The 51,796-nt window shown below is 71.6% G+C and carries 52 protein-coding genes, 1 tRNA gene, 1 pseudogene and 1 riboswitch (1 of these 55 only partly in view); of the genes and pseudogenes, 26 read left to right on the top strand and 28 right to left on the bottom strand.

Features of this window, described 5'->3' with window-relative positions:
- Positions 1-237, bottom strand: partial view of an ABC transporter substrate-binding protein gene (locus QM638_RS13235; RefSeq protein ID WP_415142454.1) — the 5' end (the start) only. It extends 1,086 nt beyond the left edge of the window; the window shows 237 of its 1,323 coding nt (coding positions 1-237); the start codon lies at positions 235-237; its stop codon lies beyond the left edge, outside the window.
- A 945-nt stretch (positions 238-1,182) separates the two neighbouring features.
- Positions 1,183-3,072 (bottom strand): translational GTPase TypA, encoded by a 1,890-nt coding sequence (gene typA / locus QM638_RS13240; RefSeq protein WP_415142455.1) that lies wholly within the window; start codon positions 3,070-3,072, stop codon positions 1,183-1,185.
- A 150-nt stretch (positions 3,073-3,222) separates the two neighbouring features.
- Between typA and QM638_RS13245 the strand changes: the two genes are divergently transcribed.
- Both QM638_RS13245 and QM638_RS13250 read left to right on the top strand, forming a co-directional pair.
- Positions 3,223-3,696, top strand: a complete 474-nt coding sequence (locus QM638_RS13245) for a PPOX class F420-dependent oxidoreductase (protein ID WP_415142456.1) — start codon at positions 3,223-3,225, stop codon at positions 3,694-3,696.
- A gap of 58 nt (positions 3,697-3,754) precedes the next feature.
- Complete coding sequence (locus QM638_RS13250; RefSeq protein WP_415142457.1) at positions 3,755-5,059, top strand: protealysin inhibitor emfourin; 1,305 nt, start codon at positions 3,755-3,757, stop codon at positions 5,057-5,059.
- Positions 5,060-5,102: 43 nt separating this feature from the next.
- On the opposite strand, the gene QM638_RS13255 is transcribed toward QM638_RS13250, so the two are convergent.
- The 3 genes from QM638_RS13255 to QM638_RS13265 all read right to left on the bottom strand — a co-directional run bounded on the left by QM638_RS13255 (position 5,103) and on the right by QM638_RS13265 (position 7,145).
- Positions 5,103-5,792 (bottom strand): aspartate/glutamate racemase family protein, encoded by a 690-nt coding sequence (locus tag QM638_RS13255; RefSeq protein WP_415142458.1) that lies wholly within the window; start codon positions 5,790-5,792, stop codon positions 5,103-5,105.
- 167 nt (positions 5,793-5,959) lie between these two features.
- Positions 5,960-6,706 (bottom strand): SDR family NAD(P)-dependent oxidoreductase, encoded by a 747-nt coding sequence (locus tag QM638_RS13260; protein WP_415142459.1) that lies wholly within the window; start codon positions 6,704-6,706, stop codon positions 5,960-5,962.
- A gap of 31 nt (positions 6,707-6,737) precedes the next feature.
- On the bottom strand, positions 6,738-7,145 hold the full coding sequence (locus tag QM638_RS13265) for a thiol-disulfide oxidoreductase DCC family protein (protein WP_415142460.1): 408 nt from the start codon (positions 7,143-7,145) through the stop codon (positions 6,738-6,740).
- 98 nt (positions 7,146-7,243) lie between these two features.
- Here QM638_RS13265 and mshA point away from each other — a divergent pair, with 98 nt between their 5' ends.
- Both mshA and QM638_RS13275 read left to right on the top strand, forming a co-directional pair.
- The gene (gene mshA / locus QM638_RS13270; protein WP_415142461.1) at positions 7,244-8,500 is read left to right on the top strand and encodes a D-inositol-3-phosphate glycosyltransferase; all 1,257 of its coding nucleotides are present in this window, start codon (positions 7,244-7,246) and stop codon (positions 8,498-8,500) included.
- Between the two features lie 24 nt (positions 8,501-8,524).
- Complete coding sequence (locus QM638_RS13275) at positions 8,525-9,115, top strand: YbjN domain-containing protein (RefSeq protein WP_415142462.1); 591 nt, start codon at positions 8,525-8,527, stop codon at positions 9,113-9,115.
- A 91-nt stretch (positions 9,116-9,206) separates the two neighbouring features.
- Here the strand turns inward: QM638_RS13275 and QM638_RS13280 are convergent, their stop codons facing one another.
- The 3 genes from QM638_RS13280 to QM638_RS13290 form a co-directional block, all read right to left on the bottom strand.
- Positions 9,207-10,121: a DMT family transporter gene (locus QM638_RS13280; RefSeq protein WP_415142463.1), complete on the bottom strand. Its 915-nt coding sequence runs from the start codon at positions 10,119-10,121 to the stop codon at positions 9,207-9,209.
- Between the two features lie 116 nt (positions 10,122-10,237).
- Complete coding sequence (locus QM638_RS13285) at positions 10,238-10,915, bottom strand: response regulator (protein WP_415142464.1); 678 nt, start codon at positions 10,913-10,915, stop codon at positions 10,238-10,240.
- Positions 10,912-12,102, bottom strand: coding sequence for a sensor histidine kinase (locus tag QM638_RS13290; protein ID WP_415142465.1), 1,191 nt, complete (start codon positions 12,100-12,102; stop codon positions 10,912-10,914). Before QM638_RS13290 ends, QM638_RS13285 begins: the two co-directional genes overlap by 4 nt.
- A 122-nt stretch (positions 12,103-12,224) precedes the next feature.
- Here QM638_RS13290 and phoU point away from each other — a divergent pair, with 122 nt between their 5' ends.
- Entirely contained in the window at positions 12,225-12,875 is a 651-nt protein-coding gene (phoU, locus tag QM638_RS13295; protein WP_415142466.1) for a phosphate signaling complex protein PhoU, read from the top strand.
- 209 nt (positions 12,876-13,084) lie between these two features.
- Here phoU and QM638_RS13300 read toward each other — a convergent pair whose 3' ends face one another.
- Genes QM638_RS13300 through QM638_RS13310 form a run of 3 tightly spaced genes read right to left on the bottom strand, consistent with a single transcriptional unit; the run spans position 13,085 to position 15,489 of the window.
- Positions 13,085-13,831, bottom strand: coding sequence for a phosphoglyceromutase (locus QM638_RS13300; protein WP_415142467.1), 747 nt, complete (start codon positions 13,829-13,831; stop codon positions 13,085-13,087).
- Between the two features lie 25 nt (positions 13,832-13,856).
- A complete protein-coding gene (locus QM638_RS13305; RefSeq protein WP_415142468.1) occupies positions 13,857-14,519 on the bottom strand; it encodes a hypothetical protein in 663 nt (220 codons plus the stop codon).
- A 43-nt stretch (positions 14,520-14,562) separates the two neighbouring features.
- A complete protein-coding gene (locus QM638_RS13310) occupies positions 14,563-15,489 on the bottom strand; it encodes a UbiA family prenyltransferase (RefSeq protein WP_415142469.1) in 927 nt (308 codons plus the stop codon).
- A gap of 303 nt (positions 15,490-15,792) precedes the next feature.
- Here QM638_RS13310 and QM638_RS13315 point away from each other — a divergent pair, with 303 nt between their 5' ends.
- Together QM638_RS13315 and QM638_RS13320 are read left to right on the top strand one after the other, a co-directional pair.
- On the top strand, positions 15,793-16,278 hold the full coding sequence (locus tag QM638_RS13315; RefSeq protein WP_415142470.1) for a CarD family transcriptional regulator: 486 nt from the start codon (positions 15,793-15,795) through the stop codon (positions 16,276-16,278).
- Positions 16,279-16,354: 76 nt separating this feature from the next.
- Positions 16,355-16,915, top strand: a complete 561-nt coding sequence (locus tag QM638_RS13320; RefSeq protein ID WP_415142471.1) for a 2-C-methyl-D-erythritol 4-phosphate cytidylyltransferase — start codon at positions 16,355-16,357, stop codon at positions 16,913-16,915.
- A 23-nt stretch (positions 16,916-16,938) separates the two neighbouring features.
- On the opposite strand, the gene QM638_RS13325 is transcribed toward QM638_RS13320, so the two are convergent.
- The 3 genes from QM638_RS13325 to QM638_RS13335 all read right to left on the bottom strand — a co-directional run bounded on the left by QM638_RS13325 (position 16,939) and on the right by QM638_RS13335 (position 19,938).
- Complete coding sequence (locus QM638_RS13325) at positions 16,939-17,652, bottom strand: IspD/TarI family cytidylyltransferase (protein WP_415142472.1); 714 nt, start codon at positions 17,650-17,652, stop codon at positions 16,939-16,941.
- Positions 17,653-17,718: 66 nt separating this feature from the next.
- On the bottom strand, positions 17,719-18,108 hold the full coding sequence (gene nirD, locus QM638_RS13330; protein ID WP_415142473.1) for a nitrite reductase small subunit NirD: 390 nt from the start codon (positions 18,106-18,108) through the stop codon (positions 17,719-17,721).
- 264 nt (positions 18,109-18,372) lie between these two features.
- Entirely contained in the window at positions 18,373-19,938 is a 1,566-nt protein-coding gene (locus QM638_RS13335) for a molybdopterin-dependent oxidoreductase (RefSeq protein ID WP_415142474.1), read from the bottom strand.
- A gap of 43 nt (positions 19,939-19,981) precedes the next feature.
- Here QM638_RS13335 and ispF point away from each other — a divergent pair, with 43 nt between their 5' ends.
- From ispF to rlmB, 3 genes are all read left to right on the top strand, one after another.
- Positions 19,982-20,515, top strand: a complete 534-nt coding sequence (ispF, locus tag QM638_RS13340; RefSeq protein WP_415142475.1) for a 2-C-methyl-D-erythritol 2,4-cyclodiphosphate synthase — start codon at positions 19,982-19,984, stop codon at positions 20,513-20,515.
- A 10-nt stretch (positions 20,516-20,525) separates the two neighbouring features.
- The gene (cysS, locus tag QM638_RS13345) at positions 20,526-21,938 is read left to right on the top strand and encodes a cysteine--tRNA ligase (RefSeq protein WP_415142476.1); all 1,413 of its coding nucleotides are present in this window, start codon (positions 20,526-20,528) and stop codon (positions 21,936-21,938) included.
- A gap of 135 nt (positions 21,939-22,073) precedes the next feature.
- On the top strand, positions 22,074-23,045 hold the full coding sequence (rlmB, locus tag QM638_RS13350) for a 23S rRNA (guanosine(2251)-2'-O)-methyltransferase RlmB (protein WP_415142477.1): 972 nt from the start codon (positions 22,074-22,076) through the stop codon (positions 23,043-23,045).
- A 96-nt stretch (positions 23,046-23,141) separates the two neighbouring features.
- Here the strand turns inward: rlmB and QM638_RS13355 are convergent, their stop codons facing one another.
- Entirely contained in the window at positions 23,142-24,356 is a 1,215-nt protein-coding gene (locus tag QM638_RS13355) for a DUF4032 domain-containing protein (RefSeq protein WP_415142478.1), read from the bottom strand.
- A 38-nt stretch (positions 24,357-24,394) separates the two neighbouring features.
- On the bottom strand, positions 24,395-26,305 hold the full coding sequence (locus tag QM638_RS13360) for a glycoside hydrolase family 13 protein (protein WP_415142479.1): 1,911 nt from the start codon (positions 26,303-26,305) through the stop codon (positions 24,395-24,397).
- Between the two features lie 71 nt (positions 26,306-26,376).
- Between QM638_RS13360 and QM638_RS13365 the strand changes: the two genes are divergently transcribed.
- Positions 26,377-26,449: transfer RNA gene (locus QM638_RS13365), tRNA-Thr, on the top strand.
- A 199-nt stretch (positions 26,450-26,648) separates the two neighbouring features.
- On the opposite strand, the gene pdxY is transcribed toward QM638_RS13365, so the two are convergent.
- Positions 26,649-27,494, bottom strand: coding sequence for a pyridoxal kinase PdxY (gene pdxY, locus QM638_RS13370; RefSeq protein ID WP_415142480.1), 846 nt, complete (start codon positions 27,492-27,494; stop codon positions 26,649-26,651).
- 36 nt (positions 27,495-27,530) lie between these two features.
- Between pdxY and QM638_RS13375 the strand changes: the two genes are divergently transcribed.
- Entirely contained in the window at positions 27,531-28,487 is a 957-nt protein-coding gene (locus QM638_RS13375) for an aldo/keto reductase (RefSeq protein WP_415142481.1), read from the top strand.
- On the opposite strand, the gene QM638_RS13380 is transcribed toward QM638_RS13375, so the two are convergent.
- Positions 28,477-29,085: a rhomboid family intramembrane serine protease gene (locus tag QM638_RS13380; protein ID WP_415142482.1), complete on the bottom strand. Its 609-nt coding sequence runs from the start codon at positions 29,083-29,085 to the stop codon at positions 28,477-28,479. The two genes, QM638_RS13375 and QM638_RS13380, sit on opposite strands and share 11 nt — an antisense overlap.
- 10 nt (positions 29,086-29,095) lie before the next feature.
- Entirely contained in the window at positions 29,096-30,280 is a 1,185-nt protein-coding gene (locus QM638_RS13385) for an aminotransferase class V-fold PLP-dependent enzyme (RefSeq protein ID WP_415142483.1), read from the bottom strand.
- 97 nt (positions 30,281-30,377) lie between these two features.
- Between QM638_RS13385 and QM638_RS13390 the strand changes: the two genes are divergently transcribed.
- Positions 30,378-30,869, top strand: a complete 492-nt coding sequence (locus QM638_RS13390) for a DUF4189 domain-containing protein (RefSeq protein ID WP_415142484.1) — start codon at positions 30,378-30,380, stop codon at positions 30,867-30,869.
- 82 nt (positions 30,870-30,951) lie between these two features.
- Here the strand turns inward: QM638_RS13390 and QM638_RS13395 are convergent, their stop codons facing one another.
- A complete protein-coding gene (locus QM638_RS13395) occupies positions 30,952-31,614 on the bottom strand; it encodes a uracil-DNA glycosylase (protein ID WP_415142514.1) in 663 nt (220 codons plus the stop codon).
- A gap of 304 nt (positions 31,615-31,918) precedes the next feature.
- On the opposite strand from QM638_RS13395, the gene QM638_RS13400 reads away from it, so the two are divergent.
- Entirely contained in the window at positions 31,919-33,463 is a 1,545-nt protein-coding gene (locus QM638_RS13400; RefSeq protein WP_415142485.1) for an FMN-binding glutamate synthase family protein, read from the top strand.
- 11 nt (positions 33,464-33,474) lie between these two features.
- Complete coding sequence (locus QM638_RS13405; RefSeq protein WP_415142486.1) at positions 33,475-34,695, top strand: low temperature requirement protein A; 1,221 nt, start codon at positions 33,475-33,477, stop codon at positions 34,693-34,695.
- A gap of 9 nt (positions 34,696-34,704) precedes the next feature.
- Here the strand turns inward: QM638_RS13405 and QM638_RS13410 are convergent, their stop codons facing one another.
- Both QM638_RS13410 and QM638_RS13415 read right to left on the bottom strand, forming a co-directional pair.
- Positions 34,705-36,111, bottom strand: coding sequence for an alpha,alpha-trehalose-phosphate synthase (UDP-forming) (locus tag QM638_RS13410; RefSeq protein WP_415142487.1), 1,407 nt, complete (start codon positions 36,109-36,111; stop codon positions 34,705-34,707).
- Positions 36,112-36,134: 23 nt separating this feature from the next.
- The gene (locus tag QM638_RS13415) at positions 36,135-37,193 is read right to left on the bottom strand and encodes a Gfo/Idh/MocA family protein (protein ID WP_415142488.1); all 1,059 of its coding nucleotides are present in this window, start codon (positions 37,191-37,193) and stop codon (positions 36,135-36,137) included.
- 140 nt (positions 37,194-37,333) lie between these two features.
- Between QM638_RS13415 and QM638_RS13420 the strand changes: the two genes are divergently transcribed.
- The 3 genes from QM638_RS13420 to otsB all read left to right on the top strand — a co-directional run bounded on the left by QM638_RS13420 (position 37,334) and on the right by otsB (position 39,060).
- Positions 37,334-37,627, top strand: a complete 294-nt coding sequence (locus QM638_RS13420; RefSeq protein ID WP_415142489.1) for a DUF3263 domain-containing protein — start codon at positions 37,334-37,336, stop codon at positions 37,625-37,627.
- Positions 37,627-38,142 carry a LytR C-terminal domain-containing protein gene (locus QM638_RS13425; protein ID WP_415142490.1) on the top strand — a complete coding sequence of 172 codons (516 nt, stop codon included), beginning with the start codon at positions 37,627-37,629 and terminating at the stop codon, positions 38,140-38,142. The genes QM638_RS13420 and QM638_RS13425 overlap by 1 nt, the downstream gene beginning before the upstream one ends.
- Before the next feature lie 81 nt (positions 38,143-38,223).
- Positions 38,224-39,060 (top strand): trehalose-phosphatase, encoded by an 837-nt coding sequence (otsB, locus tag QM638_RS13430; protein WP_415142491.1) that lies wholly within the window; start codon positions 38,224-38,226, stop codon positions 39,058-39,060.
- 32 nt (positions 39,061-39,092) lie between these two features.
- On the opposite strand, the gene QM638_RS13435 is transcribed toward otsB, so the two are convergent.
- The gene (locus tag QM638_RS13435; RefSeq protein WP_415142492.1) at positions 39,093-39,665 is read right to left on the bottom strand and encodes a hypothetical protein; all 573 of its coding nucleotides are present in this window, start codon (positions 39,663-39,665) and stop codon (positions 39,093-39,095) included.
- 58 nt (positions 39,666-39,723) lie between these two features.
- Positions 39,724-41,424, bottom strand: a complete 1,701-nt coding sequence (locus QM638_RS13440) for a histidinol-phosphatase (RefSeq protein ID WP_415142493.1) — start codon at positions 41,422-41,424, stop codon at positions 39,724-39,726.
- Between the two features lie 201 nt (positions 41,425-41,625).
- Positions 41,626-41,755: riboswitch (SAM riboswitch) on the top strand.
- 11 nt (positions 41,756-41,766) lie between these two features.
- Between QM638_RS13440 and thrC the strand changes: the two genes are divergently transcribed.
- Together thrC and QM638_RS13450 are read left to right on the top strand one after the other, a co-directional pair.
- A complete protein-coding gene (gene thrC / locus QM638_RS13445; protein ID WP_415142494.1) occupies positions 41,767-43,047 on the top strand; it encodes a threonine synthase in 1,281 nt (426 codons plus the stop codon).
- A 113-nt stretch (positions 43,048-43,160) separates the two neighbouring features.
- Positions 43,161-44,027, top strand: coding sequence for an SGNH/GDSL hydrolase family protein (locus QM638_RS13450; RefSeq protein ID WP_415142495.1), 867 nt, complete (start codon positions 43,161-43,163; stop codon positions 44,025-44,027).
- A gap of 56 nt (positions 44,028-44,083) precedes the next feature.
- Here QM638_RS13450 and QM638_RS13455 read toward each other — a convergent pair whose 3' ends face one another.
- The 4 genes from QM638_RS13455 to QM638_RS13470 all read right to left on the bottom strand — a co-directional run bounded on the left by QM638_RS13455 (position 44,084) and on the right by QM638_RS13470 (position 46,490).
- Positions 44,084-45,319, bottom strand: coding sequence for an RNA polymerase sigma factor (locus tag QM638_RS13455; protein ID WP_415142496.1), 1,236 nt, complete (start codon positions 45,317-45,319; stop codon positions 44,084-44,086).
- Positions 45,320-45,401: 82 nt separating this feature from the next.
- A complete protein-coding gene (locus QM638_RS13460; RefSeq protein ID WP_415142497.1) occupies positions 45,402-45,776 on the bottom strand; it encodes a YciI family protein in 375 nt (124 codons plus the stop codon).
- Between the two features lie 4 nt (positions 45,777-45,780).
- Positions 45,781-46,122, bottom strand: coding sequence for a YciI family protein (locus tag QM638_RS13465; RefSeq protein WP_415142499.1), 342 nt, complete (start codon positions 46,120-46,122; stop codon positions 45,781-45,783).
- Entirely contained in the window at positions 46,122-46,490 is a 369-nt protein-coding gene (locus tag QM638_RS13470; RefSeq protein WP_415142501.1) for a YciI family protein, read from the bottom strand. The genes QM638_RS13465 and QM638_RS13470 overlap by 1 nt, the downstream gene beginning before the upstream one ends.
- Before the next feature lie 194 nt (positions 46,491-46,684).
- On the opposite strand from QM638_RS13470, the gene QM638_RS13475 reads away from it, so the two are divergent.
- The 6 genes and pseudogenes from QM638_RS13475 to QM638_RS13500 all read left to right on the top strand — a co-directional run.
- Positions 46,685-47,227, top strand: coding sequence for a GNAT family N-acetyltransferase (locus tag QM638_RS13475; protein ID WP_415142503.1), 543 nt, complete (start codon positions 46,685-46,687; stop codon positions 47,225-47,227).
- Positions 47,228-47,418: 191 nt separating this feature from the next.
- Positions 47,419-49,050 carry a chaperonin GroEL gene (groL, locus tag QM638_RS13480; protein WP_415142505.1) on the top strand — a complete coding sequence of 544 codons (1,632 nt, stop codon included), beginning with the start codon at positions 47,419-47,421 and terminating at the stop codon, positions 49,048-49,050.
- Positions 49,051-49,267: 217 nt separating this feature from the next.
- Complete coding sequence (locus tag QM638_RS13485) at positions 49,268-49,885, top strand: hypothetical protein (RefSeq protein ID WP_415142507.1); 618 nt, start codon at positions 49,268-49,270, stop codon at positions 49,883-49,885.
- Positions 49,886-49,898: 13 nt separating this feature from the next.
- The gene (locus QM638_RS13490) at positions 49,899-50,465 is read left to right on the top strand and encodes a nucleotidyltransferase family protein (RefSeq protein WP_415142509.1); all 567 of its coding nucleotides are present in this window, start codon (positions 49,899-49,901) and stop codon (positions 50,463-50,465) included.
- Between the two features lie 29 nt (positions 50,466-50,494).
- The gene (locus tag QM638_RS13495; RefSeq protein WP_415142511.1) at positions 50,495-51,385 is read left to right on the top strand and encodes an AAA family ATPase; all 891 of its coding nucleotides are present in this window, start codon (positions 50,495-50,497) and stop codon (positions 51,383-51,385) included.
- A 1-nt stretch (position 51,386) separates the two neighbouring features.
- Positions 51,387-51,796, top strand: a pseudogene (locus QM638_RS13500) (hypothetical protein); the annotation flags it as partial.

A 51,796-nucleotide genomic window follows, 5' to 3' on the forward strand; every position in this document is an offset into this window, starting at 1 on the left:
GGTGAACGGACGGTCGGGGTCGGCGTTCCACTTCTTGATCAGACCGTCGTAGCCGAAGTCGCCGAACGTGGTGATGGTGAGGACGTCGTCCTTGGACATCGACGACTGGTCGCTGGAGTTGCCGCCGCCGCTGCTGCCGCACGCGGTCGCGAGGCCGGCCACGAGGAGTGCCGAGGCGGCTGCCGCGGCCAGCCGCCACGGTGCGGTCCGGCGGGACCGCGTTGAGTTGTTGGACACCGTTGATCGCTCCTGAGGTCACGCTGGAAATGAGACGGATGGGTGTGAGAGCGCTCTCACGTATTGTGAGGAATGAGCATGACGTAGGTCACATAAGGTGTCAAGGCTACGGCCACTACCCGTGAGCAAAGAAGTGAGAGCGCTTCCATTCACGGCGAGCAGAGGCAGGTGGTTGCGGTGAGCTCGGTGAGCAGAGGCAGGTGGTTGCGGTGAGCTCGGTGAGCAGAGGCAGGTGGTCGCGGTGAGCTCGGTGAGCAGAGGCAGGTGGTCGCGGTGAGCTCGGCGAGCAGAGGCAAGTGGTCGCGGTCAGTGATGATCGACATGGACGGCGCGGAGGTCGACGGCTGCGTTGCCGCGGTCCGGCTCCGGCCACAGCGCCAGGAGCGTCACCTCGACGTCCTTGACCCGGAGACGGTCGTCGACCGCGTAGTCGACGGTCTTCGACGGCAGCGTCCCGGAACTGGGGGCGGCCAGCCGACGCGCACATAGAGGTACGCCCGGCCGTCGTCGATGCCCCGGACCTCGACCAGTACCTTTTTTCCGCCCACCGTGATCGTGGGCTGCTTGGTGGCGTTCCCGCTGGTCTCGGAGTCGGACACGTTGACCCGGAACTTGTCCGCGCCGGGGGACGAACGCCCGGCGGTTCGCGCTCCTGGTGGCGTCAGACCAGCGTGATCGCCACCGCCGCGATGACGATCACGGTCGCTGCGGTGACGCCGATCCAACGGCTGGTGCGTGACAGCGTCGGTCCCGGTCGGGGATCGGCGCCAGGTCGAGGTGGGCGTGGTCGCCGCCCACGATCGCGGTGGCCCGATAGCGACCGGCGACCCCGGCGACGAGGTCGCCTGCGCCGCCGGGGATGTCAGACGTCCCCGGTGCCGGGCTGACGCTCGAAGGCTCGTCGTCGAAGGTGGGCCGGCGGTGTCGTCGTACGCCTGTCCGGGCCTATCTGTTGGCCTTGCGCGCCCGGGCGGCGATCTTGGCCCGCTCGTTCTGGTCCAGGATCACCTTGCGGATGCGCACGTGCTCCGGGGTGACCTCGACGCACTCGTCCTCGCGGCAGAACTCCAGACACTGCTCCAGGGACAGCCTCTTCGGCGGGATGAGCTTCTCGAAGTTGTCCGAGGTGGCCGACCGGATGTTGGTCTGCTGCTTCTCCTTGGTGATGTTGACGTCCATGTCGTCGGCACGGGAGTTCTCCCCCACGATCATGCCCTCGTAGACCTCGGTGGTCGGCTCGACGAAGAGCACCCCACGCTCCTGCAGCGAGGTCATCGCGTACGCCGACGCGGCACCCGCCCGGTCGGCGACCAGTGAGCCGGAGTTGCGCGAGCGGATCTCGCCGGCCCACGGGTGGTAGCCCTCGGAGATGTGGTGCGCGATGCCGGTGCCGCGGGTCTCGGTGAGGAACTCGGTACGGAACCCGATCAGCCCCCGTGCCGGCACGATGAACTCCATCCGCACCCAGCCGGTGCCGTGGTTGGTCATCCCCTCCATCCGGCCCTTGCGGCCGGCCAGCAGCTCGGTGATCGAGCCGAGATGCTCCTCCGGCGCGTCGATGGTGAGCCGCTCGTACGGCTCGTGCAGCTTGCCGTCGATCTCACGGGTGACCACCTGCGGCTTGCCGACGGTGAGCTCGAAGCCCTCGCGTCGCATCTGCTCCACCAGGATCGCCAGCGCCAGCTCGCCGCGCCCTTGGACCTCCCAGGCGTCGGGCCGGTCGGTGGGCAGCACCCGCAGCGAGACGTTGCCGACCAGCTCGGCGTCCAATCGGTCCTTGACCAGGCGAGCGGTGACCTTGGCGCCCTTCACCTTGCCCACCAGCGGCGAGGTGTTGGTGCCGATGGTCATCGAGATGGCGGGCTCGTCGACGTGGATGAGCGGCAGCGGATGAGGGTTCTCGGCGTCGGCGAGGGTCTCGCCGATCATGATCTCCGGGATGCCCGCCACCGCGACGATGTCTCCGGGGCCGGCCTGCTCGCCGGGCTTGCGCTCCAGGCCCTCGGTGATCAGCAGTTCGGTGATCCGCACTCCTCTGACCTCGCCGTCGCGCCGCATCCACGCCACCGTCTGGCCCTTGCGCAGCGTGCCCTGGTGGATCCGGAGCAGCGCCAGTCGGCCGAGGAACGGGGAGGCGTCGAGGTTGGTGACGTGTGCCTGCAGCGGCGCCCCGTCGACGTACGTCGGCGCCGGGATCGTCTCCAGGATGGTCTTGAACAGCGGCTCGAGGTCCTTGCCCTCGGGCAGGCTTCCGTTCTCCGGCTGCTCCAGGGAGGCGATCCCGGCCTTGCCGGAGGCGTAGACCACCGGGAAGTCCAGCGCGTCCTGGCTGTGGGAGTCGTCGAGCAGGTCCATGAACAGCTCGTAGGTCTCCTCGACCACCTCGTCGATGCGGGCGTCGGAGCGGTCGACCTTGTTCACCACGAGCACCACCGGCATGTCCGCGTTGAGCGCCTTGCGCAGCACGAACCGGGTCTGCGGCAGCGGCCCCTCGGAGGCATCGACCAGCAGCACGATGCCGTCCACCATCGACAGCCCGCGCTCCACCTCGCCGCCGAAGTCGGCGTGACCGGGGGTGTCGATGATGTTGATGGTCATCCCCTCGGGCGCGGACGGCCCGGTGTAGTGGATGGCGGTGTTCTTGGCGAGGATGGTGATCCCCTTCTCCCGCTCCAGGTCACCGGAGTCCATCACCCGGTCCGCCACGGATTCGGCCTCGTGCGCGGTGAACGCACCGGCCTGACGGAGCATCGCGTCCACCAGGGTGGTCTTCCCGTGGTCGACGTGCGCCACGATCGCCACGTTGCGAAGGTTGGCTGTCTTGGTTTCGGGCATGCGGGAGCACTCGACTTTCACGGCAGTGGCGGACCGGACGATTCTATCGGCGTACGGCGGCCCGGTCCGCATCCTCGGTGGGGCTCAGCGGCCCGGGGCGCAGCTCCGGTCGCGATCGGTCGCGGTCGACCGAGCCCGTAGGCTGGGGGCATGCCGACGATCGCCAGCAACACCCGTGTCGATCTCGACGGGCTGCTGGACTTCGTCCGCACCCGGCACCGCTGGATCCTGCTCGCCACCCGCCGCGACGGCCGGCCTCAGCTCTCCCCGGTCACCGGCGGCGTCGACGCCGCCGGCACGCTGGTGATCTCGACCTATCCGGATCGCGCCAAGGCGGTCAACCTGCGGCGTACGCCGGCCTGCTCGGTGATGGTGCAGTCCGATGAGTGGAACGGACCCTGGGTCCAGGTGGACGGCACCGCGGAGGTGGTGGACATGCCGTCCCCGGAGGCACTGGACGGGTTGGTGGAGTACTTCCGCTGCATCTCCGGCGAGCACCCGGACTGGGCGGAGTACCGCGCCGCGATGCGGCAGCAAGGCAAGTCGCTGATCCGGATCACGCCGGTCTCCTGGGGACCGGTGGCCACCGGCGGGTTCCCGCCGGACCGGGTGCCGCCGGGCTGAGCGAGGAGAATTCCCCGGGAGGCTCGCAAATGTCGGTGCTCGGGTGTTGTCTGGACAGATGACATCTCGGAGCGCACCGCCGCCCACCGTCCACTGCGAGTTCCTGCCGCCGTACCTGATCGAGCGACTCCAGCCCGACAAACTGGCCGTCGACGCCGGCTTCCGCGCCGCTCGGGCCGCCGGACCGCATCCGGTGCGCCGCACGCTGGCCGGCGGGCCCGCGTGGGTGGTGCACACCTGCGAGAACGGCACCAGCCTCCCCGGGACCACGGTGCGGAGCGCCGGCGACCCGGCCTCCGGTGATGCCGCCGTCGACGAGGCGGCGACCGGGATCACCGGGACGCTGGCGCTGTTCAGCGAGGTCTACCACCGAGACTCCTTCGACGGCGCCGGTGCGCAGGTGAGCCTGTCGGTGCACTACGACAAGGACTACGACAACGCCTACTGGGACGGCACCCAGCTCGTCTTCGGTGACGGCGACGGCGAGATCTTCGATCGCTTCACCAAGCCGGTCGACGTGCTCGGGCACGAGTTCACCCATGCGGTCACCGAGCGCACCGCGGGGCTCACCTACTCCGGTCAGTCCGGTGCGCTCAACGAGTCCGTCTCCGACGTCTTCGGCTCCTGCCTCAAGCAGCGGCTGCTCGGTCAGGACGCGGCCGACGCCGACTGGCTGATCGGCGAGGGGCTCTTCCTGCCGGGAGTCGAGGGGCGGGCGCTGCGCGACATGCGCAACCCCGGCACGGCGTACGACGATCCGCGACTCGGCAAGGACCCGCAGGCGGCCGACATGAGCGGCTACGTCGACACCGACGACGACAACGGCGGGGTGCACACCAACTCGGGCATCCCGAACCGCGCCTTCGCGCTGGCCGCGATCGCGATCGGGGGCAGGTCCTGGGAGGGGGCGGGACAGATCTGGTACGCCGCGCTCACCGGTGACCAGGTGGATGCCGACACCGACTTCGCCGGGTTCGCCGCCGCGACGATCGCCGCGGCGGGCGACCACGCCGACGCGGTGCGGACGGCGTGGGAGACGGTCGGCGTGGCGGCGACCGGGGCGGCGACCGGCGCGAGTCCATCGGCGGGCGCGGGAGCCTCGGGGGAGCGCGTGACGGTGCGCCGCAGTGGTGGCTTCACCGGCCGCACCCAGGAGGCGGGCGTCGACCTCGATGCCGACGACGACCGGGTCTCGGAGCTACGCGACCTGGTGTCCCGGGTGGACGTCGCGGCAGTGCCGGCCGGGGATCCACAGCCGGACCGCTACGTCTACGACTTCGACCTGTGCGGATCCACCTGCCGGGTGCCCGAGCAGCATCTGACCCCGGACCTGCAGCGGATCGCCGACCTGGTGCTGCGCTGAGGCAGTCGACCCGGTGCAGCGTCGGGCCGCGTGGCGGCCGGCGTCAGGCCAGGGCCCGGTCGAGCGCGGCCTCGACACCGACGGTGATCGCGTCGAGGACCGGCACTTCGACGTCCTCGGGGCGCACCAGCAGCGACAGCTCCGAGGCGGCCAACAGCACGCCGTCGGCGCCGCCGTCCCACAGCTCGTCGACGATGCCCAGCAGTCGCCGGCGCGAGCTCGGGTTGACGGTGCGGAAGACGAGCTCGTCGTAGATGATCGAGTCGAGCGTCTCCACGTGCACCGGGTCGGGCAGGTTGACGTCGATCCCGCCCGCGGAGATGCGCTGGGCGAAGAAGTCGTGCTGGATGGTGAAGGCGGTGCTGAGGAAGCCGACGGTGTGGATGTCCAGCTGCTGGCACTTGGCCGCCAGCAGGTCGGCGAGGTGCAGCACCGGGATGTCCACCGCGGCCACCACCTCGTCGTACACCCGGTAGAAGGTGGTGGTGCACATCAGGACGAAGTCCGCTCCGCCGGCGGCGACGCTCCTCGCCGCCGCGACGAGGATGGCGGCGACCTCGTCCCAGGCGTCGCGGTCCTGCAGGTCGGTCAGCTCGGCCAGGTCGACCGAGGCCATCACGATCTTCGCCGAGTGGAGTCCGCCGAGCCGCTGCTGGACGCCCTTGTTGAGGCCCTCGTAGTAGGCGGCGCTGCTCTCCCAGCTCATCCCGCCGATGAGTCCGATCGTCTGCACGCATCGCAGTCTGACACCGGCGCGGCGCGCAGCAAGAATCGTCGCGCCCCAGGCCGTGGCAGCCACTCACGCCACGCCCGGCGCTCCTCGGCGGCGGCGATCAGGTACGCCGGCGCCGCCACGAACCCTCGGGGTGAGCGGCGACCGGGTGCCGTGTCCGCGACGGGTCACTCGAACACGCGGCGCACCTTGTGCTGGGCCGCCTGTGCCTTCGGCCGGATGACCAGCTCGTCGACGCTGACGTGGGCGGGCCGGGTGACCATCCAGGTGATGGCGTCGGCGATGTCGTCGGCGACCAGCGGCTCGGCGACGCCGGCGTAGACGGCGTCGGCCTTGCTGGCGTCCCCGTCGAAGCGGACCAGCGCGAACTCGTCGGTGCGCACCATGCCGGGCGCGATCTCCATGACCCGCACCGGCTGGTCGAACAGCTCCAGCCGCAGGGTCTCGTTGACCACCTTGGTGCCGTGCTTGGCGGCGGTGTAGCCGGCTCCGCCCTCGTAGGCGACCCGGCCGGCGGTCGAGCCGACGTTGAGGACGGTGCCGGCGCCGCTGGCGATCAACGCGGGCAGCAGCGCGCGGGTCACCTGCATCAGGCCGATCACGTTGACCTCGTACATCCGGCGCCACTCGTCGCTGTCCGCCTCGGCGACCGGCGCCGAGCCGAACGCGCCGCCGGCGTTGTTGACCAGGACGTCGAGCCTGTCGCCGACGGCGGCGGCGAGCGCCGTGACCGAGGACTCGTCGGTGACGTCGCAGACCACCGGCGTACCCCCGATCTCGGTGGCGAGTGCCTCGATGCGATCGGCCCGGCGGGCGGCCGCATAAACGTGGTAGCCGGCCCCGGCGAGCCGACGGGCGGTCGCCGCCCCGATGCCGCTGCTGGCCCCGGTCACGACTGCGGTGCGTGTGCTCATGTGGCCATTCTCCGCTCCGTCCCGGCGGCGCTCAGCGGCGGGGGAGGCGGCAGGTCGCGGTCCCGCCGGGGAGCCGGTGCCGGATCCGGGCCACCACCGCGTACGCCGCCCGGCCCGGCCCCGACATCGCCCGGGTGCTCAGCACCCGGCCCAGCACGCGCACCGTACGGCGCGAGGACGACGCCAGCACCGCCGCGATCGCCTGGTGACCGCGCCGGCGACGCAGCCGTCCGTCGACCTCGTCGACGTACCAGGCTGCGGCGGTCACCTCGGTCTCGGTCAGTCCCAGGCGCGCCAGGTCCAGCTCCTGCCAGGGCCGCACGACGGCGGTGGCATCCAGCCGGTGAGCCCAGCCCGCGGCGCGCGTGCAGAACCCGCACCCGCCGTCGTAGACCAGCAGTCCGGGACCTGCCTCGGGCCGTGCCGTCTCGGCGTGCATGCTTGAGAGCATAGGGGCCGACCGGCTGCTCGGCCGGCCGGGAATGAGCCGGCCCGGGCGACGGTTGTCGCTGTGGGCGAGTGGCACGAGGAGGTGCGATGGGGATCCAGCGGGTGGCGATGATCAGCCTGCACACCTCGCCGTTGGACCAACCAGGCACCGGTGACGCCGGGGGGATGAACGTCTACGTCCTCGAGCTCGCCAAGCGGCTCGCCGATCACGGCATCGGCGTCGACATCTTCACCAGGTCCACCTCGTCGCGACTCGATCCGGTCATCGAGGCCCACGACGGCGTCGTCGTACGGCACATCCATGCGGGCCCGTTCGAGGGGCTGAGCAAGGTCGAGCTGCCCGGCCAGCTGTGTGTGTTCGCCCGCGAGGTGCTGCGCGCCGAGGCGTACCACCCGCTCGGCTACTACGACGCGGTGCACTCCCACTACTGGCTCTCCGGCCAGGTCGGCGCGTTGGCCCGGGACCGATGGGGAGTGCCGCTGATCCATTCGATGCACACCATGGCCAAGGTGAAGAACGCCGCGCTCGCCGACGGCGACACCCCGGAGCCGGCCGCCCGGGTGATCGGCGAGGAGCAGGTGGTGGAGGCGGCCGACGTGCTGATCGCCAACACCGATCTGGAGGCCAAGCAGCTGATCAATCTCTACGACGCCGAGGCCGGGCGGGTCGAGGTGGTCCATCCGGGGGTGGACGTCAACCTCTTCCGTCGCCGGGACCAGGCGGCGGTACGCCGCGAGCTCGGCATCCCGGAGCGCTCCCAGGTCGTGCTCTTCGCCGGCCGGATCCAACCGCTCAAGGCGCCCGACGTGCTGCTGCGCGCGATCGCGGTGATGCTCGCCCGCGACCCCGCGCTACGGCACAGTCTGGTGGTGCCGGTGGTCGGCGGTCCATCCGGCTCGGGCCTGGAGCATCCCTCCGCGTTGGCCGAACTGGTCGCCGAGCTCGGCATCGGGGACGTGGTCCGCTTCGTGCCTCCGGTCTCCCAGGCGCGGCTCGCCGAGTGGTACGCCGCCGCCACCGTGGTGGCGGTGCCGTCCTACAACGAGTCCTTCGGCCTGGTCGCCGTCGAGGCCCAGGCCTGCGGGACGCCGGTGGTGGCCGCCGCCGTCGGCGGTCTGACGACGGCGGTCGACCACGGGCGCAGCGGGGTGCTGGTCGATGGGCACGACCCCGCGCGCTGGGCGGACGCGCTCACCGACCTGATCGCCGCTCCGGGCCGACGCGAGGTGCTCGCGACCGGTGCGTATGCCCGAGCGCAGCAGTTCTCCTGGGACGCGACCGCGACGTCGACCATCGCGGTCTACGAGCACGCACGGTCGCTGATGCGGCACGAGATCGGATGAGTATCGGATGAGCGGAGTGTGCCGATGACCCCCGACCGGTCGGGCCAGCCGGATCAGCCGGATCAGCCGGATCAGCCGGATCAGCCGGATCAGCCGGACGCCCGCGCGGGCGTCGTACGGTCCTGGCTGCGGGACAACGAGCTGGAGTGGGCCGAGGAGCGGACCACCAGCGGGCAGCTCTCGTTCTCCTTCTCCCTGCCGGGCACCAAGAAGCTGCAGACCCCGGTCCGGCTCGATCTCGGCGCGCATGCGCTCGGCGTGCACGCGTTCGTCTGCCGGCGTCCCGACGAGAACCACGCCGGGGTGCATCGCTGGCTGTTGGAACGCAACCTGCGGATGTACGGCGTCGCGTTCGCGATCGACCGGCTCGGCGACATCTATCTCGACGCGCGGCTGCCGCTGGCCACGGTGGATCCCGTGGAGCTCGACCGGCTGCTCGGTGCGGTGCTCACTCACGCCGACGAGTCGTTCAACGTGATCCTCGAGCTCGGCTTCGCCTCCTCCATCCGCAAGGAGTGGGAGTGGCGCCGGCTGCGCGGCGAGTCGACCGCCAACCTGGAGGCGTTCCGCGGGTGGCTGGAGGCCGAGGACGAGTCGGCGCGGGGATCGAGCTAGCTGTGATGCCAGCGACGGCGTCTCGGATCCGGGCGATCCGTGGACCTCGTCGGTGTCAGCCGCCTCAGCCGCCTCAGCCGCCTCAGCCGCCTCAGTTGGCCTGGCGCCGGGTCAGCAGCACCCCGCCGATACAGAGCGCGCCGCCGAGGAAGGTGAGCGCCGGCGGCACCTCGTCCAGGAAGAGCCAGCCCAGGAGCGCGGTCAGGAACGGCACCAGGAACGTGGTCATCGCGAACCGCCCGGCGTCGGCATGGGAGAGCGCGTAGGCCCACAGCACGAACGCGACCGCCGAGGGGAAGATGCCGAGATAGAGGATCCAGCCGAGGTCGCCGGGTGCCGGATGAGCGACCAGGTCGACCAGCTGGCCGGTCCAGGGCAGGCAGACCACCACACCGACCACGCTGTACCAGAAGGTCAGGTCGAGTGCGCCGAACGTCCGCAACAGCTGCTTCTGGGTGACCACCCCGACGGCGAAGGTGCCGGCGGCGACGCCCGCGAGCAGTACGCCGACCAGGTCGGCGCCGCCGTCGCCGGCCGACACCCGGCCGATCAGCACCACACCGCCGAACCCCACCGCCAGACCGATCAGCAGCCACCTGGTCAGCCGTTCACCGAAGAGCACCACCGCGAGCAGCGCGACGATGATCGGGCCGACCTGCACCACCAGCGCCGCGGTGGCGGCGTCGATGTGCTGCTCCGCGGCATTGAGGGTGAGGTTGTAGACGCCGAACCAACACCCGCCCCCCGCGAGGACCAGCGGCCATTCGGCACGGGTGGGCGATCGGGTCCCGCCGCGTGCCAGCACCAGCGCGCCCAGGGCCAGCGTCATCACCAGCAGCCGGCCGAGGGAGAGCGCACCGGGCGGCACCGTGCCGCCCAGATGCCGGATCCCGACGAAGGCCGAGGCCCACAGCAGCAGGGTGACCGCGCAAGCCGCAATCGGTGCGGCGGAGAGCCCGGATCCGTTCGTTTGGGGTCGGGTCGGCTTGGTCGTCGTACTCGTCACGACCCGAGGCTAGAGGCCCGGGCGGCTCGGTGGCAGGCGGATTTCGGACAGCGCAGCGCGAAAAGCGGTCGCGGAACTCACCACACCGGCCACGGCCGTGCCGGATCGCCCGCGCCTCACAGGTCCAGCTTGTAACCCAACCCGCGCACCGTCACCAGCAGCGTCGGATCGCTCGGGTCCGGCTCCAGCTTGGCCCGCAGCCGCTTCACGTGGACGTCGAGCGTCTTGGTGTCGCCGACGTAGTCCGAGCCCCACACCCGATCGATGAGCTGGCCCCGGGTCAGCACCCGGCCGGGGTTGCGCAGGAACATCTCCAGCAGCTCGAACTCCTTGAGCGGGAGCCGCTGCTCGTCACCGTCGACGGTGACGACATGGCGCTCCACGTCCATCCGAACCGGCCCGGCCTCCAGCGCCGCCGGCGCGAGCTCCGGCTCCTGGCCGCGGCGCAGCACGGCTCGGATCCGGGCGACGAGCTCGCGCGGCGAGTACGGCTTGGTGACGTAGTCGTCGGCGCCCAGCTCCAGCCCGACGACCTTGTCGACCTCGTCGTCCTTCGCGCTGACCATGATCACCGGGACCGCCGACGTGGCTCGGATCTGGCGGCACACCTCGGTGCCGGGGATGCCGGGCAGCATCAGGTCCAGCAGCACGATGTCGGCACCGAATCGGTCGAACTCCTTGAGCGCATCGCTGCCGTTCTCGGCGATGGCCACCTCGAAGCCTTCCTTGCGGAGCATGTAGGAGAGCGCCTCGGAGTAGCTCTGCTCATCCTCGACGACGAGTACCCGCGTCACGGGCGTTCCTCTCTGGTTGGTGACAGGCTGACGGCCGCCGGCACGAGTGTGGTCTCACTCGTGGCCACCGACGGCAGGTGTTGGGGGAGGGAGAGGGTGAACGTCGAGCCCTGACCCTCGACCGACCAGACCGACACCTCGCCACCGTGGGTGGCGGCGACGTGCTTGACGATCGACAGACCCAGGCCGGTGCCTCCGGTGGACCGGTGCCGGGCGGGGTCCACCCGATAGAAGCGCTCGAAGATGCGGTCGACGTCCTCCGACGGGATGCCCACGCCCTGGTCGACGACGGCGATCTCCACCGAGCCGTCGGTGGCGCGGGTGGCCACCGTGACGCTGGTGTCCGGGTCGGAGTAGGCGACCGCGTTCGAGACCAGGTTGGTCACCGCAGCCAACACCTGGTCCTCGTTGCCGAACACCTGCAGGCCGCTGGTCCCCGAGGTCACCAGCGAGATCCGCTTCGTCGTCGCGTCCACGGCACTGGTGTCCACCGCGGTGGCGATGACCGCGTCGACGTCGACCGCCACCGGCGTCTCCAGCGGCTCGTCGCCCTGCAGTCGGGAGAGCTCGATGATCTGCTGGACCAGCTGGCTGAGCCGGTCGCTCTCGGTGAGCATCCGGTCGGCGAAGCGGCGCACCGCCGCGGAGTCGTCGGCGGCGTCGTGCACCGCCTCGGCGAGGACCCGGATCGCCCCGACCGGGGTCTTGAGCTCGTGGCTCACGTTCGCCACGAAGTCGCGCCGCACGGCCTCCACCCGGCGCTCGCGGGTGCGGTCCTCGACCAGCGCCAGCACCAGCCGCGAGCCGAGCGGCGCCACCCGGGCGGTGACGTGCCGGGTGGGCGCGCTGGGCCGGGTCATGACCAGCTCGGTCTCCCGGATCTGGCCGTCGCGCCGTACCTCGTGGACGAGTCGGGACAGGTCCTCGGAGAGCAGCGAGGTGCCGCGCACCAGTCCGAGCGCGTAGGCCGGCGCGGACGCCTTCAGGACGGTGTCGTCCTCGCCGACCACGACGGCGCTGCTGCGCAGCACGGAGAGCACGGTGGCCACCTCCGGCGGAACCCCGGGGGTGGGTACGACGGGCGCGCGGTAGTGCTGACGCTCGCTGATCGCCCACGCCAGGACCGTGGCTCCAGCCAAGACGGCCCCGAAGAGCGCAGCAAGAAACGTCTGCGTCGTCGAGTCCACACGATCAGCCTAAGGCCATGATCCACCAGGTCCGCCGCGACGTGATCCCGAAACGTCCAACGTTCACGCAGGATTCATCGGATCAGGATCATCCGTCACCTTCGCTGGCTAGCGTAGTGCTCATGCGTTCAGCTTTCCATGACGACCTCGACAGGATCTTCGGCGACCTCAGCGCGGTCTGCCAGGAGGTGGAGACCGCGGTCCGCGATGCGACCACCGCACTGCTGGAGGGTCGCACCGACCTGGCCGAGCAGGTGATCAGCAACGACGCCGAGATCGACGGGGCACGCGAACGGATCGAGCTCAACGCGCTGCAACTGCTCTCGCTGCAGGCGCCGGTCGCCGGTGACCTGCGCGTCGTCGTCGCGGCGCTGCGGATGGTCTCCGACCTGGAGCGGATGGGTGACCTCTCGGTCCACGTCGCCAAGATCGCTCGGCTGCGGACGCCGAACATCGCGGTGCCTGTCCAGTTGCGCCCCACCATCAGCCGGATGGCGGAGGTCGCCGAGCGGATGGTGCACCGCACCTCCGAGATCATCGATGAGCGGGACATCGTCGGCGCGGAGGCACTGCGTGAGGACGATGCCGAGATGGATCGGCTGCGGCGGGAGACCTTCACGGCGCTGCTCGGCGAGGACTGGGGCGGCGGGGTCGAGGCGGCCGTCGACATCGCGCTGCTGGGCCGCTACTACGAGCGGATCGCCGACCACGCGGTGACGGTGGCGGGGTTGGTGGTCTTCGTGGTCACCGGGGAGCGACCGGTCTCCGCCTGAGCCCGAGGGTACGCCGGCAGCGTTGCCGGTCCTCGGCGGAGGTCTCGATGCGCTCGGCTCGCTACTCGGCCGGCATCCGATTGGCTGGGCTTGCTGGTCGATCGACGGGTGGCTCTTCGTTTCTCGAGTAGTCCTCGCGCGGGACGAGCGAGGACGTATCGAGACCACGGCGCCGGTCCTCGGCGGTCGCGGCCCCGGCACGCGGTCGCTCAGGCGCGGCCCTGGTTGGCGACCGCTTCGGCGGCGGCCGCGGCGGCCTCGGGGTCGAGGTACTCACCGCCCGGCACCAGTGGCGCCAGCGAGTCGTCGAGCCGGTAGACCAGGGGCTGCGCGGTCGGGATGTTGAGCGCCGCGATGTCGGCGTCGGAGATCCCGTCGAGGTGCTTGACCAGAGCCCGCAGGCTGTTGCCGTGTGCGGTGACCAGGACCGTCTTGCCGGCGCGCAGGTCGGGCACGATCGCCTGCTCCCAGTAGGGCAGCATCCGAGCGACGACATCCTCGAGGCACTCGGTGCGCGGCATCGCCTCGCCGAGGTCGGCGTATCGCGGGTCGCCCACCTGGGAGAACTCGTCGTCGTCGGCGATCGGCGGTGGCGGTACGTCGTAGGAGCGGCGCCACAGCTGGAACTGCTCCGCGCCGAACCGCTGCAGCGTCTCGGACTTGTTCTTGCCCTGCAGCGCACCGTAGTGCCGCTCGTTGAGTCGCCAGGAGCGGGAGACGTCGATCCAGTGCCGGTCGCAGGTGTCGAGGGCGATGGCGGCGGTGTTGATCGCGCGGCGCAGCAGCGAGGTGTGGACGACGTCCGGCAGGATGCCCTTCTCGGCGAGCATGCGACCACCCTCGACGGCCTCCGCCCGGCCCTTCTCGGTCAGCGCGACGTCGACCCATCCGGTGGAGAGGTTGAGTGCGTTCCACTCGCTCTCGCCATGGCGGAGCAGGACCAGGGTGTGGCTCATCGTGTCCTCACGCGGGAAGGCCGGATCATTCGGCCGGCAGGCTGGCGGCGGGGTAGTCGCACGAGTACAGGCCGCCGGTGCTGTCGTCGCCGCCCTCGGCGGTGTCGCTGCTCTGGGCGGCGTTGTCGGCGGAGGTTCCGGCCGCGTCTTGGGCCACCACGTCGGCGTACACCCCGCACTCGGCGACCACCGGGACGTGCAGCGTGACCGGATCGCCCTCGCTGAAGGTGAGGGTGAGCGGGATGCTGTCGCCGGGCTGGAAGTCCCCGGTGACCGCGACGCCGCCGACGCTCGGGTCGGCGAGGTTCACCACTCCCTGGTTTCCCACCGGGATGGCGGTGAACGAGGCGGCCTGGACCGTCTCGGTCGCCTTCGAGGACGCCTCGAGCCCGGTGAAGGTCGGCGCCTTCGCGCCGCTGGTGGCGGCGTCGATCGTCGGGTTCAGGGTGAACGTGGCGATGAAGACGCCGGAGCCCTCCTGACCGCTGACGATGCGGGCGGCGTTGATCCGCACGGTGCTGTCGAGGTCCCAGCCACCGTCCGCGATGACGTTCTGCCGGTCGCTGGCGTAGTCGAAGCTGTTGCAGGCGCTCAGCGTCGGCACGGCGAGAGCGGCGAGCACACCCATCAGGGCGAGCCGACGTCGGGCGAGCGGTCGGCGAGTGAGCGGTCGTACGGGCGTCGTCACGGCGACAGCCTAGCGGCCCCGGCGCCGTCGCGCCGCCAGGGGGCTATCTGCTCAATCCGACCCGGTGACCGGCGTACAACAGGCCCGCGACGACCAGCACCAGATAGCAGACCGTCGCCACCAGCAGGGTGGTCGCGCCCAGTCGGGCGCCGAGCCGCAGCGGCAGGTAGGTCCAGCCGTCGGCGTTGTCGGCGACCAGCCCCCACAACGCGGTCAGCACGTGGACGCCGACGCCGAGCAGTGCGGCCAGCGCCACCATCACCGGCTGGGGCGGATTGCCGTCGGCCTGGCCGCCCCAGCCGCCGTAGGAGAGGAAGGCGGGGTAGAGCCCGTAGCTGATCGCCCACGGCAGGAACGACAGCAGACCACGGCGGCCCACGACGTTGCCGAGCAGCCCGACCAGCACCGAGGCCAGGTAGCACAGTCCGGCGACGACCCCACCGGAGATGGCCAGCGGCACCACCAGCAGCACCCCGCACGCCAGCGCGAACCAGACGGTCCCCGGATCCAGGCGGCCGTCGGCGACCGGCTTGTGGGCGCGGTGGTGGACCCGATCGCGGTCCTCGTCGACCAGGTCGTTGTGCCACCCCAAGATGGCCTGACCGACCAGCACGGTCGCCACCACCAGCGCCAGTTCACGGGCCGGGCGGCCGGCCAGTGCGGCGGCGACCCCCAGGCCGAGCGCGGTGAGCACCGCCTGACCCGGGTGGGCGGCTCGCACCAGCAGCACCGGCCCCCAGCCGGCGATGCCCCGTCGCCGTCCCCGCGCGGACGGGCCCACGGTCTGGCTCCGGGCGGTCTCGCTGCTCGCCGAGGCCGCGGATGTCGCGGAAGCCGCCGAGGTTGCCGAAGCTCCACCGGCGTCATCGGGCGTGGACGCGGGTGTGGAGGGTGCCACCGATCCGTCGCCCGGCTCGCTCGCCGAGGCGGACCGGTCGTCGTCGAAGATCGTGCGCGGCTTCGTCGCCATGACGCCGAGTATCGCTGGCACACGTCACGGTCGCGCGCACCAGCCCGCTTCAGCGGGTCGCGGCGTGGGCTGGATCGCGCCCATCTCCGGACGAGTTCAGCGCCGTCTTGGCCCTTCCTCAGCAGGCGCTCAGCGGCGCCGGAGTGATCCGGGAGCGACCGGACTATGGCCCAGGTCACAGAGGGGCATCACAGACTGGGGCGATCTGTCAAGCCCTGATCGTCGCGCTGACCTGCAAAAACGCGATTTCTGAGAGGCTGAATCCGTGCTAAACTAGGTGTTCTAGGAAGGGGAACCTGACATATGACTTTCACTGTCGGCGAGACCGTCGTCTATCCGAATCACGGGGCTGCAGTCATCGAGAAGATCGAGATGCGGACCATCAAGGGAGAGGAACGGCAGTACCTCGTTCTGAGGATCATCGCTCAACAGGATCTCGTCGTGAAGGTTCCGGCGAACAATCTCGACCTGGTGGGCGTGCGCGACGTCGTCGACAAGGACGGACTGGACCGCGTCTTCGAGGTGCTCCGAGCGGCGCACGTGGAGGAGCCGACCAACTGGTCGCGGCGGTACAAGGCGAACCTGGAGAAGCTGCACAGCGGTGACGTGATGAAGGTGGCGGAGGTCGTGCGCGACCTGTGGCGCCGCGAGCGGGACCGCGGTCTGTCCGCCGGCGAGAAGCGAATGCTCGCCAAGGCTCGGCAGATCCTGGTCTCCGAGCTCGCACTGTGCGAGCGCACCAACGAGGACAAGGCCGAGGCGCTTCTCGACGAGGTGCTGGCCAGCTGACCCAGCAGGACCCAAGACGAGCGGGGGACATGCGTCCCCCGCTCGTCTTCTGTCTCGTGGTAGGTGAGGAGCAACCATGACCCAGGACGTCCTCGACGGCGCCTCGGCGCTGGGAGCGGTGGTCGAGGCCGACCGTGGCTCGCTGCCGTTCCGCCTCATCCACGGCGAGGGCCTGGTCACGGCTGCGGCGTGGGCACTCGACGAAGCCGGTGTGGTCCCACTCGACTTCACCGCCTCCTGGGAAGCCGTGGCGGAGGCCGGCGAGCCCTTCTGCCTGCACGACGCCCTGTGCCCGATGACGCCGCCGGGGTTCCTCGCCGCATGCGTCGCCCTGGCCCGCGAGGCCGACGTGGTGGTGATCGGCGTGCGACCGGTGACCGACACGGTCAAGGTCGAGGACGGCGGCCTGGTCGGCGAGACGATCGACCGAGACGGCCTGCTCGCGGTGGCCTCACCGATCGTGCTGCCGGCCGGGGTGGTGTGTGCGCTGGAGGGGTTGCCGAGCAACGACTTCGTCGAACTGGCCGGCCTGCTCGCGGCTCGCTTCGAGGTGCGCACCGTAGAGGCGCCGCCGGCCGGCCGCCGGGTGGCCACCGAGGAGGAGATCCGGCTCCTGGAGGTCGCCACCGCGGGCTGAGCCCTCATCCGCGAGCACGGGCTCTATGCCGGAGGAGAGAGGCGGGCCACGGCCGCGAGGTCGTCGGCGAAGGTCACCTTCACGTTGAGCGCGGTGCTGGGCACCGCGGCGATCTCCAGGTGTGCCGCGTAGCGCTCGAGCGTCGCCGCCGTGTCGGTCCCGGCGGCGCCGTCGCGCGCGGCCGCATCGTAGGCCGCCAGCAGTGGCGCGGCGCGGAACGACTGCGGAGTCTGTACGCCGACCAGGCGCCGCCCGGGCTCGGCGGGCTCGAGCGACCGTGTCAGCAGGCGCCCGAGCGGGGCCACCGGAACCGCGCCGCCACGCTGTCGCGCCTCCGCGAGGGTGGTGGCGAAGAGCGCGGCGGTCGCCAGCGGTCTGGCGGCGTCGTGGATCGCCACGACGTCCACCTCGCCGGAGTCGATGGCCGGTCGCAGCACCCCGAGCGCCGCCTGCTCGGAGTCGTGCCGGGTGCTGCCGCCGAGCACCATCGCCGCCTCGCGGTCGCCCAGCAGCGCCTCGGCGATCGCGGCCACGGTCGCCTCGTCGCCGGCGCGGGCGACCAGCACGATCCGGGAGACGTCGGGCAGCGTCAGCACGGTGCGCAGACATCTGCCCAGACAGGTGTCGCCGGCCTCGCCCGGCTGATCGCCGCCGGTCAGGGGGAGGAGGACCTTGTTGGTGGTGGCGCCGACCCGAGTCCCCGAGCCGGCGGCGAGCAGGACGATCGCAGCGGACACGCAGCGAGGTTACCGGGCCCCGGTGGTGGGTGGGCGGGAGCGGCTCACGTCCGATTCACGTCCGATTCACGTCCGGCTCAGGTTCGGCTCCGGTCCGGCCGGGGTCAGCCGCCGGCCGACGTACACGGTGCCGTTGACCACCTTGACCTCATAGGCGGGCACGGAGACGTGCCGGTCCTCCAGGCAGATCCCGGTCCGCAGGTCGAAGCCGTGGCGGTGGGTGGGCGAACCGACGAACGGCACCTCGTCGCGTATGCCGACGATGCCCTTGGACATCGCGGACGCCTTCGCGAACGGGTCGTGGTTGCCGAGTGCGTAGACGACGCCATCGGCCATCTTGAAGATGGCGATCGCCTGGCCGTGCACGAGCGCGGTGACACCCCGCTCGGGCTCGAGCTCGGCCAGCTTGCACACCGGCTGCCACGCGTCGGCGCCACGTCCCTCCCGTCGGCTCACGGTGACGTCGTCGGCCCGAGGTTCGTCGACATCGACTCAGCCTCCCTTCGCATCCCCAGAATCTAGGAGCGCTGTGTTCGGGCCCGGTTTCGGCGTGTAACAGCCACGAAAACAAGCGCTCATCGACGGGCCCCGATCCACGCGCTCGACCTGGGGCACTCGACTCGGAACGCGGGCGCCGGCCGAGTCCGGTCCGAGTCCGATCCGGACCCGATCTGGACCCGATCCGGACCCGATCCGGACCCGATCCGGACCCGTCCGGACTCAGTGCGCGGTGAAGTCCACCTCGTGCCACCCGGTGGCGCCGTCGGGGGCGACGTCGCGCTGCACCGAGGTCTGCACCGTGCCGTCTCGGTCGACCGCCCGTACTCGCGCGCGATGCGAGCCGGGCTCGAGGTCCACCTCGACCGCCCACTGCACCCAGGTGTCGACGCTCGGCACCCGGGCCAGCCGGGTGCGCCGCCAGGCTCCGCCGTCGACCGAGACCTCCACCGCCGCGACGCCCACCTCCTGCTCCCAGGCGACCCCGGCGATCCGGTAGCTGCCGGCCGACACCGTCGCCCCCGACCGCGGCCGGTCGATCCGGGAGGCGAGCTTGACCGGCCCGCGCACCGCCCATCCGAGCGGGATCCAGTAGCCGACCGCCTTGTCGATGGTGGTCACCTCCAGGTCCACCACCCACTTGCAGGCGCTGACGTAGCCGTAGAGGCCGGGCACCACCGTGCGCACCGGGAAGCCGTGCGCGATCGGCAGCGCCTCGCCGTTCATCGCCACCGCGAGGATCGCCGGGCGGTCGTCGGTGAGCGCGGACAGCGGCGTACCGCAGGTCCAGCCGTCGGCGGCGGTCTGCAGCACGGCATCGGCGCCGCTGTGCACGCCGGCCTCGGCGAGCAGGTCACGCAGTCGTACGCCGCTCCACCACGCGTTGCCGATCAGGTCGCCGCCGACCGGGTTGGAGACGCAGTTGAGCGTGATCCAGGCGTTCGTCCGGCGCCGGGCCACCAGCTCCGCGAAGGTCAGCTCGAGCTCGTGGTCGACCATGCCGTGGATCCGCAGCCGCCAGCTGTCCGGGTCGACGTAGGGCACCGTGACGTCGATGTCGACCCGGTAGAACGACGTCGTCGGCGTGGCCCACGGCTCGGCCAGCCCGAGGTCGGCGCCGGTCGGGACGACCGCCGGTCGCAGTCCGGGGATGTGCAGTCGGCTGCGCGCGCTCTCCACCGCGCGTCGGGCTCGCCCGAGCCGGGGCAGTACCGCCGTCGCGGCGGCGGTGCCCGCCGCCACCAGACCGGCGCGCAACCAGAAGCGGCGGTCGGCTCCGGCCGGTGGCCCCGGGTCGGTCCGCGGGGCGGCCGGTCCCGCCGGTCCGATCGCGAGGAACCGCCACCCGCACACGCTCACCACGAACCCGAGGACCACCGCCAGCTCGTCGCGCCCGCCGGTGCCGGGCTGCCTCGCGACGGCGAGGCCGGCCAGCAACGAGGCGCCGCCGAAGATCCCGATCGGCCACCACGGCGTACGGCGCCCCAGGCGGCCGGCGAGGGCGAACGCCAGCGTCACCACCACCAGGACGAGCACCACCAGGACCTGCTTGTCGTGGTGCCCCAGCCGGCGGATGCCCTGCTCGACCAGGGGGCCGGGGAGCCGGTCGATGATCTGCTCGGCGACCGCGGAGACCGGCGATTCCTTCGCCTCGGCCAGTTGCGCGGTCACCCAGCCGGCGGCCAGTCCCGCCCATCCGGCCACCACGCCCGCCGCCGGTCCGGCCAGCGGCTGGGCACGCGAGGTGGTGTCGGCAGGGGCCGGCCGAGGACGGTCGGTGGTGCTCACCCGACAAGTGTGCCCCGCGGCTCCTTGCCGGCCGAGGTGCGGCATGATCGCGCTCATGGAGCTGCCACGGGTGGGGATCGGGACCGATGTGCACTGCCTGGCGGACGGGGTCGCGATGCACCTGGCCGGGCTGGCCTTCCCGGAGGAGGGGCAGGGGCTGGCCGGGCACTCCGACGGCGACGTCGCGGCCCATGCCTGCTGCGACGCGCTCCTCTCCGCCGCCGGCCTGGGCGACCTCGGCGCGAACTTCGGCACCGCCGAGCCCCAGTGGGCCGGTGCGGCCGGGACCACCCTGCTCGCCGAGGCGGCCCGGCGGGTGCGGGCGGCCGGCTTCGAGGTCGGCAACATCGCCGTCCAGGTGATCGGCAACCGACCCCGGCTCGGTCCTCGCCGGGCGGAGGCCGAACGGGTGCTGAGCACCGCTGCCGGCGCGCCGGTCACGATCGGTGCCACCACCACCGACGGCCTCGGCCTGACCGGGCGCGGCGAGGGCGTCGCCGCGATCGCCACCGCGATCCTGGTGCGCCGCACGGAGTCATCGCGCGACGAATCGAGCGGCGGCATCGAGGTTCCCTAGACTCTGCCGGGTGAACGTGCGGCTCTACGACTCAGCGACCCGCGAGGTCCGCGACTTCGTCCCCCTCGAGGAGGGCAAGGTGTCGCTGTACGTCTGTGGCCTGACCGTGCAGTCCGAGCCGCACGTCGGTCACGTCCGCTCCGGGGTCAACTTCGACGTGCTGCAGCGCTGGCTGCGTCACCGCGGCTACGAGGTCACCTTCATCCGCAACGTCACCGACATCGACGACAAGATCCTGATCAAGAGCGCCGAGCAGGGCCGGCCCTGGTACAACCTGGCCTACACCATGCACCGCGAGCTGGACCGTGCCTACACCTCGCTCAACGTGGCGCCGCCGACCTACGAGCCGGCCGCCACCGGTCACATCCCGGAGATGGTCGAGCTGATCGACGAGCTCATCGCCAACGGACACGCCTACCCCGCCGAGGACGGCTCCGGCGACGTCTACTTCGACGTCCGGTCCTGGCCGACGTACGGCGAGCTGTCCCGGCAGGGCATCGACGACATGGAGCCGGCCGAGGACGCCGACCCGCGTGGCAAGCGCGACCCGCGCGACTTCGCGCTCTGGAAGGGCCACAAGACGAGCGAGCCGGAGACGGCGTCCTGGCCCTCACCCTGGGGCCGAGGCCGCCCCGGCTGGCACATCGAGTGCTCGGCGATGGCCGGCAAGTATCTGGGTCCGGCCTTCGACATCCACGGCGGCGGCATCGACCTGCGCTTCCCACACCACGAGAACGAGCAGGCCCAGTCCCGGGCGGCCGGGCGGGAGTTCGCGTCGTACTGGATGCACAACGCCTGGATCACCACCGCTGGCGAGAAGATGAGCAAGTCGCTGGGCAACAGCCTCACCATCCCGGCCGTGCTGGAGCGCTACCGCGGCATCGAGCTGCGCTACTACCTCGTCTCGGCGCACTACCGCTCGCATGTCGAGTTCTCCTTCGGGGCGCTCGAGGAGGCGGCGGTCGGCTTCCGCCGGGTCGAGAGCTTCCTGGAGCGGGCCTTCGAGGCGGTGGGTCCCGAGGACGCGGGACTCGGCTCACTGCTGCCGGAGGCGTTCGTCGCGGCGATGGACGACGACCTCGGCACCCCGGTGGCGGTGGCCACCCTGCACGACACCGTGCGTGCCGGGAACAAGCAGTTGGCCGACGGCGACATCGATGCGCTGCAGGCCACCGCCGGCTCGGTGCTGCTCATGCTCGACGTGCTCGGGCTCAACCCCTACGACTCGGTGTGGGGATACGGCGGCGCCGACGAGAAGCTGACCGGCGCCGTGGACGCGCTCGTCGCCGGGCTGGTGGCCGACCGTGCCGCGGCCCGCGCGGCGAAGGACTGGGCGCGTGCCGACGCGATCCGTGACCAGCTCAAGGCGGCCGGCATCGAGCTCGAGGACACCCCCGACGGACCGAAGTGGAGTCTGGAGTGAACTGGCCCGGCCGCCCCCGGACGCTCGGCAAGGTATGCAGCCGAGTTGGCACCTCCCTCGTGGAGTTCCGAGGGGGAAGTGCGCACCCGGCTGCATACCTAGACGAACGCGCCGACGCCCGAGAGGGGCACCACCATGGCAGGTAACTCACAGCGCCGAGGCGCGATCGCCAAAGGACGCAAGAAGGGCGCCACCGCCGGCTCCGGCGGCAACCGCCGCCGAGGGCTGGAGGGCAAGGGGCCGACCCCGAAGGCGAAGGACCGGCCCTATCACAAGGCCCACCGCGCCGCGGAGCTCGCCGAGCGCTCGGCGAGCAAGGCGAGCAAGCGGACGCCGCGCCGGCGGAACTCCTCGGACGCCGAGTGGATCATCGGCCGCAACAGCGTGGTCGAGGCGCTGCGCGAGGGCGTGCCGGTCAACGGCCTCTATGTCGCCGAGGGCGCGGAGCGCGACGGCCGGCTGCGGGAGGCGTTCCAGCTCGCCGCCGATCGCGGGATCTCGCTGCTCGAGGTCACCAAGACCGAGCTCGACCGGCTGACCGGCTTCAACGGTCATCAGGGGTTGGCGGCGCGGGTCCCGGCCTACGAGTACGCGCACGCCGACGACCTGCTCGACGCGGCCGCGGAGGCGGGCGAGCCGCCGCTGATCATCGCGCTCGACCATGTCACCGACCCGCGCAACCTCGGCGCGATCATCCGCTCCGCGGCGGCGTTCGGCGCCCACGGCGTGGTCATCCCGACCAACCGGGCGGCCGGCATGACTGCGGCCGCCTGGAAGACCTCGGCCGGGGCCGCCGCACGGATCCCGGTGGCGCAGACCGTCAACGTCACCCGTCAGCTCAAGGCGTACCAGGACGCCGGCTGCATGGCGATCGGCCTGGACATGGACGGGGACCTGGCGCTGCCGGAGCTCGGTGGACCGGAGCGCGACCTGGCGACCGGGCCGCTGGTCGTGGTGGTCGGTGCCGAGGGTGGCGGTCTGTCCCGACTGGTGGGGGAGACCTGCGACCGGATCGTTTCGATCCCGATGGCGAACTCGGTGGAGTCGCTCAACGCCGGCGTCGCGGCCTCGGTCCTGCTCTACGCGGTGGCCCAGGCACGCGCCTGACGGTGCGACCGATGAGAAGACACTGATCGACCCACGAGAGACCCGACCGACGAAGGATCGGCGGTCCGGTCCGACGGTCGGTGGTCGGTCGGCCTCTCAGGACTCCGGCGGGGCGGCGACAGCCTCCTGCGGTCGCGCGGGCAGGATCTTCTCGACGTAGTCGCGCACCGCGTCCATCAGCGGCACGTCGTGGTGGGCGTGCTCGGCCATGAACCAACGGTGCTCGAGGATCTCGTGGAACATCTGTACCGGCTCCAACTTGGCGTACGCCGTGCGGGGGATGGCCTCGAGCACCTGGTCGTAGACCTCGGTGAGCCAGCGCTGGGCCACCACCTCGCGGTCCAGCCCGCCGAGGTCGTGCGCGATGGTGAACGCGGCGATGTCGTTGAGGATGCGCTGCGCCTGGGCGTCCTCGGCCTCGATCCCGGTCAGTGCGCGCAGCTCGCGCCGATGGTGTCCGGCCTCGACCACCCGGGGCTGGATCCGGACGGTGTCCCGGTCGTAGTCGGTGACGATGTCGAGCTCGTCGACGTCGAAGCCCAGCTCGTTGAGCCGCTCGATGCGGCACTCGATGTTCCATAGCTCCCCGGCGGAGAAGATCTGCTCCTCGGTCAGCTCCCGCCACAACGAGTCGTAGCGCTCGCGCAGCTGGCTCACCACCTCGAACGGGGTCTCGTCGGCGGGGATCGACCCGCCGGCCTGCAGGTCGAGCAGCTCGGCGAAGACGTTCTCGCCGGCCACGTCGAGATCCCAGGCCCGCATCTGCGGGGCGAGGGTGTCGCGCAGCTCGCCGGTCTCCGCGTCGACCAGGTACGCCGCGAACCCGGCCGCGTCGCGGCGGAAGAGCACGTTGGACAGCGACACGTCGCCCCAGTAGAAGTCGGCCAGGTGCAGTCGGACCAGCAACACCACCAGCGCGTCGACGAGGGTCGGCAGCCGGTCGGCGGTCAGGCCGTGCTGGAAGAGCGCGCGGTAGGGCAGCGAGTACGGCAGGTGCTCGGTCATCAGCGCGGTCGGCAGCGGCTCGCCCCGGGATGACTGGCGGCCGGTGACCACCGCATGTGGCACCACCGTGGGCAGGTCCAGGCGCTGCAGGTCGCGCAGCGTGCGGTACTCCCGGAAGGCGATCGGCTCCTGGGTCTCCTTGACCGCATAGTTGCGCGTGCCGACGCGCACGATCCGGACCACGTGTCGCGAGATGCCGCGCGCCAGCGGCACCACCACGTCCTCGCCCCACTCCTCCAGCGGGAGATCCCACGGCAGGGTGAGGATCCCGGGGTTGGGGCGGCTGGCGACGATCCGCAGGGCCATGGGTCGAGACTAGACGGGTGCCGAGGGATCGTGCGGCCTCAGCGGTCCGCTCGCCCCCAGACCCAGCAGCCGGGGCCGTCGGCGGCGGGCACCAGCACGGTCTCCTCGTCGGATCGGAGGGCGGCATCCGCCGCGGCCACGCCCGGCTCGGTGGCGAGCAGCAGGTCGGCGCCGGCCAGCTCCAGCAGGGGCGCCTCCAGTTCGACCGCGGGACCGGCGGCGCGTCGTACCGCCACCAGCAGCGTGCCGTCGGGGTGCTCGCGCAGATAGACCAGGGTGTCGTCGTCGACGTACGCCCAGCGCAGCCCGCCCTCGATCAGCGCGGGATGCTCGCGGCGCAGTCGGGCCAGTCGGCCGTAGGCGGCGAGGGTGTCGGTGTCCCACTCGGCCCGCCGGGCCCAGGGCATCGGCCGGCGGCCGTCCTCGCCGTTGACACCCTCCAGACCCAGCTCGTCGCCGGCGAAGACCATCGGTACGCCGGGCAGGGTGAACTGCAGCCCGGCCGCCACCCGATGCCGAGCGGGGTCGCCGACCAGCGTCCTGATCCGAGCGGAGTCGTGCGAGGAGAGGATGTTCCACGACTGCGCCGCCGCCCGCCAGCCGTAACGCGCTCGCCACTCGGTCAGCGCGCGGTGCAGCAGTCGGCCCGACCGGCGCGGCACCGGGACCGGTCGGCCGAACGGGCGGGCAGCGGTCTGCTCGGCCCGCAGCCAGGACCACACCGGCCAGGAGAACCCGGAGTAGTTCATGGTGCCGTGCCAGCCGCCCTCGGTGCCGTCCAGGTCGAGGTCGCCCGAGGCATCGTGGTTGTGCTCGCCGATCACCCAGGCGTCGGCTCGCTCGGCGGTCGCGGTGCGCCGTACCGTCCGGGCGACCTCGTGGTTGACGTCGACGGCACCCAGCCGGCCGGTCATGTTGGCCACGTCGATCCGCCACCCGTCGAGGCGGTACGGCGCCCGCATCCAGCGGGCCACCACCGAGTCGGGTCCCGCCACCATCGCGGCCCGCAGGTCCGGGTCGGTGTGGTCCAGCTTCGGCAGCGTGTCGTGGCCCATCCAGGACTCGTAGCTGCCGTCCGGACCGAAGCAGTACCAGGCGCGGGTGGGTGCGGCCGGGTCCGCCTGGGCGGCCACGAACCACTCGTGGGTGTCGCCGGTGTGATTGATGGTCAGGTCACCGAGCAGGTGCCAGCCACGCTCGTGGAGGGCGTCGGAGAGCCGGGCGTAGGCCTCGTCGCCGCCGAGCAGGTCGTCAACCCGGTCGAAGGTGCTGGCGTTGTAGCGGTGGTTGCTCTCGCCGGGGAAGACCGGGGTCAGGTAGACGACGCTGGCGCCCACCTCGGCCACGTGGTCCAGGTGCTCGACGATGCCGTCGAGGTCGCCGCCGTACAGGCCGAGCCAGGTCCGGTCGTCGGTGCCCAGGTAGGAGGGGGGCTCGTCCCAGGCCTGCGGTTTGGCCCATCCGGGCGTGGGGCGGGAGTCGGCGGCGGCGCTACGGGCGAACCGGTCGGGGAAGATCTGGTAGACCACCGCGTCCTTGGTCCACGCCGGCGCCGGGTCATGGGTGCTGAGCACGAAGTCGGCCGAGTCCGGGGCGTCGAAGCCGACCACGCCGGCCGCGCTCAGCCACGCCTGCGAGCCGTCGGCGTAGGCCAGCAGGAAACGGTAGTGGGTGCGCGGGTTGTGCACCGGCAGTCGCCCCTGCCACCAGATGCCGCCGTCGTCCCGGCCGGCCGGCGGGGGGACCCGAACGCACTCGTGGAACGTCGGCTCCGCGTCGTACGTCGTCCGGAGCCAGACCCGATCGATCCCGGGTCCGTCGTCGGCTGCCCGGCCGCCGGCGTCGGGGCGGGTGCGCAGCCGGACGGTCGCGGTCCCACCCAGCGCGGGGCTCGGGTCGGGGAGGTACAGCGGCGACCCGTCGTGATGTGGCTCGGCGAGCAGGCTCATGTCGGCCATTGTGCGGGATCTCCTAGGATGAAGCCCGCCCCGGCGTCACGGCTGCGTGAACCACGGGTCCCGCCGCGTTAGCTCAGCTGGTAGAGCATTCGCCTTGTAAGCGAAATGTCGGGAGTTCGAGCCTCCCACGCGGCTCTGGTGTCACCGGGTTCGATGGGCTCCGGTCATCGGGTCGGGTCAGTGGGTCTGAGTCAGTGGGTCTGAGTCAGTGGGTCTGAGTCAGTGGGTCTGAGTCAGTAGGTCGGGTGGTGCGCCGCAACGCCGAGTCGGCGTCAACTGGTCCGAGAAGCGCCGACTCGGCGTGCTGCGGCGTACAACTTGCGCCGACTCGGCGTCAGCGCAGCCGGCGCAGCGCGAACCGGTTCGGCGGGACGGCGATGTCCTCCTGGGAGGCGACCAGCTCCAGCTCACGGCGACCGGAGGCCAGGGTGCGCTCCAGGATCGCGAAGAGCGTGTTGGCGGTCTTGCCGAGCGCGTCCGCGACGTCGCCGGAGAGCAGCAGGTGAGAGAGGAAGACCGCCGCCGTCACGTCCCCGCCGCCGTTCGGCGAGATCGGCAGCAGCGGTGTGGTGACGGTCCAGGCGCCGTCCTCGCTCACCGCGACCAGGTCCAGGTGGTGGGGGTCGTCGGTGATCACCGAGGTGACCAGGACGGTGCTCGGCCCGGTGGCGCGGACCGTGTCCGCCGCGGCGACCACCTCGGCCAGCGTGGCCGTCGACCCGCCGGCCAGGTAGTCGAGCTCGAAGTGGTTGGGCGTGATCACGTCCGCGGCCGGCACCACCTCGTCGCGCATGAACGCCGGGATGCCGTCGGTGACGAAGAAGCCTCGCCCGACGTCGCCCATCACCGGATCGCAGCAGTACAGCGCGCGTGGGTTGGCCGCCTTGGTCCGTCGGACGGCGTCCAGCACGACCGCGCCCACCGCCGGATCGCCCTGGTAGCCCGAGAGCACCGCCGAGACGCATGCCAGCGCGCCGCGCTGCTCGATCCCGTCGATCACCGCCGCGACCTCGGCCGCCGCGACCACCGGCCCGCGCCACTGCCCGTACCCGGTGTGGTTGGAGAAGTTCACCGTGAGCACCGGCCAGACCTCGTGCCCCAGCCGCTGGATCGGGAAGACCGCCGCGGAGTTGCCGACGTACCCGAACGCCACGTGGGACTGGATGGAGAGGATCTGCACGCCGGCGATTCTTCCACCGGAGGTAGGTTGCGACCCATGAGCGATATGACCTACCGCCCGCTGGGCGCATCGGGCCTGATGGTGAGCGCGGTCGGGATCGGCTGCAACGCGTTCAGCAGGCGGGTCGACCTCGACGGTGTCAACGGCGTCCTGGACGCGGCCGGTGAGGTCGGCGTCACCCTGCTCGACACCTCCGACACCTACGGCGATCCGCAGGGCGGCTCCGAGACGCTGCTCGGGGAGGCGCTCAAGGGTCGCCGCGACGAGTTCGTACTGGCCACCAAGTTCGGGATGAACATGAACGGCGCCAACGGCGCCGACCGCGGTGCCCGTGGCGCGCGCCGCTACATCCGTCGCGCGGTCGAGGCCTCGTTGCGCCGACTGCAGACCGAGCACATCGACCTCTACCAGTTGCACGAGCCGGACCCGATCACGCCGGTCGAGGAGACCCTGGCGACCCTCTCCGACCTGGTGCACGAGGGCAAGATCGGCTACCTCGGCTGCTCCAACTTCGCCGCCTGGCAGCTCGCCGACGCCGAGTGGACGGCGCGCACGGCGGGCCTGGAGCGCTTCACCTCGATCCAGAACCGCTACTCGCTGCTGGATCGCACCGTCGAGGACGAGGTGGTCCCGGCGTGTGAGCAGTACGGGGTCGGGCTGCTGCCGTTCTTCCCCCTGGAGTACGGGCTGCTCACCGGGAAGTACCGCCGCGGCGCCGGTGCCCCGGCCGGGTCTCGCGCCGAGGCCGAGCCCGAGCGCGCTCAGTGGCTGCGCAACGCCGACTGGGACCGGATCGAGGCGCTGGAGGCGTACGCCGCCGCTCGCGATCTGGCGATCCTCGACGTCGCCATCGCCGGGTTGGCCGCCCAGCCCGCGGTCTCCTCGGTGATCTCCGGCGCCACCTCCGGGGACCAGGTCCGGGCCAACGCCGCGGCGTTGCGCTGGGAGCCGACCGAGGCCGATCTCGCCGAGCTCGACGAGATCACGAGCTGATCGGCTCGCGGGTGCGCTCGGCGAGCAGGTAGGCCGCCAGACCACCACCGAGCGCACCGAACAGGTGCCCCTGCCAGGAGACGCCCGAACGACCGGGGAGGACGCCCAGCAGCAGGCCGCCGTAGACGATCAGCACCACCACCCCGAGCAGGATCTCGCCGACCCGGCGGTTGAACACCCCGCGCAGCATCAGATAGACCAGCCACCCGAAGATCAGCACCGACGTGCCGGCGGTGATGGTGTCGCCGGGCGAGAACAGCCACACCCCGACCCCGGCGACCACCCAGACGACGACCGTCGCCTCCAGCCCGCGGGCGATCCCGGAGACCAGCACCAGGAAGAACAGCACCAGGGCCGGAATGGTGTTGGCGGCCAGGTGACTCCAGCCGAAGTGCAGGACCGGGGCGAACACGATCCCGAGCAGACCCTCGCCGCTCCGGGGCCTGATCCCGAGGTCATCGAGCCGGTTGCCGGTGGCGGCGTCGACGACCTCCATCACCCAGAGCAGCGCCACGAAGCAGAGCGACAGCATCGCCGCGCGGACCCAGGTCGGCCGGGTCCTGTCGGGGCCCGGCCGGGTCGGGGTGGGGTCGCTCATGGTGCCCACGCTATCCGGCGGCCGGGACCGGCTCGGTGAGAATCGCACCCAGGACCTGTGCCAGCCGTCGGTAGTCCTCGACCGTGTTGTACGGCGCCGCCGCGATCCGCAGATGGCCGACGCCGTCGAGCAGCACCGGCGGCACCTCCACGCCGGCCGCCGAGATCCGCTCGTAGAGCGGGCCGACCTGGGCGGTCTCGGCCAGTACGCCGTCCGGCAGCCGCACCAGCCGCATCGCCGGGGCCGGGCTGTCCGGGAGACCCTCGGTGCTCGTGCCGAGTGCCTGGGCGAGCAGCAGCTGCCCCTCCGCGACCAGGGCGCCGAGGCGGCGGACCTCCGCCCAGCCGCCGAGCTCGGCCCAGAAGTCCAGCCCCTCGGGCACGGTCAGCCAGCCGGCGTAGTCGCTGGTGCCCGGATGGTCGAAGGCGGCGGCGTACCCGTCGGTGAGGTTCCAGCTCAGCACCGTCGGCACGATCTCGCGACCCGGGCGGCTCCACAGCACCGCCGAGCCGCGCGGGGTGTAGGCCCACTTGTGCAGGTTGCCCACCCAGTGGTCGGCCCCCAGTTCGGCGATGCCGACGCCCCCGCCGAGCGTGGTGAGGTCCAGGTGGCCGGGCACGTGGGCGGCGTCGACCAGCACCCGCAGCGCCGCCGGCCCGGCCGCGCGTACGGCGTCCGCGATCCGTTCCACCGGAAGCACCATCGCCGACGGCGAGGTGATCTGGTCGACCACCACCAGCCGGGTCCGTGGACCGGTGGCTGCGGCGTACGAGGCCACGATCTCGGCCTCGCTCGCGCCGACGGAGAAGGTCGCCTCGACCACTCGGGCACCGCGCCGGCGGGCGTGGTGCGCCAGCGCGAGCCGTACCGCGCCGTACCCGTGGTTGCCGATCACCAGCTCGTCGCCCGCGCTCAGGTCGAGTGAGCCGAGGACCGCCGAGGTGCCCTCCGAGACGTTGCGCACCCAGCCGGTCGAGCCGGGATCGATCCCGAGGAAGTCGGCCGCCCGCTCCCGGGCCTCGGCGACGAGCCGCGCCAGCTCGACGCGATGGAAGCGATGCGGGTTGCGCTCCACCCGCTCGCGCAGGTCCGCCGCGCGCCGCCGGACGCGGACGGGCGCCACGCCGAAGGCGCCGTGGTTGAGATGGACCGTGGCGGGGTCCAGACCGAATCGGGCCAGCATCGTGTCGTCCACGGCGCTCAGCCTACGGATCCGGCGAACTTCCCAGGGTTAGACCGGGCCGGGGCGGGTAGGTGCCGGTGGTCGCACACCGGACACACAGGGGGAACACATGAAAGCCATCATTCGCGTCGTCGCGGCGTTCGCCGTCACGGCCCTGGGAGTGACCACGCTGTCGCTGCTCTCGCCGGCACAGGGGGCCACCACTCACGCGGCTGCCACGAGGGCCGGGCAGGCCGCGAGGGCCCACGTGGGCACGACGCTCGGTCGGGCACGCTGCCATGTGCCGCGCTGCTACGGCGCCATCTCGGTCTCGCCGGACCAGGCCTACGGCTGGTACAACGACGCACGGACCCGGTCGAGCGCGGTGCGCAAGGCACAGCGGCACTGCAAGGCCGAGTCGAACTACCCCGGCTACTGCCGCAAGCTGGGCTCGATCGGCAACGGCTGCATGGCGGTGGCGATCAAGACCGACTCCAACGGCTGGATCACCAAGTGGGCCAGCGGCTTCGCCCGCACCCTCGCGAAGGCCAAGCGACACGCGAAGCACAACAACGGCGGCGGTCGGATCCGCGCCGCGCTCTGCACCACCAGACGCTACTGAGCCCGGATCCGCCGATCGGCGGATCCGCGGCCGAGCCGACCAGCGGTACGCCGGTCGACCGGGGCGCGCAGGTCAGCGCAGGTCAGCCGGGCAGGGACCAGTCGACCGGCGTACCGCCCTGTTCGACCAGCAGGGCGTTGACCCGGGAGAACGGCCGTGAGCCGAAGAAGCCGCGCTGGGCCGACAGCGGCGAGGGGTGTGCCGAGGCGACCGACGGCACCGGCCCGAGCATGGGTCGCAGCGACTGCGCCTGGCGGCCCCACAGGATCGCCGCCAGCGCGCCGCCGTCGGCCTGTCGCCGTACCAGTGCCTCGATCGCACAGGCCGTCACCTCCTCCCAGCCGCGACCCTGGTGGGAGGCGGACGCGCCGGGACGCACCGTCAACACCCTGTTCAACAGCATCACTCCCTGCTCCGACCACGCGGTCAGGTCCCCGTGCTCCGGCGGTACGACGCCCAGGTCGGCGTGGAGCTCGGTGTAGATGTTGCGCAGCGACGCCGGCAGCGGCCGCACGTGCCGTTCCACGGCGAAGCTGAGCCCGATCGGGTGGCCGGGGGTCGGGTAGGGGTCCTGGCCGACGACCAGCACCCGCACCTGCGCCATCGGTCGCCGGAACGCGGCGAAGATCCGGTCCCCGGCCGGGAGATAGGGCCGCCGCTTGGCCAGCTCCTCGCGCAGGAAGACGCCCATCGCCGCGATCCGTTCCTCGACCGGTGCCAGCGCCTGCGCCCAGTCCGGCGCCATCAGTCCACGATCGACGAGTCCGCTCAGAGTCTGCACAGCGCCCACCGTAGGCCCTCGCCGTCCCGGGCCGAGTGGTGAGGTTGTCGCCATGGACTTCGGGCTCGTCGTTCCGCGGGGCTGGCGCTTCGATCGGTCGGCATCGAGCCGGCCGACCGGTGGCGCGCCACGACGGTGCCGGTCGCCCACGTCGAGGCCACCTCGACCGCGACACGCCGAGAACGCCGTGCGAAATGTCAGGGGCACGAGGGTGGACAGCGTGTCGAGGTGGTTTACACGGATCGCCGGGGAGGGGTAGGACGTTTCCATGAAGCTCACTCACCTGGTGGGGGGTGCGGCGGTGGCGCTGGGCGCCGTCGCGGTCCGGGATCTCACCCAGAAGAAGCACGCCCTGCTGCGCAACTTCCCGGTCCTCGGCCACGCCCGCTACCTGCTCGAGGAGATCGGACCCGAGCTGCGGCAGTACATCGTGACCAGCAACGAGGAGGAGCGCCCGTTCAGCCGGGACCAGCGTCGCTGGGTCTACGCCTCGGCCAAGCAGGAGAACAACTACTTCGGGTTCGGCACCGACGTGGACGTGGAGCACACCCAGGGACACGCCTACATCAAGCAGCGCACCTTCGCCGACCGGCTGCCCGACGATCACGACCCGGCCGCCGCACTGCCCTCGGCGAAGGTGCTCGGCGGGCCGCGTGGGCGGGCGGGAGCGTTCCGGCCGAACTCGATCGTGAACATCTCGGCGATGAGCTTCGGCTCGCTCTCCTCCGCCGCGATCACCGCCCTGGACAAGGGGGCCGCGCTGGCCGGCTGCCTGCACAACACCGGGGAGGGCGGACTCTCGCCGTACCACCGGAACGGGGCGGACCTGGTGCTGCAGATCGGCACCGCCTACTTCGGCTGCCGCGACGACAACGGCGACTTCGACCTCGGCCGGCTCAAGGAGGTGGTCGACTCCGCGCCGGTGCGAGCGATCGAGATCAAGCTCAGCCAGGGCGCCAAGCCCGGGCTCGGCGGTCTCCTGCCGGCAGCCAAGATCACCGACGAGATCTCGCAGATCCGGGGCATCCCCAAGGACCGGGACTGTGCCAGTCCGTCCCGGCACAGCGCGTTCGGCGACATCGACTCGATGCTCGACTTCGTCGAGCTGCTGGCCGCCGAGACCGGGCTCCCGGTCGGGATCAAGTCGGCCGTCGGTGACATGTCGTTCTGGCTCGAGCTCGCCCGGCTGATGCAGGGTCGGCAGCGCGGTGTCGACTTCATCACCGTCGACGGCGGCGAGGGTGGCACCGGCGCCGCGCCGCTGCTGTTCACCGATGCGGTCTCGCTGCCGTTCCGGATGGGCTTCTCCCGGGTCTACGGCACCTTCGCCGAGGCCGGGCTGACCGACGACGTGACCTTCATCGGCTCGGGCAAGCTCGGCGTCCCGGAGAACGCGGTGGTCGCCTTCGCGCTCGGTGCGGACATGATCAACGTCGCCCGCGAGGCGATGCTCTCGATCGGCTGCATCCAATCGCAGCGGTGTCACACCGACAGGTGCCCGACCGGGGTCGCCACCCAGAACCCGTGGCTGGTCCGCGGGCTGGACTCGACCGACAAGGCCGAGCGCTGCGCGACCTACCTGCGGATGCTGCGCAGGGAGCTCGCCAAGGTCAGTGCCGCGGTCGGCGTACCGCACCCCTCGCTCATCACCCCGCAGGACATCGAGGTCATGAACGGCGACTACGAGGCCCGCACCCTGGCCGGGGTCTACGGCTACAAGGACCACTGGGGCCGGCTGGGCGAGGAGGTTCTCGCGCAGGCGCGCGGCATCGTCTCGGTCGCCAGCACGTTCGACGAGAAGCCGCCCGCGTAGCATCGGCGGCCGTGACCCCACCGACCGCGGATCCGGCGACCGACGGCGAGCGGCACGCGAGCTGGGTCGAGCTGTTCTTCGACCTGATCGCGGTCGCCGGTGTCTCGGTGTTGGCCACGGTGCTCGAGGGGGAGGTCTCCTTCCGCGCGCTGCTGGTCTATGCGGTCCTGTTCGGGGCGTTCTGGATGTGCTGGACCACCTTCATGGTCTACGGCAACGTCCGCGGCGAGGGCACCCGGGTGATGCGCCTGATGGTCGGGATGTTCGGCATCGGGGTGATGTCGGCGACCGTGCCGGGAGTTGCCGACGCGGTGTTGTCCGGCCAGCACGACCGGGGGGCGTTGGCGGCGTTCGCGCTGACCTACTTCCTGGTCCGGACCGTCGGCTCCCGGGCGTTCGAGGAGCTGCTGGTCCTGGACGTGCCGGCGGTGCAGGGCAGCCTCGGTGCGGTGCCGTGGCTGATCTCGATCTGGGTCGACGACGTCCATCTGCGGATCGCGTTGTGGGCGCTGGGTCTGGCGATCGACGCCTTCACCATGCTGGTGGTCTCCGGCGCGGACGCCCAGGAGCACTCCGAGGCACGGCTGAACGCCCTCGGCCGCCGAGTCCCGGCCGGGGACGAGCGCGCCCGACGCCGGTGGGAGCGTCTTCGGCCGGTCGCGGTGCGGGTGGCCCCCGAGCATCTGGCCGAGCGGCTGGGCCTGTTCGTCATCATCGTGCTCGGCGAGGGGGTGATGCAGGCGGTGCACGCCGCCGCCGGGGTGACCGGCGAGGGCGGGTTGTTCCTGGCCGGCCTGGTCTCCTTCGTGGTGCTCGCCGCGATCTTCGGGGTCTCGGTCTGGCACGGGTACGCCGGCGTGCCACATCTGGTGCCGGGCGGACTGCCGCTGCGACTGGCGGTCGGCGCGCACGGTCTGGTCTCGGCGACGCTGGCCGCGGTCGCGGTGTCCCTGGCCAGCGTGATCGCGCATCGCACCGAACCGCTCGCCGACGCGCAGCGCTGGCTGCTGTGCGGCGGGGTCGCGGTCTACTTCCTCATCGGCGCGGCGGCCGCTTCGGGACGGTCGCGGCGCACCGTCGTGGGCCTGGTCGGCAGCGCGGTGGTGGTGCTGGCGGTGGGTCTGGCCGGCTCCGGACTGGCCGCAACGGCGCAGGCCGCGATCGTCGCCGCGACGCTGCTGGCGCACCTGGCGGTGGAGCGGCGCCGGCCGGCTCCCGGCGAGGTCGGGTGACGCGTCGGTTCAGTCCGGCTGGCTGAGCCCGTTCCGGCCGGCCAGGTCCGCCAGGAAGGTGTCGGCCCAGTGCCGTACGTCGTTGGCGGACACCGTCCGGCGCATCGCCCGCATCCGCCGGGCCAGCTCCCGGCCGTCGGCCTTGTAGGCCTCCAGCAGCGCCGCCTTCATCCCGTTGAGGTCGTAGGGGTTGACCAGCCAGGCCTGGCGCAGCTCGTCCGCGGCGCCGGCGAACTCGGAGAGCACCAGCGCGCCGTCGTCGGAGTAGCGGCAGGCGACGTACTCCTTGGCCACCAGGTTCATCCCGTCGCGGTACGGCGTGATGACCATGATGTCCGCCGCGCGGTAGAGCGCGGCCATCTCCTCGCGGGGGTAGGAGGAGTGCAGGTAGGAGATGGCCGGCCGGCCGATCTTGCCCAGGTCGCCGTTGAGCCTGCCGACCAGCCGGTCGATGTCGTCGCGCAGCATCCGGTACTGCTCCACCCGCTCGCGCGACGGCACCGCGACCTGCACGAAGATGGCGTCGTCGACGTCGAGGTGGGCATCGCGGACCAGCTCGCCGTAGGCGCGCAGCCGGGCGAAGATGCCCTTGGTGTAGTCCAGCCGGTCCACCCCGAGGAAGATCTTGCGCGGGTTGCCGAGCTGCTCGCGGATCTCGGCGGCGCGATGGTTGACGCCCGGGTCGTGGGCGAGCTTCTCGAAGCCCTCGAAGTCGATCGAGATCGGGAACGCCGCCGCCCGCACCCGGCGACCGTCCGGCAGGTCGACGGTGTCGCGGTGGGTCTTGTGCCCGACGCGCTGTCGCACCAGTCGGATGAAGTTCTGCGCCGCTCCCGGCAGCTGGAAGCCGACCAGGTCCGCGCCGAGCAGGCCCTCCAGGATCTGCCGGCGCCAGGGCAGCTGCTGGAACAGCTCGGTGGGCGGGAACGGGATGTGCAGATAGAACCCGATCCGCAGGTCCGGCCGCAGCTCGCGCAGCTGTTGCGGCACCAGCTGCAGCTGATAGTCCTGCACCCAGACCGTGGCACCCGGCGCGGCGACCTCGGCGGCCGCCTCGGCGAAGCGCCGATTGACGTGCCGGTACTCGTCCCACCACTCCCGGTGGAACTCCGGCTTGGCCACCACGTCGTGGTAGAGCGGCCACAGGGTCGCATTGGAGAAGCCCTCGTAGTGGCCCCTGATCTCCTCCTCGCTCATCGGGAGCGGCAGCAGCCGGAGACCGTCGTCGGCGAACGGCTCCAGGTCGCTCTCGGTGCCGCCGGGCCAGCCGATCCACACGCCGTCGTTGGCCCGCAGCACCGGCTCCAGCGCGGTGACCAGTCCACCGGGCGAGCGGCGCCAGCCGAGGGTGCCGTCGGGCAGCGTCACTCGGTCGACCGGGAGTCGATTGGCCACGATCACGAGATCTGCCTGCACGAGGCCGACCCTAGTGCACCGGCTCAGTGCCGCACGCGCGCCCCGACCTGTTCTCGAACCTCGTCCAGCTGCCGGGCCAGCTCGATGGTGAGCCCCCAGGGCACCAGCGGCGACTCGCGCAGGCCGGCGCGCAGGCAGCGGTTCACCTCGGCGATCTCGTTGCCGTAGCCGCGCCCGATGACCGGGTCCTCGGCGATCGCCTCGGCGTGGAGGTCGAGGACGGTCGCCGTCGAGGAGCCGTCGTTGGTCGACTCGGCGCCGAACTCGACGAACCCGGCGGTCGTCGGATGGTGGAAGTCGTCGAGCTCGATCCGGCCACGGTCGGTGGCCAGCTCGGCGCGGCGCGACGACCACGACGTCAGGGAGGCGGTCATGGTGGCCAGCGCACCGCGCGGATAGCGGCCCATCATCGCGATGTCCAGGTCGAGGATGCCCTCGGCGGTCCGGCGCAGGTCGGCCTGGGCGAGCAACCGCTCGGGGGCGCCGAGCAGCAGGTGCGCCAGGGCGAGCGGATAGATGCCCATGTCGAGTACGGCGCTGGCGCCCAGGCGCGGATCGAACATGCGGTCGGTCGGGTCCTCGGGCACCACGAAGCCCAACTCCGCATGCAGGTGGCGGACCCGGCCGAACCGGCCGGCCTCGAGGTCGGCGCGCAGCCGCCGGATCACCGGATGGGTGGCGGTCCACATCGCCTCCATCAGGAAGCGGTCGCGTGCGCGGGCGAGCTCGATCATGGTCCGGGAGTCGGCACCGGAGAGTGTCAGCGGCTTCTCGCACAGCACGTGCTTGCCGGCCTCCAGGGCGAGCCGGGCGTGCTCGAGATGGTGCGAGTGGGGACTGGCGAGGTAGACCACCTCGACCTCGGGGTCGTCGACCAGCGCGAGATAGGAGCCGTGTGCGCGCGGCGGTCGCGGGCCGGCGTACCCATCGGCGAAGGCCTGGGCGGAGGCTCGGCTGCGCGAGCCGACCGCCGCCAGCCGAGCCCCGGGTGTGATCGCGAGGTCGGCGGCGAAGGTGTGGGCGATCTTCCCGGTCGCCAGGATGCCCCAGCCGATCTCGGAGGTCGTCGATGCGCTGGCCACGGCGTCACCGTATCGGCCGCCGACCGTGGCTGCCATGGTCGGAGCCGGGGGCGAGGCACGCCGTACGCGAAAACTACATGCGTGTAGTTCTCTCGCGTACAGTGGGCGCTCAGAGGTCGTCGAGTTTGCTGGGAGCGCCCATGGATGCCGCGAACGCGCACAGCGAGGACGCGGAGCTCGCGCCGCGGCTGAGCGAGCGCGATGAGCAGATCCTCGACTTCGAGCGCAACTGGTGGAAGTACGCCGGCGCCAAGGAGGCCGCGGTCCGGGAGAAGTTCGACATGTCCGCGACCCGGTACTACCAGGTGCTCAACGCCCTCATCGACCGGCCGGAGGCGCTCGAGGCCGACCCGTTGCTGGTCCGCCGGCTGCGCCGGCTGCGAGCGGCCCGACAGCGGCAGCGCTCGGCCCGACGCCTCGGATTCGAGCTGTGATGACACGCCTGCGTGACCAGCGCGGGGTCGCGCTGCCCTCGCCCGTCGTCGCGCTGAGCGTGGTCGCGGTGGCCGTCGCGATCCTGGCGTTCGTCCTCACCGGAGGCCATGACGACAAGGCGCGCGAGATCACTCCCGCCGCGGTGGACCACACCCCGAGCGCCTCGGCCTCGTCGTCGTCCGCACCGTCCGCGTCCGCCTCGGCGAGCGCGAAGCGGACCCACAAGGCCAAGCCGGTCCAGCGGGCGAAGATCTACGTCGAGGTCTACAACAACACCAACATCGCCGGCCTGGCCGGGTCGGTGGCGAGCAAGGCCGAGACCATCGGCTGGAACGTGGTCGGCGCCGACAACTGGGTGGGCACGATCCCGGCGACGACCGTCTACTACCCGCCGTCGCTCAAGCGCGCGGCCAAGCAGCTCGCGCTCGACCTGGGCATCAAGCGGCTGCACGTCGCCGACGGCTCCTCGATGAAGGGCGATCGGCTCACGGTGGTGCTCACCGGCGCGCTGTGACCGGGCGCTGCTCGGCCGGCGTTCCCCCGCCGGACACGGACAGCTTTCTCGGCGGTCGCCCGAGCATGTCAGGCTTGTCCCATGGAGTTCACCTCGCCCGTGGGCGAGCAGAGGTACGCCGATCTCGCGTCGGTCGCCGCGACGGCGGTGATAGCGCTCGACTTCGACGGCACCCTCGCCCCGATCGTCGACGACCCCGCTCGGGCACACATCCATCCCGACGCCGGACAGGTGCTCGGTGACCTGGCCGAGAAGGTGGCCGCGATCGCGGTGGTCACCGGTCGGCCCGCCCGCCAGGTCCTGGACCTCGGCGGGCTGGAGGAGGTCGGCGACGTGCTCGCCGCCCACGGCAAGGAGCTCTACGTCTTCGGGCAGTACGGCAACGAGCGGTGGAGCTCGTCGCATCGCACGATCCGCGGCCCGCGGCCGCCGGTCGGGCTCGCCACCTTCCTCAGAGAGCTGCCGCGCGCCCTGCGGCAGGCCGGGGCGAGCGAGGCGTTCGTGGAGGACAAGGGCCTCGCGATCGCCGTTCACACCCGGCGGATGGCCGACCCGGACGGCGCCTTCGACAGGTTGCTGCCGCTGCTGCGCTCGCTCGCCGACGAGCACGATCTGGCGCTGGAGCCGGGGCGGCAGGTCATCGAGGTGCGCGACGGCGGGATGGACAAGGGTCTCGCGCTGGACAAGCTGGTCGAAGATCTCGGTGCGCACGGGGTGCTCTTCGCCGGGGACGACCTGGGCGACGTCGAGGCCTTCGAGTCGGTCGAGGCATGGGGCAAGAACGGTCTGGCCACGCTGCGGGTCTGCTCGGCCTCGGGCGAGGAGAGCGCCCTGGTCACGATGGCCGACGTGGTGGTGCACGGACCCGACGGCGTGCTCGACCTGCTTCGTCAGCTCGTCCGCGATGCCCGCGGCTGAGGACCGGAGGCTCGGCCCGGCCGGGTCCGGGCTCAGTGGTCGGCGCAGCAGCTGACCTGGTCGCGCACCTCGAACGGGATGAGCCCGATGCGGCCGGGCTGCACCAGTAGCCGGCAGCGACCCTCGTGCCAGGTCGGCCGAGCGAAGCCGGTCAGGTCGAGCATCGTGTCCGGCGTCACGTCGACGCCGGCCAGGCCGGCGACCTCGTCGACGCAGCTTCGCGCGATCACCTCGCGTACCGTCAGCCGGCGCTCGATCGCGGTGCGGCCGGGGTAGCGGAGCAGTCGACCGCTGTGCCGGGTGCGGTGCTCGTGCACCGCCGACCGAGCGGCGGCGCGGTGGTCGTCGGAGACGTCGGTGAGGAGCAGTACGACGTCTCGGGCCGCCGGCACCCGCGTCAACCCCGGGAGCTCCTCGGTCGCACGCGCGGCCAACTCGTCGGTGTGGTCGAGCACCATCACATAGCGCGGCTCGGGCGTGGCCACCAGGTGACTGGTGAGGTAGCCGGTCCGTGCCGCTCCGGCCTCGTCGAGCCGGCGCGCCAGGTGCTCGGTGGCAAGCAGGGTGCCGGCCGCGGTGTGCACGACCCGGGTGGGGGTGGACACCGCGGCCCCGCTCAACGCCATCGGGTCGGTCGGCGGGAGGGGTGGGTCGCCGGGTGCGTCATCGGGTGGGCACGACCCAGATCGGGTTGGTGTAGAACCACAGGTCGGCCCAGGGGTCGGCGTCTCCCACGACGTCGATGGCCGGGCCGGCTGGATCGATCGCCGCGCCGTAGTAGCCCGGTTGCTGACGGTTGCCGTCGGTTCCGCGCAGGCGCACGTAGAAGGCCTCGTCCAGCCGACCGAGATCGTAGGTGAGGGTGAAGGTACCGGTGCGACCCGAGGTGTCGGTCTGCCTGACGACCTTGGTGTCCGGTGCGGTCAGGGTGTCGCGATCGCTGGCATGATCCGGATCCACCGCGCCACGGATCAGGTCGACCCGGTTCAGCGTGGGCAGGAAGTTCCCCCAGTTGGGGATGGTCTGCGCGGCGACGCGCACGACGAGCCGGACCGTCGAGCCGCGCGGTGCCAGCAGCGTGCCACCCAGCGTCTCGCTGCGGCCGCCGGCGGTCAGCCGCACGTCCAGGGCCTTGACGAGACGACCGTGGTCGACCCACATCCGGCCGTTCCGGATGCCCTTCATCACCGCGGCGTAGTCGCGCGAGCCGGCGCCCACGTGGGTGCGACTGTAGAACCCCGGCCAGAAGTCGCCGGCGGTGAGGTTGACCTCGCCGGCGTTGACCGGGTCGCCGTAGCGGCCGTCGGCGTTGAACTGCTCCGAGGAGGCGCCGTCCGGTCGGCGCGAGGTGTCCGCCCAGTTGACGTGCGAGTCGGAGTTGGCCGAGATCGACCACGGCTTGCCCTCGGCGAGCAGCGAGTCCCACAGGCCACCGACCGTGGCGGTGTAGAAGTCGAACCCGCCCCACGAGCGGTAGCTCTCCGGCGGATAGCCGGCGAACGAGTTCGCGGCGGCCGCGTTGCCGTAGTAGCCGCGGGCGGACGCGCCGCCGTACCCGGTCGGCAGCCCGGCCGCCTGGTGTCCGGGTGCACCCTCCCAGCCGACGGCGATGCGCGGATCGGCGTCGCGCCAGGCGCGTACCTCGTGCGGGCTGTCGATGCCGTTGCGGGCCGGGTGGTTGGCGAGGAAGAGCGCGTCCGCGACGCGGCGCTTGTCCTTCTGCTTGCCCAGCCACTGGATGCCGGCGACGGCGAGCGCCTCGTTCGCGGCCGAGTTGTCGGTGGCGTCCTTGACGCTGCCGTCGTAGTCGTTCTCGAACTGCTTGAGCACGGCGACCTCGTGCGCGCCCGGTGTGACGAAGACGGTGCCGTGCTCCGCGGCGGGGATGTTCCACTCCAGGCCCTGGAAGATCAAGGTGCCCTCGAGCGCGGCCCGTGCGGCCCTGATGTCGGGGTTGACCAGATCGACCCCGATCCGGGCATGGGTGGCGCCGCCGTGGTCGGTGATCACCATCCAGTCCAGGCCGTACGCCGCCCCGTGCTGGGTCTGCTCGAGCACCGTGTACTGGGCGTCCGAGCTGTGTTGGGTGTGGATGTGGTGGTCGCCGGCCAGCCACCACCGCACCTCGCTGCTCCCCTGCCTGCCGCCGCCGCGGTCGTCACGTCCCTCGGCCATCGCCGGGGTCACGCCGGCCATCCCGGCGATGCCGGCGGTGAGGGCGCCGGTGACGCCGGCGGCACGAAGCAGGCCGCGTCGGCTGAGCTCGGCCGGGCTCAGATCGCCGTCGGAGGCGTCCGACGCCGCGGCGAGAGTCGTCGGGTCGACCTGGTGGTCGTGGTGGTCGTGGTGGTGTTCGCGTGCCACGTCGTCATCCTTTGCTGGGGAGTGGGGCGGATCACGACTCTGCTGGAGCCAGGTGACTCCTGGAGGGTGGTCGGGTGACGGTCCGGTGACCGGATCGAACGCCCATAGGGGGCCTCTGGTGTTTCTCAGGATGTGGATCTGAGTCTCGCTATCTGGGACCTCGATTTCTTGGTCTCCGACGCCGAACGTAGGGTGGCGAGCAGCTCATCGAGAGGGACTGAGGGAACGGCCCGACGACGTCCCGGCAACCAGCCACGAGCCTCCGCCGCGAGTCGTGGGGACAGGTGCTAATTCCGGCCCGGCGCGAGGTACGTGCGGGGGAAGATGAGGAGGAGGTATCTCATGAGCGCTGGTGTGGTGGAGCAGGCCGGGCAGGCAGGACTCCGTGAGGGCGCGTTCGGCAACGCCGTCGCGCTGGCCTGCCGAGAGTGCGGCGCTCGTACCGACCTCGGGCCGTCGTACGCCTGTCCGGAGTGTTTCGGGCCACTGGAGGTGGCCTACTCCTACCCCGCGGTGACCCGGGCCGAGATCGAGGCCGGGCCGCGCAACATCTGGCGGTACAAGGCGCTGCTGCCGGTGCCTGCCGACATCGAGGCCCGGCCGAACACCGAGCCCGGCTTCACCCGGCTGCTGGGGGCCTCCCATCTCGGCGCCGAGCTCGGCATCGCCGAGCTCTGGGTCAAGGACGACAGCACCAACCCCACCAACTCCTTCAAGGACCGGGTGGTCGCCTGCGCGCTGAGCGCCGCCCGTGAGCTCGGCTCGAAGGTCTTCGCCTGCCCCTCGACCGGCAACCTGGCCAACGCCGTCGCCGCCGCCGGCGCCCGGGCAGGGATCAAGACCGTGGTCTTCATCCCGGCGAACCTGGAGCAGCCCAAGCAGGTCAACTCGGCGATCTTCACCGACAACCTGGTCGCGGTCGACGGCAACTACGACGACGTCAACAAGCTCGCCCAGGAGATCGCCGCCGAGGAGGACGGCTGGGCGTTCGTCAACGTCAACGTCCGGCCGTTCTACGCCGAGGGGTCCAAGACCCTGGGCTTCGAGATCGCCGAGCAGCTCGGCTGGCGCCTGCCCGACCAGATCGTCATCCCGGTCGCCTCCGGCTCCCAGCTGACCAAGGTCGACAAGGCGTTCAAGGAGCTGATCGAGCTCGGCCTGGTCGAGGAGAAGCCCTACCGGGTCTTCGGTGCCCAGGCCACCGGGTGCAACCCGGTGGCGACCGCCTTCAAGGCCGGGGTCGACGCGATCCGGCCGGTCAAGCCCGACACCATCGCCAAGTCGCTGGCGATCGGCAACCCGGCCGACGGCATCTACGTCCTCGACGCCGCGCGACGCACCGGCGGCGCCGTCGAGGAGGTCTCCGACGACGAGATCCGCGCCGGCATCGTGCTGCTCGCCCGCACCGAGGGGATCTTCACCGAGACCGCCGGCGGGACCACCGTGGCGGTCACCAAGAAGCTCGTCGAGACCGGCCTGCTCGACCCCGAGCGGGAGACGGTCATCATCAACACCGGCCACGGGCTCAAGACGCTGGACGCGGTCAGCGGCTCGGTCGGCCCGGCGGCCACCATCGCGCCGTCGTACGACGCGTTCCTCGCCGCTGGGATCAGCCCGGCCTAGACACTCAGGTCCACGCCGAGCCTCGGGAGGCGCCGCGCCTCTTCCGAGACTGGGTATCGAGCGCACCGTCGGCGTTCGATCGGCGTTCACAACCGTCGGGTAGAACCGATGGCATGAGTGTTGCGCACAAGACGAGCGACGAGGCCAGGTGGCTCGCCGTCGTCGCCGCGACCGCCGGGGTGGCCGGAGCGGTCGGTGTCGTCGGCGCGGCCGCGGGTGCGGGCCTGGTCACGCTGCTCAAGCGGCAGGCGGCGCACGCGCGTGAGGTGATCGGGCTCCCGCTCGGCGAGATCGCTCCGGACGCCGACAAGGTCTATCGCAAGCGGTACGGCGGCCGTCCGGTCGAGCTGCTCATCGTCGGAGACTCGATCGCCGCCGGGCTGGGCGCCGACACCGCCAAGGGCACCCTCGGCGCCCGATTGGCGAAGGGCACCGCGAAGAGACTGGAGCGTCCGGTGAGGCTACGGACCGCCGCCGTGGTCGGTGCCGAGACCTCGATGGTGCCCGACCAGATCGCCGCGCTACCGGAGCGCTACCGGCCCGACGTGGCGGTGGTGATCGTCGGTGGCAACGACGTCACCCATCGGATCCCGACGGGGGACTCGGTCGCGCAGCTGGTCGAGGTGATCGGTTCGTTGCGCGCCCTGGGCGCCGCGGTCGTGGTCGGCACCTGTCCCGATGTCGGCGCGGTGCGGCCGCTGCCACAGCCGCTGCGGTCGCTAGGCCGGCGGGTGGCCAGGCACCTGGCGGCAGCCCAGGCCGAGGCGGCGCTGGCGGCGGGCGCCCATGTCGTCTCACTCGCCGAGGTGGTCGGCCCGTTCTTCATCACCAACCCCGACGAGATGTTCTCCATCGACAGGTTCCATCCCAGTGCCGCCGGCTACAAGCGCACCGCGAAGGCGATGCTGCCCTCGGTGCTCGCCGCGCTCGGCCACGTCGACGAGCTTCCGTTCGGCCACCTGCGGCCGGTGGTCGAGTAGAAGAGCGGCCGGCGCATGGGCGCGCGAGGAGGCACCGAGGACGAGGCCGGCAGGGGTCAGCGCGGATCGACAGGATCGGCCCGGAGCCGTTGGCGGCGGCGCTCCAGTTGGGCCCGCTCGGCGGAGTTCCGGCACTGGCCGATCGCCTGGCTGTAGGCGGCCACGGCCTCATCGAGGCGACCCAGGCGGGAGAGCAGCTCCGCCCGGACCCCGGGTAGCCGATGCCCGGGGAGCGCGACGCCGCGCAGGGCCGCAAGACCCGCCTCCGGGCCGTCGCGCTCGGCCAGGGCCACCGCTCGGTTGAGCCGGACGACCGGGCTGTCCCCGAGCCTCAGCAGCTCGTCGTACCGCTGCACGATGCGGTCCCAGGCGGTCTCCCGCGCGGTGGGCGCGACGGCGTGCTCGGCGGCGATCAGCGCCTGCAGCAGGTAGGGCCGGCCGGGCGCGTGCACCAGTGGCCGCAGCAGCGTCAGCGCCTCGGCGATCTCGTCGTGACGCCATCGCGACCGGTCCTGGTCCGGCAGCAGCACCAGCCGCCCGTCGCTCACCCGGGCGTCGCGACGGGAGTGCTGCAGCAGCATCAGCGCCAGCAGGGCGTCCACCTCGTCGTCCGGCCGCGGCAGGACCTCGCGCAGCACCCGGAGCAGCCGGATCGCCTCCCCGGCCGTCTCGACGCGGAGCACGTCGTCTCCCGATCCGGGCGCGTATCCGGCGGTGAAGGCCAGGTAGGCGATCCTGGCGACGATCCCCACCCGCTCCACCAGAGCCGGTCCGGTCGGCACCGTGAACGACTCGCCGGCCAGGCGCTTGCGGGCGCGGGTCAGCCGCGCCGCCATGGTGGCCCTCTGCTGCAGGAACAGCCGAGCGATCTCCTCGGTCGACACCCCCAGCACCAGCCGGAGCGTCAGCGCCGCTGCCGCCTCGGGGGAGAGGCTGGGATGGGCGCAGAGCAGCACCAGTCGCAGCCGCTCGTCCACGATCTCCCCTCCCCGGCCCGGCCCGGGCATGGCGGCCATCACCCGCTGCGCCTCCTGGCGGAGCTCGGCGTCGACCGCGAGCAGCGGCATCTTCCGGACCAGGACCTCCTCCGAGCGCAGCCGGTCGAGGATGCGGCGGCGAGCCGCGGTGAGGAGCCAGGCCGCCGGGTTGTCCGGGACGGTGCCGTGATCGCCGGCACCCCAGGTGCGCGCGGCCGCCTCGACGGCGTCGGCCAACCCGTCCTCGGCCAGGTCGAGACGGCGGTATCGCGCGACGAGCAGGGCCAGCAGGCGACCCCACTCCTCGCGCAGCACGGTCTCGAGCGGAGTCAGGTCGCCTCCCCGAGGTGGCGGCGACCCGGCTCGATGCGCATGACCGTCGACCTCACGCTCGACCTCACGCTCCGCCGGCGTCCTCGTCGGACACCGTGGCGCGCACGATCACCGGCGCTCCCTCGGCCTCGACCAGCAGGCCACAGAGCTGCATCAGGTCGTCGAGGTCGTCGCTCTCGATGAGGTAGAAGCCGGTCAGCTGCTCGGTCGACTCCGCATACGGGCCGTCGGTGACCACGATCCTCCCGGCCTCGCCGAGGGTGACGAGTCTGCCGTGGTGGGAGTGGGTGAGCTCGGCGCCGCCGGTGATCCGATGCCCGCGCTCGGTGACCAGCCGCATGAACTCCCGATGCTTGGCGTAGGTGGCCTCGCGGTGCTCGGGGCTCGCCGCTGCCCAGGAGTCCTCGTCGCCGGGCAGCAGGATGGCGTACTCGGTCATGGCCTCACTCCTCCTTCGCCCGGATCTCGATCGCGGACTCCGCCCGGGCCAGCACCTTGCAGCACTCGGCCAGGTCGACCAGGTCCTCGGAGTCGACGACGTAGAGCCCGGCGATGTGCTCGGCGGCCTCGGTGTAGGGGCCCTCGGTGAGGCCGCTCGCCCGGACGGTCACGGCGGTGCTCGGCTCGGTGAGCGCCGCGCCGTACCCCGTGAGGATCGTGTGACCGCGCTTCGCGAGGAGCTCCGCGAACTCCTCGTGCACGGCGAAGACCGCCACCTGCTCGGCCGGGGTCTTCGCCCTCCACTCGGCCTCGATATGGGGGATGAGCAGGTAATAGCGGGTCATCATGCGTCCCCGTGGTCGACGACCGGTCGGATCTCGAGGGTCTCCTCGAGTTCGGCGAGCACCTTGCAGCAGTCGACCAGGTCGGTCAGATCGTCGGTCTCGACGCTGTAGAAACCGGTGACGTGCTCGGTCGCCTCGACGTACGGGCCGTCGATGACGGCGAAGCCGCCCGGGGCTTCGGGACTCTTGTGGACGGTGGTCGTGGCGCTGGCGGGCTGGAGCTCCGCCCCGCCGGTGACCTGGTGCCCACGCTCGGCGAGGAGTGCGGTGAACCTGCCGTGGACCTCGTAGCCGGCCGCCCTCTGCTCGGGCGACGCGGCGGCCCAACGGGCCTCGCCCTCAGGCAACAGGATGATGTAGCGAGCCATCGTATTCGTCCCTTCCTCTCGGAGGTTGTGCAGGAGTCTGACACCGTGATGACGGATGGGGGAGGGCCGCATCGACAGCACCCGTGGACACGACCCTCGGGATACGCCCCGGACACGGCCTTCGGACATGGCCTTCGGACGCGGCCTTCGGACACGGCCTTCGGAGGGCGCCGGCCGGGTCCTACTCTTGCTCGGTGACCGCGTCATCGAGCTCCGCGACCTTCCGTTCCGCCACCGAGAAGGACGTCGAGGAGCTGGTCGCGCTGATCGAGTCCGCCTACCGCGGCGAGACCAGCCGCGACGGCTGGACCACCGAGGCGCACCTGCTCGAGGGCCAGCGCACCGACCCGGACGGCGTGCGCGCGGTGGTCGGGGATCCCGCGAGCAGAGTGCTGGTGCTCGAGCTCGACGGCGCCATCGCCGCCTGCTGCCAACTGGAGCGACGCGAGCGGACGGCGTACTTCGGCATGTTCTCGGTCGACCCCCGGCTCCAGGGCGCCGGCCTCGGCAAGCTCGTGATGGCCGAGGCCGAGCGGATCGCGGTCGAGGAGTGGGGCGCGGAGCAGATGGAGATGAGCGTCATCCGTCAGCGCGAGGACCTGATCGCCTTCTACCTGCGGCGCGGCTATCGCCGTACCGGGGAGTTCCTGCCGTTCCCCTACGGCGACGAGCGCTACGGCATCCCCCAGCGCGACGACCTCGAGTTCGCCTGCCTCGCCAAGCCGCTGACCCACTGACTTTCTTGCACTCGCACACGTCGAGTGCTAAACATGAGGTTGGCACTCGTAGCATGAGAGTGACAACACCGGACCGATGACGTTGAGGTCCCGCCGAGAGCGAGGAAGGGTTCGCTGGAGGTGGTTCCGTCCGTCGCGGGCAACCCATCGGGCCGAGTCCACGAACGCACCTGTGAAGGATCGCTGAAGCAATGCCGAAGCTGATTGCATTCGACGAGGAGGCCCGGCGCGGTCTCGAGCGGGGTATGAACACCCTCGCCGACGCCGTCAAGGTCACTCTCGGCCCCAAGGGCCGCAACGTCGTCCTGGAGAAGAAGTGGGGCGCCCCCACGATCACCAACGATGGTGTCTCCATCGCCAAGGAGATCGAGCTCGAGGACCCCTACGAGAAGATCGGCGCCGAGCTGGTCAAGGAGGTCGCGAAGAAGACCGACGACGTCGCCGGTGACGGTACGACGACCGCCACCGTGCTCGCTCAGGCGCTGGTCCGCGAGGGCCTGCGCAACGTCGCCGCCGGCGCGAACCCGATGGGTCTCAAGCGCGGCATCGAGGCGGCCGTCTCGGCCGTCTCCGAGCAGCTGCTCGGCCTCGCCAAGGAGGTCGAGACCCGTGAGCAGATCGCGGCCACCGCGACCATCTCCGCCGGTGGCGACACCACCGTCGGCGACGCCATCGCCGAGGCGATGGACAAGGTCGGCAAGGAGGGCGTGATCACGGTCGAGGAGTCGAACACGTTCGGCATCGACCTCGAGCTCACCGAGGGCATGCGGTTCGACAAGGGCTACATCTCGGCCTACTTCGTCACCGACCCCGAGCGGATGGAGACGGTCCTCGAGGACGCCTACGTCCTGATCGCCAACCAGAAGATCTCGAACGTCAAGGACCTGCTGCCGGTCCTGGAGAAGGTCATGCAGTCGGGCAAGCCGCTGCTGATCCTCGCCGAGGACGTCGACGGTGAGGCGCTGTCCACCCTGGTGGTCAACAAGATCCGTGGCACCTTCAAGTCGGTCGCGGTCAAGGCCCCCGGCTTCGGCGACCGCCGCAAGGCCATGCTGCAGGACATCGCGATCCTGACCGGTGGCCAGGTCATCTCCGAGGAGGTCGGCCTCAAGCTGGAGAACACCGACGTCGCCCTGCTCGGCCAGGCCCGCAAGGTCGTCATCACCAAGGACGAGACCACCATCGTCGAGGGTGCCGGCGACAGCAGCCAGATCGAGGGCCGGGTCAACCAGATCCGCGCCGAGATCGAGAGCTCCGACTCCGACTACGACCGGGAGAAGCTCCAGGAGCGTCTCGCCAAGCTGGCCGGCGGCGTGGCCGTCATCAAGGTCGGCGCGGCCACCGAGGTCGAGCTCAAGGAGCGCAAGCACCGCATCGAGGACGCCGTCCGCAACGCCAAGGCCGCGGTCGAGGAGGGCATCGTCGCCGGCGGTGGCGTCGCCCTGGTCCAGGCCGGTGCGACCGCGTTCGAGAAGCTCGAGCTCGACGGCGACGAGGCCACCGGTGCCAACATCGTCAAGGTCGCCATCTCGGCCCCGCTCAAGCAGATCGCGGTCAACGCCGGTCTCGAGGGTGGCGTCGTGGCGGAGAAGGTCGCGGGCCTGCCGGCCAGCAACGGTCTCAACGCCGCCACCGGTGAGTACGTCAACCTGCTGGACGCGGGCATCATCGACCCGGCCAAGGTGACCCGCTCGGCGCTGCAGAACGCCGCGTCGATCGCCGCGCTGTTCCTCACCACCGAGGCTGTCGTCGCCGACAAGCCGGAGAAGGCCGCACCGGCGATGCCGGGCGCCGACGGTGGCATGGGCGGCATGGACTTCTGATCGTCCCTCGCTGCACCCACCAGGGCCCCTCCCGAGTCGGGAGGGGCCCTGGTCGCATGTTGGGGCCCTTCGCGCGTTCGTCTAGGTATGCAGCCGAGCGCGCACTTCCCTCGCGGAGTTCCGGCGGGGGAGTGACCGCCCGGCTGCATACCTTGATGAGCCGGAGAGCCGCGTGCCGTCACCACCGGACCGGGGGTGGTGAGCGATGATGAGAGGCATGAGCACGCCGTCCTCCCCTTCCCGCAAGCCGTGGCGACCCAGGCCGGCACAGTGGGTGGCGATCGTGGCGGCGCTGGTGGTGGTGATCGTGGCGGGCGTCGCCTGGTTCGGCCGGGACGAGGACTCCACGGCGAGCCAGAGCGGTGCGACACCGAGCGGCTCGACGACGGTCACCGTGACCGCGACCCCGACCTCCTCGCCCAGTGCTGCCTCGTCCACCGCGGACTCGACCTCGACCGGGCCAGCGCAGCCGACCAGCACCGGCGCCGCCGGCGTCACCAGGCTGACGATGCCCACGGCGAAGACCCGCTGCCTGGTCCCGACCGCGGCACTGCTCCGCAAGAACGCCGCGCTGGCCTTCCTGGGCACCGTCACCAAGGTCGGCGAGAAGTCGGTGCTGGTCGACGTCTCCCACTGGGTGTACGCCGACGGCTTCGGTGGCACCGGCACGGTCCGTATCACGCTGCCCACGGTGACCACCGAGTCCGACCTCACCTTCACCGAGGGCGGCACCTATTTCGTCGCTGCCACCGACGATGCCCAGGTGATGGTCTGCGGCTACAGCGGCCAGCGCAGCTCCACCCTGCGCGCGCTCTACCGCTCCGCGTTCAGGTGAGCGAGCCCGGTCGATGGGGTACGTCGGCCTGCTGCTCGCCGCCGGCGCGGGCGTGCGGATGGGGCGACCCAAGGCGCTGGTCGAGGGCTGGCTGGGCTCCTCGCTCACCGCGCTTCTCGACGGCGGCTGCGCCGAGGTGAGCGTGGTGCTGGGGGCGGCGGCCGATCGGGCCCGCGCGCTGCTGGACGAGGCGACGCGCGCCGATGCCTGCCTGGCGTCGGTCCGGGTCGTCGTCGCCGAGGAGTGGGCGAGCGGGATGGGCGCCTCGATGCGCGCCGGCCTGGAGTCCCTCGACCGCGCGCACGGGGCGGCGCTGGTGCATCTGGTCGACCTCCCCGATGTCGGCGCCGACGTGATCCGCCGGGTCGGTGGGCATGCCGCCATCGACGTGCTCGCCCGGGCGTCGTACCACGCGGTCCCGGGACACCCGGTGCTGCTCGGCCGCGACCACTGGGCCCCGGCCGCGGCGACGCTGACCGGCGACGAGGGGGCCCGGGCCTACCTGCGTGCCCACGACGTCACGCTGGTCGAGTGTGGCGACCTCGCCGAGGGTCGCGACGTCGATCGGCCCCAACCGTGAGCCAACGCACGTCGCACTAGGCTCGGGTCATGGAGCAGAGTCCCGCGCAGCCGGCCGAGTTGAGCCAGCGGCTCGGCGAGACCGGCTACCTCGCCGACGACGAGCTCGCCACCGTCACCTTCCTGGCACTGCGGATGGGGCGGCCGCTGCTGCTCGAGGGCGAGCCCGGCACCGGCAAGACGGCGCTGGCCGAGGCGATCGCGCAGACCCTGGAGATCCCGTTGGTCCGGCTGCAGTGCTACGAGGGGATCGATGCCACCCAGGCCCTCTACGACTGGGACTTCCCGCGCCAGATCCTGCACCTGCGGGCGCTGGAGGCGATCGGCGCCGCCGGCGGCGAGTCGGTGGAGGAGGCGGAGAAGAGCCTGTACGACGAGCGCTTCCTGCTCGCCCGCCCGGTGCTCGCGGCGTTGCAGCGCAGCCCCGCGGTGCTGCTGGTCGACGAGATCGACCGGGCCGACGACGAGTTCGAGGCGTTCCTGCTGGAGGTGCTCTCCACCTACCAGGTCTCCATCCCCGAGCTGGGCACCGTCGCGGCCGCCGTACCGCCGGTGGTGGTGCTGACCTCCAACCGGACCCGTGAGCTGCACGATGCCCTCAAGCGGCGCTGCCTCTACCACTGGATCGACCACCCCGGGCTGGCCCGTGAGGTGGCGATCGTGCGCACCCGGGCCCCCGAGGTCGCCGCCGCACTCGCCGAGCAGGTGGTGCGGGTGGTCCAGCAGCTGCGTGCCCCGGCGCGGGCGGACCTGCTCAAGCCGCCCGGGGTCGCCGAGACCCTGGACTGGGCGCGGGCCCTGCACCAGCTGGGCCGTACCGAGCTCGACCGGGAGTCGGCCGCAGCCACCCTGGGCGCCCTGGTCAAGCACCGCGAGGACACCGAGCGGGTGCGCGCCGCGCTCGATCGGATGCTCGGCTGAGATGGCCGGGACGCAGCGGGCCGGGGACCCGGCGGAGGAGATCTTCGTCGGCTTCGCTCGCGCGCTGCGTGCGGCTGGCGTGGCGGTCACCCAGGACCGCACCCGGGGCTATCTGGAGGCGGTGGCGCTGCTTGGCGCCGCGGACCCGCGCGCCGCCTACGCGGCGGGCCGCGCGACCCTCTGCGCGAGCCCGGAGGACCTGGAGCGGCACGACCAGGTCTTCGAGGCCTGGTTCTCCGACGGGCTCGGCACCCGCGCCATCCGCCGCACCAGCAGGCTCGAGACCGCCGCGACCCTGCTGCCGGAGACCGACGCCACCGGCGGTGCGGGCGAGGGCGAGGCCCAGCGGCTGCGGGCGATGGCGAGCACCGCCGAGGTGCTGCGGCACCGCGACGTCGCCGCGCTCGATCC

The organism is Nocardioides sp. (genome assembly GCF_047606145.1).
Lineage (GTDB): Bacteria > Actinomycetota > Actinomycetes > Propionibacteriales > Nocardioidaceae > Nocardioides.

What these genes read in the sequence shown, in the direction of transcription:
- typA (WP_415142455.1), bottom strand. Translation starts at nt 3,072, where the DNA reads ATGCCCGAAACCAAGACAGCCAACCTTCGCAACGTGGCGATCGTGGCG.
- QM638_RS13245 (WP_415142456.1), top strand. Translation starts at nt 3,223, where the DNA reads ATGCCGACGATCGCCAGCAACACCCGTGTCGATCTCGACGGGCTGCTG.
- QM638_RS13250 (WP_415142457.1), top strand. Translation starts at nt 3,755, where the DNA reads ATGACATCTCGGAGCGCACCGCCGCCCACCGTCCACTGCGAGTTCCTG.
- QM638_RS13260 (WP_415142459.1), bottom strand. Translation starts at nt 6,706, where the DNA reads ATGAGCACACGCACCGCAGTCGTGACCGGGGCCAGCAGCGGCATCGGG.
- QM638_RS13265 (WP_415142460.1), bottom strand. Translation starts at nt 7,145, where the DNA reads ATGCACGCCGAGACGGCACGGCCCGAGGCAGGTCCCGGACTGCTGGTC.
- mshA (WP_415142461.1), top strand. Translation starts at nt 7,244, where the DNA reads ATGGGGATCCAGCGGGTGGCGATGATCAGCCTGCACACCTCGCCGTTG.
- QM638_RS13275 (WP_415142462.1), top strand. Translation starts at nt 8,525, where the DNA reads ATGACCCCCGACCGGTCGGGCCAGCCGGATCAGCCGGATCAGCCGGAT.
- phoU (WP_415142466.1), top strand. Translation starts at nt 12,225, where the DNA reads ATGCGTTCAGCTTTCCATGACGACCTCGACAGGATCTTCGGCGACCTC.
- QM638_RS13300 (WP_415142467.1), bottom strand. Translation starts at nt 13,831, where the DNA reads ATGAGCCACACCCTGGTCCTGCTCCGCCATGGCGAGAGCGAGTGGAAC.
- QM638_RS13310 (WP_415142469.1), bottom strand. Translation starts at nt 15,489, where the DNA reads ATGGCGACGAAGCCGCGCACGATCTTCGACGACGACCGGTCCGCCTCG.
- QM638_RS13315 (WP_415142470.1), top strand. Translation starts at nt 15,793, where the DNA reads ATGACTTTCACTGTCGGCGAGACCGTCGTCTATCCGAATCACGGGGCT.
- QM638_RS13320 (WP_415142471.1), top strand. Translation starts at nt 16,355, where the DNA reads ATGACCCAGGACGTCCTCGACGGCGCCTCGGCGCTGGGAGCGGTGGTC.
- ispF (WP_415142475.1), top strand. Translation starts at nt 19,982, where the DNA reads ATGATCGCGCTCATGGAGCTGCCACGGGTGGGGATCGGGACCGATGTG.
- rlmB (WP_415142477.1), top strand. Translation starts at nt 22,074, where the DNA reads ATGGCAGGTAACTCACAGCGCCGAGGCGCGATCGCCAAAGGACGCAAG.
- QM638_RS13355 (WP_415142478.1), bottom strand. Translation starts at nt 24,356, where the DNA reads ATGGCCCTGCGGATCGTCGCCAGCCGCCCCAACCCCGGGATCCTCACC.
- QM638_RS13360 (WP_415142479.1), bottom strand. Translation starts at nt 26,305, where the DNA reads ATGAGCCTGCTCGCCGAGCCACATCACGACGGGTCGCCGCTGTACCTC.
- QM638_RS13375 (WP_415142481.1), top strand. Translation starts at nt 27,531, where the DNA reads ATGAGCGATATGACCTACCGCCCGCTGGGCGCATCGGGCCTGATGGTG.
- QM638_RS13380 (WP_415142482.1), bottom strand. Translation starts at nt 29,085, where the DNA reads ATGAGCGACCCCACCCCGACCCGGCCGGGCCCCGACAGGACCCGGCCG.
- QM638_RS13390 (WP_415142484.1), top strand. Translation starts at nt 30,378, where the DNA reads ATGAAAGCCATCATTCGCGTCGTCGCGGCGTTCGCCGTCACGGCCCTG.
- QM638_RS13395 (WP_415142514.1), bottom strand. Translation starts at nt 31,614, where the DNA reads ATGGCGCCGGACTGGGCGCAGGCGCTGGCACCGGTCGAGGAACGGATC.
- QM638_RS13400 (WP_415142485.1), top strand. Translation starts at nt 31,919, where the DNA reads ATGAAGCTCACTCACCTGGTGGGGGGTGCGGCGGTGGCGCTGGGCGCC.
- QM638_RS13420 (WP_415142489.1), top strand. Translation starts at nt 37,334, where the DNA reads ATGGATGCCGCGAACGCGCACAGCGAGGACGCGGAGCTCGCGCCGCGG.
- QM638_RS13425 (WP_415142490.1), top strand. Translation starts at nt 37,627, where the DNA reads ATGACACGCCTGCGTGACCAGCGCGGGGTCGCGCTGCCCTCGCCCGTC.
- otsB (WP_415142491.1), top strand. Translation starts at nt 38,224, where the DNA reads ATGGAGTTCACCTCGCCCGTGGGCGAGCAGAGGTACGCCGATCTCGCG.
- thrC (WP_415142494.1), top strand. Translation starts at nt 41,767, where the DNA reads ATGAGCGCTGGTGTGGTGGAGCAGGCCGGGCAGGCAGGACTCCGTGAG.
- QM638_RS13450 (WP_415142495.1), top strand. Translation starts at nt 43,161, where the DNA reads ATGAGTGTTGCGCACAAGACGAGCGACGAGGCCAGGTGGCTCGCCGTC.
- QM638_RS13460 (WP_415142497.1), bottom strand. Translation starts at nt 45,776, where the DNA reads ATGACCGAGTACGCCATCCTGCTGCCCGGCGACGAGGACTCCTGGGCA.
- QM638_RS13465 (WP_415142499.1), bottom strand. Translation starts at nt 46,122, where the DNA reads ATGACCCGCTATTACCTGCTCATCCCCCATATCGAGGCCGAGTGGAGG.
- QM638_RS13470 (WP_415142501.1), bottom strand. Translation starts at nt 46,490, where the DNA reads ATGGCTCGCTACATCATCCTGTTGCCTGAGGGCGAGGCCCGTTGGGCC.
- groL (WP_415142505.1), top strand. Translation starts at nt 47,419, where the DNA reads ATGCCGAAGCTGATTGCATTCGACGAGGAGGCCCGGCGCGGTCTCGAG.
- QM638_RS13485 (WP_415142507.1), top strand. Translation starts at nt 49,268, where the DNA reads ATGAGCACGCCGTCCTCCCCTTCCCGCAAGCCGTGGCGACCCAGGCCG.
- QM638_RS13490 (WP_415142509.1), top strand. Translation starts at nt 49,899, where the DNA reads ATGGGGTACGTCGGCCTGCTGCTCGCCGCCGGCGCGGGCGTGCGGATG.
- QM638_RS13495 (WP_415142511.1), top strand. Translation starts at nt 50,495, where the DNA reads ATGGAGCAGAGTCCCGCGCAGCCGGCCGAGTTGAGCCAGCGGCTCGGC.